Below are 51,693 nucleotides of genomic sequence, written 5' to 3' on the forward strand. Positions count from 1 at the left end.
TGATTTTCTGTCCAATATTTTAGAGTCTTGTTTCGGACGAATTGAGCTGTTCTGATCATCTCGTCGATGATCCGATATTGCTCCGCTTTGCCCTTCAATTTAAACTCTAAAACTATCATTGAAATAGTCTATCACTTTTACTAAAACTTTTACTAACAAATCTGTGTTTTTAGCAATTCTTTATAATTTACTAAATTAAAGCCGTCCTAGAAGGACGGGGCTTTCGACCCAGTTTCTTGGTAAACAAGATGAGTGAGATAGTAGTACGATCGCTCTTTACTCCCAAACATCTCCCTCAATATCCTCAAGCGACAACTTTTTAGCTATTTGAAATTATTCTCGAGTTTGAGCGATAATTTCTAGTAACTCTGGATTAGCGATGGATGACACTAACTGAGAATCCGCAGCAGCTAAAGCAGCGCGCAACTTTTCCGAAGTCAGTGCAGGATATTTCTCTAACACCTGCTGTTCGGTCCATCCCGCAGCAAAGAGCCCCAGCAAAAATTCTACAGACAATCGAGTTTCTGGCGCTGCTGGTTGACTTGTGGAAGCTTTCGGGTTTGGATGAATGAGCTTTCGCCAGTCCATTGTTTTACTTAAACGATTTGGGAAGATTCCGCCGATTATACTGCATTTGGACACAGTATAAACACTGGACTCGTTGACTGACTCTGTAACATCAGACCGCAGGTCATACCATTTTAGATTTTAGATTTTAGATTTTAGATCTGGAATCACTGATGACTTAAGGGTTTGAAGCTTGGCTAGAGTCAGATTTTTATTGAACTGGTGTTATTTCCCGATTTTGCGATTAAATTGTTATTACGATCGCACTACAGCACTTTCTTATAGGGTAGAGTGATGGGGTAGCGACGGGGCGATCGCCCTTTTTGCTTTTGTCCGTTTCAATACCAAACCGCGTTAGCGAAGCCCTCGAAGAGGATCGTACTAAATCTCAACCCACTGTGCAACCCACTGTGCAACCCACTGTGGAATTACTTAAACTTCTTAAAACTATGGGAAAAAAGTCGAAAGCCAAAAAATCCCAGGTCAAAAAATCCAGTTTGCTCTGCCAGCGACTGCAAGAAGCTCTCGATCGAGGCAGTAAAGTTTGGATTAAAACAAATAATAGCAGTTTCGGCGGCATCCCGATTAATTTATTCGGGGAGTTTGTGGAACTTTTGGTGATAGTTTCCCCTCACGAACAGGCGGAAAATATCGATGCTTACGGACAAGTTACGTGGCTGATTAGACTCTCTGATATTATTGCACTCGCTTATCCTACTGAATACTGGTCTAAAGATAGATTAGAAAGTTTGCTGCCACCTGATGCAGTTACTTCCGAAGTAGGAGATTCACTCTAAGGTGTGCAAGGTACACCCAACTTTTAGCTCATATCAATTCCGGTTACACCGTTCGGGATGGGGAGTCGTCCGTTGGGAGTCGGGAGTCGGGGAATGTGGAATTATTGACCTTGACTCGATCGTGCCCATGCAACCGGAAACGAGATAACTTGTAGTTTGTAAGGTGCGCCAGGCGCACCCTACATTTACTATTTTCTCAGCTATTTTACGAGCGAAAATATACACCGCTCCGAGCGATTTTTATCAGTTTAATTACTTGTTGCAAGCTGAAAGCTGAACTTTACAGTTGCCTCCTTCAAGTTCACTGCAACCCGCGAGAGCTTGAGCTTCTGCTGCTGCTTTATCCTCACCCCAGCCCGCACCGGCTCCTCCTTTACCTACTGCGATCGCTCCACAATTATTGCTATTAGAGGTCAGCGCTTTGCAATCGTTAGCACCTTCGCTTTTTCCATTGCAGACGGCTACTGCTGCGTTTAGTGCTTCTTTCTCTGTAGCATGATCCCAACTAATACCAGTCGCGTCAGAACTCGGAGAATAAGCAGTAGCTCCATAGGTGTTCTGACCTTTAGCTACCTGGCCAGAGCCAAAAATAGGAAGTGTCAGAGCTGTCACTACAACCAACTTATAAAATAGCTTTGGCAGCATATTTACTTGAGATATCTAGAATGTTAAATTTGGATAATCGCTAAATATTATATTAGGATATTGCTTCGTGTCAATATTGTTTACAAATCTTTATAATTACTGAAATTAAAAGTGCGTTCTGTAAAAAAGAGTAAGATTACGGAGGTCAATTCAGTGGCAGATATACGCAAAATTCTCAGCAAACTTGCGGCAGAAGAAGGGCAGCTACTCGATACCCAATTCCTGGCTCCCTGCGTGCGCGGGGGAAGCGTGCGGATAAGGGTTAGCTCAATGGTTTATACTTTTCAACCGCAGCCCCGCAACTTTGAAGGATGGGCGATTTTTAAGCCTATTAACGAGGAAATTGCTGCGGTAATTGAGGAGCCGAGTTTGCCGCAAGTGGCAGAGTATTTGCAACTGCTCGTACCCGTTCGCTTGCACTTAGCCTGCGTGCTGCAAGGGCAAACTTGGCTGGCTTATCCTGTTAACGAATCTGACGCTAAACAGCGCACTGGTGTTGCGAAACCCGTACCAGTGCATTTAGTTACTGAAGGCTCGCAGTTTGAGCAGATTGTTGCGCGGTGGGACGGTCATTGTTTGTGGTTTGAAGAAATTGACAGGCGCGCCGACCCGCTGCCGTCTGAGGAATTGAAAGCAGCTTTGAAAAAGTTGATTTTGCCTCAAAAAGTTCGCTTTAAAGGGATGACGCCGTCCATGCGAACTGTTTACGAATTAGTGTCCCGAAATATTAAAGGTTTCGATCCGAAAGTGCGGGATCGACAGCGCTTGCAGCGGGCGCTAAAAATGGGCGGCGGTGAATTGCGGGATTTTTGCGATCGCGAAAATTATTGGTTGGTTGAATGGACTAGCGGGAGTGGAGAACATCACACTTCTGCGATCGCCAAAACTGACTTGACAGTTATGAGTGCTGGCATTTGTCTCAGCGGATTGGACAAAGATTTCGACTTGCATTCATTGGTTGGAGTAGTCGAAAATCGATAATTCTTGATTACCATGAGCATATTTTTTCACGAACAACTTTACAGAAGTGCCGCAGTGATGTCGCTGATAAAAAATTTCCCGGTAACGGTGTGCGGCGCGGGCGCTTTGGGTGCGAATATTACAGAAAGTCTGGCGCGATCGGGCTTTGGCCATTTAAAAGTCATCGATCGCGATCGCATCGAGGAACGCAACCTTTCCACTCAACCCTATTATCGATCGGACATCGGCGCATTCAAAGCCAAAATTCTCGCCAACAACCTCTACCGCGCTTTGGGAGTCAGCATTGACGCGCACTCAAAAGAATTGACGCCCGCAAATGCCTCACGGCTGCTTGCTGTCAGCGCCGCAGTCATCGATACTTTTGATAACAGTGTCGGGCGGCAAGCAGTCAAGGATTACTGTGCGAGTGCCTCCCTTCCATGCGTGCACGTCGGATTAGCTGCCGATTACTCGGAAATAATTTGGAACCAACACTATCGGGTTCCTTCAGCCGCGAATGATGACGTTTGCGATTACCCCCTGGCGCGAAACTTGGTAATCCTGACGGTTGCAGTTGCCTGCGAAGTTATTGTTACCTTTGCTGCTACCAAAGAGCAACAAAATTTAACTTGCACGATCGGAGATTTTGCAGTAAAGCCACTTATATTGTAAAATGTCGGTTGACTGTTGCCAGAAACCCGGTCAATCCAGATTGGATGCCCCCATCCCAGAAACCCGGTTTCTCACCCTCAAACAATCGTCAAACTTGCAAAAAACGCTTGAGAAAATTCACAGGGAAAGTATGGCAGGACAACAGACTTTTTATTATTTACTAGCAATTCTCGGTCTATTAGTTTTAACTGGCACAACTGGAGCCAACTATGCAGCGGGCGGCTCAGCTTGCCCCACTAATGATTGCCATCGACCACAAGTGAGACACCATAAAAGGATTTTAAAACACGGATCGAGAGGAGAAGATGTTAAGAAACTGCAAAAGGTGTTGAACGCGCGGGGTTTGTGCCCAGAACCGATCGTAATTGATGGCGTGTTCGGCCCGACAACCCTAGATGCAGTGAAAAGATTTCAGCGGCAAGCTCACCTTCATGTAGACGGAGTTGTGGGAGGCAAAACTTGGGACAGACTGTTTGCTAGTTCGTAAATTTAAGCACCGGACAACAAAAGTTCCTCAGTCATCATTGCTAATCATTAATCGCTGCGGTTTGTAGTTGCGCAGATAGCGCATTTTGTGCAACTACAGACACAAAAGCTTTAATCAACAATCAATCGCATACTAGATTGCTAATGAATGAAGTTTTAGATTTTTGGTTGGGTCGATCGCACTCTCCTGAGTTTGGCAAAGTCCAAAAAAAGTGGTTTGAAAAAGATACGGATTTTGATGCAGAAGTGCGTTAGCGAAGCCCTCGAAGAAGATCGCGCTTTATGCAGCAATACGAACTAGCCGCCTCCGGTCAACTCGACTCATGGCAAGATTCCCCCGACAACTGCCTAGCATTAATTCTACTGCTCGATCAATTTCCGCGCAATATGTTTCGCGGGACACCTCAAGCATTCGCCACAGACAGCAAAGCTTTAGCCACCGCCGAATACGCTGTTAACAATAACTTCGAGATCGAATTGCTGACTGTACAAAAATGGTTTATTTATCTGCCTTTTGAACACAGCGAAAACTTAGAAAAACAGCAAAAATCTGTCGAACTATTTCGCCAACTCAGCGGCGATACAGACAGGAATTCATATCAATTGCGGTTAGATCGGAATGATTAAACCACAGAGGGCACAGAGGACACAGAGAAAGAGAAGAGAGAGATAATAATTCCGATGTCAACGGATTTGATATCAGTCATTGAATACGCGATACAGTATTTGGAAATAATCCAGCGTTTTGGGAGATTTCCGCACCGCAATCAAATTCTCGGACGCGAAACAACCCCCGAAGAAGCCGAGTTTCTCAAACAACCTGGTTCGCGATTTTAAAGCGCGATCGCAAAACTTTTAGGTTATTTGCTATACAAACTAGAAAATGCTATATTTAAGAGGGATACCCCACTGACTTTAAAGCAAAAAGCACAGACTGCAATTTATAGGAACAATAGCGATTTTCGGCTAACATTTAAGATATAAAATCAAATTCGCTACTAAAATTATCAATATGTGTTTAAAACACCAAGAATATATAGATAAGCTTTCAACTCAATGCCCGCCACAGGACTATGAACCTAAAGAAATGCTAGCTTTTAGATTTGTATTTGAACCCAATGATGAACGATCTATTAATAACTTTAAACCAGTGCTGATAATAACTCCGCAGCGCAACCTAAAACCAGAAACTGAAGCAGCCAGATGTCAAGGTTATGCGCTATCATTATTTGATACCAGGGAAAATGCCGAAAAACGTTATTTAAAACTAACAAAAAAAAGAAAAAAACTGCGCGATTCTCTGGGGACTCACATAGCAGCAGGATCGATCGACAAGACAGATGGAGTTGTCTCCAAAATAGATGATAACGGTCAATCAATTTTAGATTTTAGATTTTAGATTTTAGATTGAAGAAAGCGACCCCACTGATAAATCCGGGAGCCCCGGATCAAATTGCTTTTGGTCACTTGAGTCTACATGAATTTGCTACTGCTGATTTAGCGCAAAATTTGTAATAACATCTTGTTTATTGTAAGGTACAAAAAAATGGAACAATTAATAGGATTTAAACTAAGTAAATTTCCTTTATCTCTCAGAAGCATAGTCACTTTAGAGTATTTCGACGGCCCCCTGCTATCGCTTTTTGAGAATGAATACGGCGATAGCTATCTTTATTCTTGGTGCGATGTAGATAATTTGTACAATCGCTGGTTGGTTTTCAGAGTTGCACAACTAACTCTCAAGCTTTACATAGAGGGACAAGTTTCATTGCACGAGTTAATTGTAAATCCTGTTGACGGATTTCTATATTCATTAGATATAGACAATGATTTACAGGTGAAAAACACTTATTTAATACTGCCTGAAAATTTACCGGCAATCTACTTGCCCGAAACAGATTCCTATTACGAACTGTCTGATTTAAATCGCGAAACTGCGGAAGAAGATAGGTTATTAATTTTTCAAAAAATTTCCGGTGAATCTCAACTTAGCAAGGTTTGAAGCTGACTAAACAACCAGATCCCAGACTTCTGGAAAAAGTCGGGATCTAATCGATCGCCCAACCGTCAGCCGCGATACTGCACTCGATAAATCCGGTTATTCGCTTCCTCAGTAAACAGCAAACTCCCGTCAGGTAAAACCAGCAAACCAACCGGTCGCCCCCAAGTTTTCGGGCCCGACGGATCTGTGAGAAAACCAGTCAGAAAATCTTCATAATAACCTTGAGGGCGTCCGTTCGCCGCATTAAAAGGTACAAACACGATTTTATAACCAGTTCCAGCGTTGCGATTCCAACTGCCGCGAAACGCCACAAACGCCCCGTTGAGGAATCTTTTGGGAAACGTTTTGCCGTCGTAAAACTGAAGCCCCAAAGCCGCCGAATGCGCCTGAAACAGCACATCTGGCATTAATGTTTTAGCCACTAAATCAGGTCGATCGCTATTGCCATTCCTGGAGTGGCGCGGGTCGAGCAAATTCGGCTTAAAATAAGCGTAAGGCCAGCCGTAAAACTCGCCTTGACGAATTCTTGTCAAGTAATCTGGCACCAAATCATCTCCCAAACCGTCGCGTTCGTTGACTGTCGTGTAGAGTTGATTGGTTTTTGGGTGAAAATCCAATCCCACCGGATTTCGCAAACCGGAAGCAAAAATTTGCTTGTTCTGGCCGTCCAAATTCATCACTTGAACAGACGCCCTCGGCAGCGGTTCGACATCGGCATTAGACTGGGAGCCAACTGATACGAAAAGCTTGCTATTGTCGGGGGAAGCGACAACATTTCGCGTCCAGTGTTGGTTGTAACCGCCGCCCGGTAAATCAGCAATTTTTTGACCAGTACCTGTCAATTGTTCCTGCCCTTTTGTGTAGGGAAATCGGCGGACTTCAGCGGTATTTCCGAGGAAAAAATAGCGCTCGGCAAAAGCCATGCCAAAGGGAATATTTAACCCGTTTTGGGCACTTGCAAAAGTCTTGCGAACCTCAGCAACCCCGTCGCCGTTGGCATCCCGCAACAGTGTAATCCGATTCTGCCGGGTTTCTGTTACCAAAACATCGCCTGTCGGCGTCAAAGCCAGCCATCGGGGAGCGTCTAAATTGTCAGCAAAAACGTTAACGACAAAGCCAGGAGGCACTCGCAGCACTGGCGATGCGGGAATCGGTATTACTTGAGGAGGTTTTGAGGCGCTTTCGCTGGCTCCTGGCTGCGGCAAAGAAGTTGCAACAATGCGGATTGGCTGCGGCGAAAGCGGTTTGGTCGGTACAATTTGATTTGTCCCAACATTTACCAGCGGTGCACGGGAGGGAATTTGGGACAGGGGGCCGTTGTCGCCAACAGCAGGGGCGATCGCATCTGTAGCTCGATCGCACGCCATCACCGGCAACAGCAGAATTAGCAGCAAGAAACGCAAGTAATACATAGCAGCGATTTCTCAACAATTGCTGGACAATTCTATTATTCTAACTGCTATTAAACAGCGAAGCCACCGCGGACGCGGTGACTTAATTCCGCTTACTCATACCAGTTGCAAAAAAAGAAGGCAACTGTAAGCCCGTGCTCCAAACCTTGAGCTTCATCAGTCAATCGATTTTAGATTAAAGATTAAAGATTAAAGAATTTAAGAAAGCGACCCCAGGAATGAATCCGGGAACCCGGGGCCAAATTGCTTGATTGTCATTGCCAATCTTCAATCTAAAATCTAAAATCTAAAATCGTATAACCTAGCTCTACCAAAGTCCTCTCACAGGAGCCGGAGCCGGAGCCGGAGCCGGAATCGGACGGGGAGCCGGAATCGGAGCGGGAGCCGGACGCGGAGCGGGAGCCGGCATCGGACGGGGAGGGGGTTCTGGGGCCGGACGCGGTGCCGGTGCTGGGGCTGGGGGACGAACAACCGTTGTGGCTACCACCTTATAATCGGGGATCACGGCGATATTTTCTACCTGAGACCCGGCTATGGTGGCTCTGACTTTCATTCCCGGTACGAGACCAATAATTTTCAGGACGCATTTTTGAATCCTGAGAGTCCTGTACGGCGCGTTTTCTTCGCGAATTGTTACTACGTCGCCGACAATACTTTTGACAAAACCGGTAATGGTTCGAGAGTTTGCTGTTGTGGTGGTCTGCGTTTGGGCTATTTGAGTTGCAGGGTTAGCCATCGCAGGATGTACTGAGACCGCCGAAATTAACACGGACAGGGTTGCACCTGTCAATAATTTGATGTTCTGAAAACGCATTGAAACCTCACATTAACTGCTATTTAGGGTCGGGTTTGCTTCCGCTGCGCGAAAGTCCCAACATCTTGACCTAATCTAGTTTAATCCCCAGAGTAGGAAATTTAGGACAATCTCAAAAAAAGATTATCGAACAAGTATTGAAAGACTAAATTTTACATCATAAGTTCCCGATTTACAACAAGTTCAGCGCTTGGCATCTATAGAGTGTTGGCGTGATATATTGAGTTTGTTCGATCGACCTTTGCAGTTTGTTTAAGCCAACCTAACTGTTGCTGGGCGGCAAACTCTACCCAAAGACAGATTGTGCTTTCCGGATACAGCAACGCCATACTTTCAATTTTCGATCGCCAGCCGGCCGGCAGCTAAAAAATCAAATTAGTCGGAGGTAAAATTTAATCATTTTCTGGCAGGATTTACGCATAAACCGGGTTTTTTCACGAAAACCTCTCGCGTATCTCCACTGCTCCCCGTATAAAAACCTGGTTTTTTTGGTATTATTGCCTAAGCTTTGTGTTGAGTTACAAGTTATCAGTTGTGGAATTTAAACTAAAAACTGCGCTGCGCAGTTGCCGTCAAAAAGCCATGTCAAAAGTTTTCAAATCGGGTGCGGTTTGCGGATAATGAGATAGGAACTTTGTAGGAACTGCTGGTGAGGAATTTAGTCAACAAAACAATGGTGAACAGCAAATTTTTATTTAACAAGTTAATTGTCGCGAGCTTGAGTGCAGTCGCGCTGTCGGTCGCCCTACAGCAGCAAGCGGCTGCCGTTAATTCAAGTAATAGCGCGATCGCGCCACAGGGGCTAACATCCAAGGCAGAATTGCCGAATCTCCCAGCCCCAGAACTGCCGCCCTTGGGAGAACCATTTCGGTATATTCCCCAGGAACCAAAGCCTCCGGTAAATCCAATTGAGGAAGTGCGTTTAGTGCTGAAATTGCGAGAACGTCGCGTTTATGTTTACCGACAAAATAAGGTGCAAGCCAGTTTCCCGGTTGCTGTGGGAAAAGGCGGCTGGGAAACTCCTACAGGCAATTTTAAAGTTATGCAAATGATCAAAGATCCAGTTTGGCAAAATCCTTGGACAGGAGAACTTATTCCTGCTGGGCCGGACAATCCATTAGGGAGTAGGTGGATGGGGTTTTGGACGGATGGCAAGAATGTGATTGGTTTTCATGGTACTCCGAATCCAGAGTCGATCGGGGGGGCGGCTTCTCATGGTTGTGTCAGAATGTTTGACAAAGACGCGCAGGCTTTATTTGAGAAAGTTGCAGTTGGAACGCCGGTGATTGTTGAGCATTAGTTGGCAGCCATTATAAAAACACAAATTCTCGGCAATTGAAATCGCTTTTGACCTCAAATTCGGATGTGCCGAAGCGCCCGTCATCCGAATTCGAGGTCAAACTACACATACAAAGTCCGCCGACCCGGACTAAGGAATTTCTTAGTCTCTTAGAAAGGGACTTCGTTTCTGTAGTAGCGGTTTCAACCGCCGAGGGATCGAGGGGTGTGGTTTCAACCGCCGAGGGATCGAGTAACGAATCCGGATTTGACCAAATATTCGATCGCACCTTGGCGGCTGGTTGGATAGTTGAAAAGCGATCGGGCATTTTCCCCGCTGGGCGATCGTATTTGGGATACCGCGCCGATGTCAGCACAGAATTGGCTAAAGATTTCTTTACCCTCCGGATCGGTTGTGTGGCTCAGTGGATAATACTAAAAGATTAAGGTAACAAACAAAACAAGGTATCAGCAGCTATTGCTTCTAGTAATGGTGAAGCTGACTACGATATATCATTAATTTCACAGGAGTTAGGCTTGCATGGACTCAAGTCGCAGATTGGCTTATTTAGAAGAAACCTTAGAGTTGTGGTACGAACAACTGGGCGAAGCAGAAAAAGCCCTTCCTATGGCTTTCGGCTTCAAGGAAAAAACTGCAATCAAACAAAATATCCGAGTAGAAATTTTACCGGCAATTTGCATGTGCGAGAAAGAGTATTGGTCCATTCTGGCGAAAGATGCGCCCGATTACCAAGTGGACGAAGTGGCTGCGAGGCACGCCATTGTTAAGGTTGTGCAGGAAGTGGAACTGATTCAAAGCCAACCTAATCAATATCCCGATAAGTTGATGCAGAAGTTGCAGGAGATTCTCGACAAGCTGAATGAACCGCAGACACCTGCAGCAGCTAGGCTGATAGCCGCTCTGCCTCTTATACCTGGGATTCTGTCTTGTGAGATAGAACTAGATACAGAAAAATCGTTGACAAGGGTATTGGGGGGAATTAAAAAACTCTTAAAAAAAAAACAGTACAACGAGACTCCCCAGTTCAACGCACACAACCAGAAATTGATGGGTAGTCCTCAATTAATTCCCCCAAAAGCATCAGTTGTACCCTCACAACTTTATCAGGCGATTGAGAAACCAGGGGCATTAATACGCGTAAAAACTTCCCGACCAAGCGACACAATCCATTTAATAGCCAATGAAATTATCAAGGAGCACACTCCGAAAGACTATAAAGCAGTTCGCGTGAACTTTCAGTGGGCAAACAATGATTTAACCAACTCAGATAAGTTATGGCAGTGGTTCTGTGACCAAATTACGTCGCAACTTCCGCTACAAAATACACTAGCTAAGTCTTGGCAGGGAAAAACATCGAGCAACATGGAGTGTACTGCCTATTTTGAATACCTGTTACCGGAAATCCCAACCGCCCTTGTCTTGGTCTTGTATAACGTGGAGTTTATTCTTGAATATCAAGCGAGTGCTGACGACTTTTTTGGAGGGCTGCGAGCTTGGCATCAGAATGTCGAGAACAAAGATAGTTGGAAACGACTGCGGTCGGTGATTGTGCATTCTAAAGATATCAAAACTAATCCGCCGTTGAATTTAGGAGTCAGGATTGAGTTTCCATAGCCAGAAGCAAGACAATAATGTTTTGCTTTTGGGTGACTTGTGTCCATAGTATTTTATTAGTGGAAGGTTAATTGATGGTATCTCAATACTTCGTCGGAGGAGCTTTGCGCGCTGATTCCCCCACCTACATCGAGCGGGAGGCAGATCGCAACTTTTACCAATTCTTGAAAAATGGGGAATATTGTTATGTCTTAAACTCGCGGCAAACGGGCAAAACCAGTTTGATGGTGAGAACAATGCAACGGTTGAAGACAGAAGGGTTTGCTTGTGTTGCGATTGACCTTAATCAGATAGGCGCAAATACCAGTAAACAGCAATGGTATGCAGGGGTGATCGATCGTCTGAGCAAGGGTATCAATCTTAATAATTTTGATTTAAATACCTGGTGGAATAGTCATCGCTTACTGTCGCCGATGCAGCGATTGAGCAAGTTTATTGAAGAGAAATTAGTTTCTCATCCCCAAAAGATTGTAATTTTTGTAGATGAAATAGACTCTGTTCTCAGTTCCCGTCTGAAGGGCAAGCTAGATGATTTTTTTGCTTTGATCCGAAGTTGTTATAACCGACGCGCTAGCGAAGAAAGATTCAAGAATATAACTTTTGCGCTGTTAGGGGTAGCAACTCCCTCAGATTTGATCCGCGATCTAAAGCGCACGCCGTTTAATATTGGTAAGGCGATTGAGCTTAACGGCTTTCATCTGCAGGAAGCTGAACCTTTGCTTCGGGGATTAGAGGAGAAAGTTAGTAATCCCCAAGCGGTGCTGAAAGAGGTCTTAGCTTGGACGGGTGGGCAACCTTTTCTTACCCAAAAACTTTGCGAACTTATAACAGATGGTATGGAGGCATCGGGAGTAGAACAATTGGTGCAACAGCGGATTATCGAAAACTGGGAACGCCATGATGACCCAGAGCATTTGAAGACGATACGCCATCGCATTATTAACTCCCTCTCCAGTCCGCAAAGTGGTCGATTGCTAGGGCTATATCAGCAAATTTTACAAAACAAAGAAATTATTGCCGATGACAGTGATGAACACCAAGAATTGCTGTTATCAGGGTTGATTGTTAAACAGGATAAAAAATTAAAAGTTTACAATCGTATTTACCCGCTTATTTTTAATCTTAAATGGGTTGATAATCAGCTACTGGATCGGCGACCTTACCAACAAGAAATAGCGGAATGGCTCGCTAATGACCAACCCCCATCTAAACTGTTGCAAGGAAAAAAATTAAATGAGGTACTCACATGGCTTCAGGGTAAAACATTAACCTTAGAAGACGAGGAATTTATAAATGCAAGCAAAAAATGGAAAAAGCAAAAAAATCAGAAGTTGCAGTTAAGGATTCTTAGTGTAATTTTCTTGCTTGTGTTTGGGCGTATGGGTGAGTTTAGCTCCTGGCTTTGGTGGCATATTGATGTGAATGAGCCATTGAGCGAAGGTGAGCGGACTCTCTTTAAGAACATTGAAAATTCCAATCGAGATAAAGGTATTGAAGCTTTCAAAAAAAATAAGTATGAAGAAGCTTATAGGTTTTTTGAAAAAGCGAGAATAGCCGATCGTAAAGATCCAGAAGTAGAAATTTATTTCAATAATGCCAAAGCCTTGAAAGAGCAGAAATCAGGAAACAAGGAAAAGAAAGAATTAGTCACTCTTGCAGTAGTTGTACCTCTGGATACTAAAGACGAAATCGCTCAGGAAATCTTGCGAGGAGTTGCACAAGCACAATATAAGTTCAACGACAAAAAACAGAAGCGGTTCTTGAAGATTTTAATAGCTAAGGATGGGAATGACCCCAAGAAAGCAGAAGAAGTTGCTAAAAAGCTAATAGAAAACCGAGATATTATGGGAGTGATTGGACACAATACCAGTACAGTTACGGAAGCTGCACTACCTAAGTATCAAAAAGGTAACCTAGCCATAATCTCCCCCACTAGCACTAGCACTACACTCACCGCTAAACCGGAGAGTGAGGTTTTTTTCAGAACCGTGCCCAACGACACAGAAACTGCTATAAAATTAGCTAGTTATGCCAAAAAATACACAAAAGTTGGTATTTGCAATAACCCTAATAATACATATAGTGATAGCCTAACAAAGGCGTTTACAGACTCTTTTGAAAAAGACGGTAGACAAGTTGTAGGAGAGCCGATTGATTTGACCTATCCTGCACTGGATGCTTCTGGCGTAGTTGCAACAATGCTTAATAATCAAGCTAATGCATCTGTATTGTTGCCAGACACAGAGAGAATTTCTGTGGCAATTGAAATTGCCAGCGCCCAGGAAAAACTAAGCCAGTCTGGAACCAAAAAGCTACAGCTACTCGGAGCGGATGCTTTGTACAATCCACAGATTTTAGAAGGCGGAAAGGCTGTTGAAGGTTTGGTTTTAGCTGTACCTTGGTTTCGAGATCAAAAAAATTCAAAAACATTTGCTGCTGAAGCTAAGAAAAGATGGGAAGGGAATGTTAGCTGGCGCACAGCAACCAGCTATGATGCGACTCAAGCTTTAATTAAAGCTCTGCCTGTGGCTCAAAAACCCTCCCGCGATGCTGTATTGACAAACCTCAAATCTATTAATCTTGCAGCAAATGAAACTTCAGGAAATCCACTCCGTTTTGTTAACGGTGAGCGCAAAGGTCAAGAACCAGTTCTCGTCAAGGTATTTAAAGGTAGTAATGGCCTCGATTTTAAACTGGAGAATGAGTGATAATTCCTGGCGATTGAAATTGCGGTTATACATACAAAGTCCGCGCAACGCGAGACTGAAGAATTTCTTAGTCTCGCGTTGCGCGGACTTCGCTTGACAAGGAGCGGTTTCAACCGCCGAGTCCTCAAGTAACAAACCCGGATTTGATATTAAATAGATTGCTGATATTTTTCCAACAATTCCGGGATGTAATCGTAGCCGTCAACACCGATCGCCGGAATGATATTCGCTCGACTTTTCGCCAAAGATTCTTTAAAAGCTTCCGCCCCCATTTGACCCCGCAAAATTGTCAGCAAACCAGCCGATTGGCGCCACTCCGCCGCCCCAATTTGCTCCAAAGTATACATCCCCAAACTGCCAGCGAATATCGCTTGTTCTAGTGCGTTGATTGTGTAATAAGCTTGAGCCAAATAAGCCAAATTCAGACCTTGCAAATATAAGTCACCCGAAAATTGGGCAGCTTGCCAACCTTTTAGCAAATATTCGATCGCAGCTTCAGCATTTTCCAGGGCAATTTTAGCGATACCGAGACTGCTGGAACAAAAAGCTTGACTTTGGCGATCGCCCAATCTTTCCGATAGCAACAAACCTTGTTCCAAATAACCGATCGCACTCTCATAAACCTCCGGTTCCACCTCCTCCAACTGCCGCGCTTGAAACACTTCGCTGTAACCCAAATTAGCCAGAGCATTTGCCTCGCCTTGCCGCTCTCCCGTTTGTCGTGCCATAATTAAAGCCCGCTGGCTGTAATTAATCGCTTCCTGATAATTTTTTTGAGCAACATAGTTGCGGCTGATGTGATTGAGATTGGCCACTTCGCAAGCTTTGTCTCCTTCCAGGCGGGCAATTTCCAGCGCTTGCTTGTGCAGCAAGATCGATCGCTCGTAGGCCCCGGCCGCCTGCATCGAATAACCCAAAAGCGTCAGAATCCGAGCTTTCGCTTGAGTGCCTTCAACTCGCCGCAGCGGTTCGTCTAAATAATCCAAAGTATGCCGCAGAGCTTTACCATCAAACGAAGCAAAAATCCCGCCGTAAAGCGGAAAATATTCCCGCCCAGAAAAAGCGCGCAAAATTTGCAAAGTTACTTGAAAACAAGCATTAGCCAACTGTTCCCCGCTCTTCGTAGAATTATTAAACCCACTAGCTAGCTGACTCCAAATTACAGCAAAAGTAATGTAAGTAGAAATTGAAGCTTTTGTTGACACTTTGGAATCGTAAACTTGCTTGTCAAACCATGTCGCCAACGCCCGCTGCAAGCACTGCAAGATAATCGCTAATTCCACCAATCCGCCTAACTCTAAATTCGATTGCTTGGCGGCGAATTGAACTACCGATTCACCGAGGGCAATAGTATTCAAGAGAGCGTGGGGAAAGGGACTGTTAACTTTTTTTGCCCAAAAAGCCCAAGGCCCATTTTGTTCGGGACTACCGGCAAATCCTAGCTGCTGCGGCTGATAAATCCAGCCGACGAGTTCCGGTTCCAACCGCTGCCAAGATTCTAAACCTTTGGCAATACCAGCCGTGATTTGCTGCAAATCTCGCTCGGTTTCGGGATTGGCAGTTTGCAGCATTTGTTGGTGTAGGGATTTTGCCAATTGCTGCAATTGGTCCAGAGTCAGCGGATGTTCTTTATTCGGATCGATTACTTGCAATAATGCTAGGAGACGGCTGTTAGATTCGGCGGTAAGGATTTGTTGAATTGAGGAGGCAATTTCGCGATCGACGCGGTTATCTTTCTGCCAGCGTTCCCATTCTCCTTGGATGGTTTTGAGAGCTCTGAGGGTACGATTTGCCTTTGCTTGTTTGATTTCGTCTTTTTCATTTCTGAGTTGATTTTCGGCGGCATCAAGGCGTTCACCGAAACAGCGTTCAAAGATTTCGCCGGTACCGGTGCTAATGTCTTGCACCAGCATTTGATAGACTTGTTCTTTAGAGCGAATTTGACCTTTGAGGGTGATTTCGACAATTTTGTCGATTAGGGCTAAGTAGCGATCGCGCAGTGAGGTAGATTCTGGCATAAGTTATATTTAGTTAATAAATATTTATGGACAGCGCTTGCAGCTTGCACCATTTCATGCTGCTACTTAATTTTACAGCTCATCTGGGTTAATGCCCATTTCTCTGAGGCGATCGGCTAAACGATTTGCTCGCTGACTTTCTAATTGAGCTCGCTGACTTTCTAATTGAGCTCGCTGACTTTCTAATTCGGCTCGCTGACTTTCTAATTCGGCTCGCTGCCTTTCAAACTCCTCTGGAGTCAGAACCCAATCGCCACTGACATCGTACCAACGCAGCCACAACCTCGAACAACCTTGATAACAACCTTCCCACAAACCTATACCTAATTCTAATTCCGGTATCCAGAAACGCGACTCGGTTAAAACTTGTTCGCGGTAAAGATTGCCAATCAAGCGAAATACTCTCAGTTGATTGTTGTACCGACTGAAAACAAAGTAGTAAGGAATCCGCAAAATCTGTTCGTAAACTCGCCACTTAGTAGGGGGTTTATTTCGTGCTTCTTCTGTAATTCCTAAATCCTCATCTTCAGTGCCAGGTGACACCAGTTCCACCACTACCAGAGGACTGGCATTTTCTTGCCACATTACGTAGCTGAGGCGCAATTCGTCACCTTGATAAAATCTCGGAACCCCCAAGACGACAAACCAATCAGGTCTTTTGTACCAATTGAAATGGTGAGAATCGTAGTAGAGATTGAGGTCTGTCCCTATAAATATTTGTTCTGGTGGATGATTTGCGGGGCGGCAGGTTAGACGCAGCAGTTCGGGTTGAAACTCGTGGAATTCGTCAGGCAAACCGGGTTCCTCCGGGTCTTCACTGGGTAAATCATACATCGTAGGGAGGACTTTTGTTTGCGAAGGCTGCGAATCCGGTACGTACATCGTCATAAGATTACCCAGGCGAGAGGGCTTGAGGAGATTGAGGCGGCACGGCAATTGTAACATTATAGCGCGATGTGATTTCTTTCGGCAGAAAGTCAGTATCTTTTGCACTGGAAATTTTATCGAGATAGCAATCTTTTACTGCTAACAGAAAGCTTTTGATCGCTTGTGGTGAATTTTGGGAGTCTGCTACCTGCAAAAAATCTTGCCATTTACTCTCATCTTTGCCGTTAATATCTAGCAAATGCAACGCAGCTAAATACTCAGCTACCGGCTCTAAAGGAAAGTGGATTTGGTCGTGGGCTACACCTTTTGTTTGGATGATTTTGAGTTTGTCTTCTAAATACTTGAGCCGCGATTCTGCATTCTCTTCACCCAGAGCATCTATCGCATTTTGACGGTTGGCGGCTGCGGGCCGATAGGTTGGCTTCAGGCATTCCCAAGCTATGATTTTAGCATCTTTGTGGACGGTGAAATCGCTGAATTTATTCTCTGTTACGCTGCGATTGAGTTGGTTTAAGTAGTACAGCATTAATTCGGCAATATTATTCGGTAAATTGCCGTCTGTTGTGCCTTCTTTCTTGGCAATGATTTGGTCGGCATAGAGTTTGGCTAGCAAAACGGTGATGTTTCTGTCGCCGGCTATTGTTGATAGTTGGCTACAGGCATTGAAAAATTCTGTGTCGCTGAATAAGTCGCGCTTTTTTCGTTGGCTGAGATAGCTTTCCATGAACGATGACAGTCGGTTTCCGGCAATGCGGAGGGGTTGGATTTCTGTCTTGGTGACTTGACCTAAAGGTTCTTCCAGCCGCGAAGTTACGAGCAAAGCATTAACGGGAAAATTTGGCATTTCCGGTCGAATTGCTGTTTGTGTCTGTTCGCTCATTTCTGAGAAGTTATCGACGATTACTAAGATGCGCCGCTGTTGGAGCAACTGTTCTAATAATTCTTCACAAATCGGCTCGGCAGTATCGGTTAAATCTTGCAATTGACCGCGAATTGCTTCGAGGAATGGCTGTTGGCATTCTGCTACTTTCATGTTTAGTTCTGATTCGATGAGAACTGGCAGCATTCGATGATTGCAAATCCGTTCTTCAGGAGTATCGGACATCGCCCATTTGCCAATCAGACAAGCTAAACTGGTTTTTCCGGCTCCCCCTTCTTGCCAAATCAACAAACAGCCGCGCTTTTGAGCAAATGTGGGCTGCAAATCTTTGCCTTTGAGGGTGGCAATTGTGTTGTTGTCGAGGATGACGGGGATGGGGACGATAATTTTGCGATCGCGCACAGTTTCCCGCTTTTGAAATTCGTCTCGCGTGGCTTGGATGTGTGCTGCCACCCAAGCATCGAGAACTCTGGGATGGTATTTGAAAAATATCAAGAAACCGAGGGATACATCTGTGCCGAGACCTGGTATTTTGAAGCCGATCGGTTTTAATGTTTCGTAAATTTTTAGCAGCCACAATGGGCGGATGGCAAAGGTTCCGAAGAGTAAAAATAAGTATATTCCCGTTCCCCAGAAGTAGGGCTTTTGGATAATGGATTTTACGAATAGGCGCTCTCTTTGTTCGGCTTTGAGAAAATTGAGGGATACACGGAGATTTCCGATCTTTGCTCTTCTGAAATTAGCTTTAGGTTCTTCCATAATTTTCAAGGCTGATTCTAAGTTTGATACAGCCCGATCTAACTCCGGTGGAGTTAGCGTATTTGCTTTTTCAGAAAGGCTAAGAGCAATACTCACCAAGGCATTGGCGGCATTCGTCTTCACACCTGGATTGGAATCTTTAAGCAGGGAAACTAGCTGCGGCAGTACAGTTTTAGCTTCTGCACCGAGACTCTCGAAAACCTCGGCGGCACTGCTACGCACCTCTGCATTGGAGTCTTGAAGCAGGGAAACTAGCTGTGGCAGTGCAGTTTTAGCTTCTGCACCGAGACTCCCCAAAGCATAGGCGGCACTGCTACGCACATTTGCATTGGAGTCTTGAAGCAGCAAAATTAGCTGCGGCAGTGCAGTTTTAGCTTCTGCACCGATACCCCCCAAAGCATAGGCGGCACTACTACGCACCTCTGCATTGGAGTCTTGAAGCAGGAAAACTAGCTGTGGCAGTGCAGTTTTAGCTTCTGCACCGATACCCCCCAAAGCATAGGCGGCACGGCTACGCACATCTGCATCGGGGTTGTTCAAAGCTTTAGCAAGGTCAGGAATAGCAGGAGGGCCAATTTTTGCCAGAACCTGGGCAGCACTCCGGCGGACTAGCAAATTCTTATCCTGCAAAGCTTTCATCAAAGCAGGGATGGCTGGTTCACCTATTTTTCCTAACTTCTTAATAGCTGCATCAAGTTCCCTTTCATCGTTAGTCTTTAACTTCTTGATGAGGGAGGCAATCTCTTCGGGATTAGCCTTGGATGCGCTGAGGTTTTCAGCAGCAGCATTGCGAGTCAATAGCAAAGGCGATATGAAAGATAGAAACGAGAGGGCAATTACGGCAATTAATCTTGGTCGGTAGTGCTTCGTCATGGGCTAGAATCCTGATATTTGATGAGCCGTCTCAGCCATTTGAATAATTGTATCTACATTCTAATCAAATTGGTTCCAGAGTCAGGGCGATCTAAATTGGTGCTTGTCTGTGGTGAAAACGATCGCCCTTAATACTGCTTAAAAAGCGGCACTTTAAGAACATTCCGCAGTCTAAGGCATAATTAGATATCTTATATTCTATGATTTGTTTATGATTTCCGAACCCCTTACCCTCTCAACCAGCAATCCTGTTTTAGCAGCCAAAGGATTAACTCGCCGCTTTGGCGGTTTAATTGCTGTAAACGATGTATCTTTTACAGTTCAAAAACACGAGATTTTTGGATTGATCGGCCCTAACGGTGCTGGCAAGACCACTCTATTTAATGTAATGACTGGACTGATACCTGCCTCTAGTGGCAATCTGATTTATCAAAATGAAAATATTTCTAAACTGCGACCTTATCAAATTGCTAATAAAGGTATAGCCCGAACCTTTCAAAATATTCGGTTGTTTGGGGAACTTTCTGCTTTGGAAAATGTGGCGATCGCCCGACACATCCACAGTCGATCGGGCAATCCAGTTTTATCGCTGCTGGCGGGGATTTTCGGCTTGCCAGCGTCTAACGCAATGGAACGCAAAACCCAGCGGAAAGCCTTAGACTTGTTGGATTTAGTCGGATTGGGCGATCGCGCGGGCGAACAAGCGAAAAACTTGCCCTACGGCGACCAGAGGCGCTTAGAAATTGCCCGCGCTTTAGCCCTAGAACCGCAAATATTGCTGTTAGATGAACCAGCAGCGGGGATGAATCTCAATGAAAAGCACAAATTAAGCGAATTTATCCGCGAAGTGCGCCAACAGTTCAATTTAACTGTAATATTGATCGAGCATCACGTACCGCTAGTTATGGGATTGTGCGATCGAATTGCCGTCTTGCATTTCGGTCAGCTTATTGCCTTGGGCGAGCCTGCTATTGTGAGGAACGATCCTGCTGTGATTGAGGCTTATTTGGGAGATGAAATGTAGATATAGCGAAATTAGTTAAAACTCACATATTGCATCATTTTCACCCATTCTGTAGGGGCGGGTTTCACCAACAATAATTGCCTAAGACCAATAATTTCATAAACCCGCCCCCACCCAACGGTAAATCGGAATCTACCTCAAAATCAGAGAAAATGCACGACAGCGAACCCAAAACTACCCAAAACATCCTCTTAGAACTAAAGAATATTTCTGTAAATTATGGTGGCATTCAAGCCCTACAAAATATTAATCTCACGATAAATGCGGGCGAGGTTGTCAGTCTCATCGGCGCCAACGGTGCGGGCAAAAGTACCACCCTGAGAGCTATTTCTAAAATAGTTAATTTGCGACAGGGACAAATTATTTATAACGGGCGCGACATTACCCGCCGCCAAGCTCACGAAGTAGTAAAACTCGGAATCGCCCACAGTCCCGAAGGGCGGAGGGTTTTGGCGCAGCAAACGGTGTTGGCTAACTTAGAATTAGGGGCGTATATTCGATCGGACTCCGTGGCCGTAAAAGCCGATTTAGAGCGCCAATTTGAGATATTTCCGCGCTTAGCAGAAAGGCGCCACCAGCTAGCAGGAACCCTCAGCGGTGGAGAACAGCAAATGCTGGCGATCGCCCGTGCTCTGATGTCGCGCCCGAAACTGCTATTATTAGATGAACCCAGTTTAGGCTTAGCACCCGCGATCGTCAAAGAAATTTTTGCAATCATTCAAAACTTGCGCTCCACGGGCGTTACAATCCTTTTAGTGGAACAAAATGCCAGTTTAGCACTGCAAATTGCCGATCGGGGTTACGTGCTAGAAGCTGGTAACATTACTCTCACAGGCCTGGCATCAGATTTGCTAAACGACGATCGAGTTAGGAGGGCATACTTAGGTTGACTTGGTTAATTTTAGGAATCTTGACCGCTTTCTTTGAAGCCGTCAAAGACGTTTTCAGCAAACAAAACCTCCAAAAAAGTGACGAATATGTCGTCGCTTGGTCTCTCTCTTTTTTTTCAGTCATCTTTTTGCTTCCCTGGGTACTTTATACAGGAATTCCGGCATTAAACTCTCAATTTTGGCTTGCCCTACTAATCGGAGGTAGCATCAACGCTGTCACATACCTCCTCTACATCAAAGCCATCAAACTATCAGATTTATCCCTGACACTACCGCTGGTAGCTTTAACACCATTATTCATGTTGGTAACTTCACCATTAATTATCGGCGAATATCCCAAATTTTTTGATTATATTGGCATTTTACTAATCGTAGCAGGCTCTTATTTATTAAATATCAAAGAGAAATCTAAAGGATATTTAGCTCCATTCAAAGCACTGCTGGATGAACCCGGGCCAAAATTGATGTTAATCGTCGCATTTCTCTGGAGTATTGCCTCAAATTGTGACAAAATAGGAGTTACAAATTCCTACCCTATTTTTTGGGTATTCTCATTGTTTGGTACAATGAGTGTTTTGCTACTGCCAGTTTTATTGCACAAAACCCCAAATCCAGGGCGACAAATTCTCAAACAATTACCAATGCTAGCTGCTATGGGGTTTATCAATGCTACTGGAGTAATTTTTCAAATGCAAGCTTTGACATTAACTTTCGTAGTGCGAGTGATCGCGCTTAAGCGTACTAGCGTGTTAATGGGTGTATTGTTCGGTCATTTCATTTTTAAGGAAAAAGATATTCAAGAAAGATTATTAGGGGCCGGAATCATGATTTTGGGAGTTTTATTTATCAGTTTATAGGTTGAGATTTCCGGGACTTTGACGCTCATTCTCCCCCCGAATGTAGGGGCGGTGCTCCCGTGCCCGCCCTCTCTCGGTTGGGCGGGAATGTCCGGGTTGGGAAACACGCCCTAGCCTCTATTTATGTATAAGTCATGTTATAGTAAAGGCGATCGCACTTCCTCTCACTATTGATTAACATAAAAAAAATTAATGCACAAAATAGCCGCCACACCGGGAGGTTGGAACCCTCAAGCAGAAGGAGTAATTTTTATTCAGCAAACCCCCGCACCAATAGTATTTATTAGTGCTGCTGACACCGACATTCAAACACTCGCAGCCGCCGCATCCAAAATGCCGGCAGAATTCCCCAAACTGCGCGCAGTAAACCTGCTTCAGTTGCAGCAACAACTAACAATTGATACTTATGCCGAAGAAGTTTTAGAACGCGCAGAGGTGATAATCTTAAGACTGTTAGGAGGGCGTTCTTATTGGTCTTACGGGTTAGAAATTCTGCGGGAAACTGTGCAGAAAACTAACGCATCACTCATTGTAATGCCGGGAGAAGACAGTCCCGATCCAGATTTAATCAGCCATTCAAATGTATCGCTATCAGCAGTCAATAAACTGTGGCGCTACTTTACAGAAGGCGGAGTCCAAAACTTTGTTAACGCACTCAAATTTGCCGCCGATACTTGCCTGAAAACTGCTTACAATCCACCGCTACCTCAAACAGTTTCCCGCGTCGGAATTTACGAATGGGGCGGACACGCGCCGCCGTGTTTTGCAACTTTACAACCAGATTCCGATCCCCCTAAATCCCCCTTAATAAGGGGGACTTTGACCACTTCTTGCTCCCCCCTTAAGAAGGGGGGTTGGGGGGGATCTCCGGGTTTACCAACCGACGCTGAACCCCCTAAATCCCCCGCCGATAGAAGCGGGACTTTGACCACTTCTTGCTCCCCCCTTAAGAAGGGGGGTTGGGGGGGATCTCCGGGTTTACCAACCCTGGCTAAAGTCGGAATTTTATTTTATCGCGCTCATTACTTATCAGGAAACTTAGCACCAATTGATGCACTTTGTCAAGCTCTAGCAGAGCGAAACTTAGTCCCCGTTCCCGTCTTTGTGTCTTCTCTGCGGGAACCAGATTTGCAAATAGAATTGCTGGAATATTTCCAGCCTAAAGAATCAGAACCAATTCAATTATTGCTCAACACCACAAGTTTTGCAGTCTCGGGTTTCAGCAGTCAAGAACCGGAACAAAACAGCTTAAAATCCTTAGACGTTCCCGTATTGCAAGCAATCTTCAGCGGTGGCGGTTTGGAACAGTGGGAAACGGAACTTCAGGGACTTTCGCCCCGGGATGTGGCGATGAATGTAGCATTGCCGGAAGTAGACGGAAAAATCATTACTAGGGCTGTTTCTTTTAAAGCGGTACAGACTTGGAACAGCGAATTGGAAACAGATGTAGTAGGCTATGTAGCAGCGGGCGATCGCATTCAATTTGTAGCAGATTTAACCGCGAACTGGGTGAAAATGAAACAAACCCCAGCCGCCAACAGACGCGTCGCCATAATTCTAGCAAATTACCCCACTCGCAACGCCCGCTTAGCCAACGGCGTCGGCTTAGATACGCCCGCTAGCTGTGTCGAAATCCTCAAAGCTATGCAGCAAGCTGGCTATCAAATTGAAAACATCCCCGCTAGCGGCAACGAGTTAATTGAACTCCTGACTTCTGGCGTGACAAATGACCCAGAAGGACGCGAATTGCGGCCTGTTCATCAATCTTTGGATTTGGCAGAATATGAAGAATATTTTGCTAGTTTGCCGCAGCAAGTACAGGATGGGATTTGTAAAAGATGGGGGTTGGCCGAAGGTTATACACAATCTAGGGACACGGCAATGCCATCTCCCTACCTCCAGGGGAAGGAAACGGCAATCCCGTGTCCCTACTTTCCGATTCCGGGGATTCAGTTTGGGAATGTGTTTGTGGGCATTCAACCATCGCGGGGATATGAAATTGACCCGAGTTTGAACTATCATGCCCCAGACTTAGAACCAACTCACAATTATCTAGCTTACTATTATTGGCTGCGAGAAAAGTTGGGAATTGACGCTATAATTCATGCCGGAAAACACGGTAATTTAGAATGGCTTCCCGGTAAAAGTATAGCCTTGTCTAACAAATGTTATCCAGAAGTGGCATTAGGCGCGATGCCGAATTTTTATCCCTTCATTGTCAACGATCCGGGGGAAGGTTCCCAAGCAAAAAGACGATCGCAAGCTGTGATTATCGACCACCTGACACCGCCGATGACTCGCGCCGAACTCTACGGACCTTTGCAGCAGTTGGAAACCTTAATCGACGAGTATTGCGAAGCCCAAAGTTTAGATCCGTCCAGATTGCCCATGATTCGCGATCGCATTCTCGCCCTCACCAACAAAGAAAACTTAGATAAAGACTTAGGAATACAACTAAATAAATCGGAATTTACAGAATTTATCACCCGCACCGATGGCTATCTTTGCGAACTCAAAGAATCCCAAATTCGCGACGGCTTGCACATTTTCGGTCAGTGTCCCGAAGGTAGACAGTTGAGAGATTTGATAATTGCGATCGCCCGCCATCCTACCAACGGGCGATCGGGCATAACCCGCGCCCTAGCTAAGGATTTAGACCTAGACTTCGACCCGTTAACGGCCGATCCAACGTCGATAATTCAGCACCGCACAGCAGGCGATTTAACAGCAAAACTCGAAGAAAAAGCCGCTGAAGTAGTAGATAACTTAATCGAAAACATCCGCGTTCATCCGCGTTCATCTGCGGTTAAAAATATCCAAATAGGAGAAGCAACCCAACAAGAATTAGACTGGATAAATAACTATCTTTTACCTTCACTCCTCCAAACAAACCAAGAAATTACCAACCTTTTGCGCGGACTAGATGGGCGGCACATACCAAGCGGCGCATCCGGCGCGCCCACTCGCGGCAGACCAGATGTATTGCCCACCGGTCGGAATTTTTACTCAGTAGATATCCGCGCCATTCCCACAGAAACCGCCTGGAGAGTTGGCAGAGTTGCTGCTGAAACTTTAATCGAAAGATACACCCAAGAAAACGGCGAATATCCGAAAACTTTGGGTTTGTCAGTGTGGGGAACATCCACCATGCGGACGGGGGGAGACGACATCGCCGAAGCCTTGGCGCTGATAGGAGTTCAACCAGTTTGGGATGGCCCTTCGCGCCGGGTTGTAGATTTTGAAATCTTGCCAGTTTCTGTTTTGGGGCGGCCGCGCGTTGATGTTACTTTGCGAATTTCTGGCTTTTTCCGCGATGCTTTTTTTAATTTAATTGATTTGTTTGACAGTGCGGTAAAAGCTGTGGCAGATTTAGACGAATCGGCAGAAAACAACCCTTTAGCGGCACAAGTTCAAGCAGAGATTCTGTATTGGGAATCTACAGGTTTGAGTCAGGAAGAGGCGCAAAGGCGATCGCAATTTCGAGTGTTTGGCTCAAAACCTGGTGCTTACGGCGCAGGACTTCAAGGCATAATTGAAGCTCAAAACTGGACAGACGACAGCGATTTAGCAAAAGCTTACATTAATTGGAGCAGTTACGCCTATACCTCCTCTAGTTCCTCAAATTTGCCGGGAGATGTAGCAGGAGTTAAACAGAGTGAATGGGGATGTTCTGCACCCGAAGCATTTGAACAACGTCTCGGCCAAATGCAAATAGTTCTCCAAAACCAAGACAACCGCGAACACGACATCCTCGACTCGGATGATTATTATCAATTCCAAGGTGGGATGACGGCCGCAATTCGCAATTTGCAAGGCAAAAATCCTGAAACCTATTTCGGAGACAATTCGATTCCCGAGAAGCCGAAAGTGCGACAACTGCGATCGGAAATTGCGCGGGTTTACCGCAGTAGGGCTGTAAATCCCAAATGGATAGAAGGTGCGATGCGACACGGTTATAAAGGCGCGTTTGAAATTGCAGCAACTGTTGATTTTTTGTTTGCTTATGATGCTACGGCAAATTGTGTAGAGGATTTTATGTATGAAGGAATCGCAGAGGCTTACATTTTTGATGAGAAAGTGCAGGCATTTATTCAAGAAAACAATCCTTGGGCACTGCGAGATATGGCGGAAAGATTGCTAGAAGCTCGTCAGCGGGGGTTGTGGGAGAGTGCGAACCAGGATACATTGGATAAATTGAGGTCGATCGCCCTGCAAGCCGAAGCCGTCATCGAATCCCATACTGGTTTCTAGTCTGAACGGAGAAATCATAGAATATAGTTAATATGGGAGGAATCCATGTTGCGCGATCTCACCATCCAAAATTATCGCTGTTTTAAAGATTTTCATATCGACGGCCTAGCTAGGGTCAATCTGATAGTCGGTCAGAACAATAGCGGTAAAACTACTTTTTTGGAAGCTATTTATTTATTAGTTAATGAAGGAAACATTCAGTTTATACTTGAGGTGCTAAACAGCAGAGGTGAACTAACAGTCGAGCCTTCTAGACAAAGAAATGGCGAAGTCGTTTCTCAGCATTATTATCAGATTTTACATATTTTTTACGGTCATCAACTTAATAACTTCGATGGGGCTATTCATATCCGCTCTACAAAAGAGCATCCGCTCTCATTAAAAATTCAGCCTAATCCTATTGCCCAGCAACTTGCACTTCCTGGATTAGAAGATTTAGTTTTAGGTGAAGATTTATTCGGTGAGCTAGTTGTTTCATACGGACAGTATACCCAAATAAAACTTCCTATCCGTACTGATGGAACTATAGGCGATTCGCGTTACTTGCGGTTGGGGAACACATCTAAGTTAGTTTTTCCTATAGGGAGCAGCAATCAAAATTATTTTCTAACAACCACTAATATAAGCTTTGCGCGACTGTCTGTACTGTGGGATAGAATAACACTCACACCGAAAGAACAAAGTGTAGTAGAAGCATTGCAAATTCTGGAGCCGGATGTGGAACGGATTAGTTTCACCAGTCGCCCGACTTCTAATAGTGGTATTTTGCTTAAACTTCGGGACCAGCCTCACCCAGTTCCTCTTGGCAGTATGGGAGATGGTATGGGACGAATTCTTAGTATAGCAATGGCAGCCGTATCATCAGAGAATGGGTTTTTGTGGGTTGATGAAATTGATACAGGTCTTTACTATCAAACGCAAACTGATATGTGGCGATTGATATTTGAAACAGCACAGCGATTGAACGTTCAAGTCTTTGCAACTACCCACAGTTGGGACTGCATAGCCGCATTTCAAGAAGCTTTAGAACAGTCACAAGATAGTTCTGTTGGCAAATTATTTCGCTTGAGTCGGCGCGGCGAGGATATTGGTGCAGTTGAATACACTCCCGATGAATTGTCCGTTGCAGTGCGCCAAAGTATTGAGGTGCGCTGATGGCAAAAGCACGAAAACCTCCTCAACCAAACCTCAACAGTTATTGGTAGAAGGTAAGAATGACCGACACGCAATCTGGGCTTTGTGCCAGCAATATCAACTGCCAGAAACATTTTCCGTCGAAGTACCGCAAGAAGAAGGTACAGAAGGAGTTGATGCGCTGCTAAATGGCTTGCCAGAAAGATTGAAAGCAGAGAATTTACGCAGGTTGGGAATTGTGGTTGATGCCGATCGCAATTTAAGTGCGCGGTGGCAATCTCTTAAAGATAAACTGAGTTCGATCGGCGATCGAGACATCCCGCAATCTCCCCCTCCCGAAGGCTGGGTTTGCACACCTTCAGATCCATACTTGCCTCGCGTCGGAGTTTGGTTGATGCCAAACAATCAACTTCCTGGAATGTTAGAAGATTTTGTCGCCTATCTCATCCCCCCTGGCGACACCCTGCATCCGAAAGCCGAAGCAATTTTACAAGAGCTCGAACAAGCCGGACTTAACCGCTAAACTTTAACTCAATCGGCGTAAGTCCCACGCTATAACGGTACTCCGTTTAGTGCGGGGATATAAGCCGATCAAGGTCTGTGAAAAAGATCGACAATTCCCGGATTTTCTAACAGAAACGTGTAAGATATAAGTGGTTGCGACCCACCCACTCGACTGCAAACAATAGGTCACAGTAGCACTAATATGCTTGACCTCGGATAACTGCGAGAGAAAGGGGGAAAGAACAGACCGCTGGTTGGTAAGGTAACGCCCTGCTGTAAAAAATAAGCCATGTTTGTTGCACGAAGAAAAATTTTGCCTTGGGAAACAGGGCTTCTGCGTGGGTTCCCTACGAAGGGATAAAGGCTGCAAAGCCAGAGATGCTGTGTAAGACTCGGATCGTCTTCAGTGACGAATACTCGGTAACGGGTATTCCCAACAGAGCAATGGCAGATGAGACACGAAGCCCGAACTATAACGGTACTCCGTTTAGTTTGGGTATTTCACTTCATCATCCCAAAGCACTAATCCACACTTGGCTGGCATGGCAGAAAACGCCTGCAATGCCGATGGGACAAGCAATAACAGCACAGGTGATCGGCTGCGATGGCCCGATCGCCTTAATTTTTATTGAGTGGTTAAAACATCTGTTTTAACTAATTGCTCGATCCGCCGGATAATTAGTAAGATCTAGTAATATTTCGCGATCGCTGAAAGCTTTATGATTCGCCGCTACATTGCTAGCATCAGCACCAGCATCTTAAAACGTACCTGCGCCGCAGCCGCTGTATTAGCCGTAACTTTGGGATGTTCGTCTACCAAGCCGCCCAACACCGCAGCGGCCGAAGGTTCGATCGAATCTGCTGCCGCTGCGCAGTCCCCTCAGCCCATCCTCGCTCGAAACCCCAACAAATCCAGAAAATCCGTCAGCGTTCCCTCATGCCCCCAAAACGATGCCTTCACGGAGTCAGTTAACTTTGCCACCCAAGCTTCTAATTTGGCTCAATCAGCTAATTCAAAACAAGACTGGGACGAAGTAGCCACCCTCTGGGTGCAGGCCGTCGCCTGGATGCAAGCGGTTCCCCCAGGCAGTCCCAGACGGGCTTTTGCTGAGAAAAAAGTGGTGGAGTACATGAGAAACCTGGTTTATTCCCAACAGCAAGCGGGCGCAACCCGATCGCAAGCCAGTACAGTCAGCTTTAGCAGCGATTTGCTCAACGAACAACTAGAACTTTACCTATCCTACGTTGCTGCGGTCGGGCCGCCAGATGTTTTGATTGTCGGTAGTTCCCGCGCATTGCAGGGCGTCGATCCCAAACAGCTAAAACAATCTTTGGTCCAAAGGGGCAGTCCCAGCTTAAAAGTATTTAACTTTTCAGTCAACGGCGCAACTGCACAAGTAGTTGACTTTCAACTGCGGCGGCTTTTGAAGCCGGATCATTTGCCTCAAATGATTGTCTGGGCGGATGGTGTGCGGGGATTTAACAGCGGCCGGGACGATCGCACTTTTAATTCGATCGTCGATTCTGAAGGCAGCAAACTTTTAGCCGCAGGCGTTCGCCCCAAACTGCCGTCCGATGAACCCAACGTGATTCCCCAGTGTTACAGCTTCCCGCAGCCCTGCCCTAACAACACTTTCCGCAGAGGATGGACCTCTGTCAAGAGACCTTTGTGGGGCGGGCAAGATGCCCACCCCACAATCAAATTCCTGTCGAGTGGAACGGGCATCTTGCCCGTTGCTGAAACCCACCCCACAATCAAATTCCTGTCTGGTGGAACGGGCATCTTGCCCGTAGCTGACACCCACCCCACAATCAAATTCCAGTCTAGTGGAACGGGCATCTTGCCCGTAGCTGAAACCCACCCCACAATCAAATTCCTGTCGAGTGGAACGGGCATCTTGCCCGTAGCTGAAACCCACCCCCCAATCAAATTCCTGTCGAGTGGAACGGGCATCTTGCCCGTAGCTGAAACCCACCCCACAATCAAATTCCTATCTAGTGGAACGGGCATCTTGCCCGTTGCTGAGAATGCTGCAAGATATGAGTTAAAACCAATCGCAGCGGATGCAGCAACCCCTCAAGCACAATTGATTCCAGTCTCGCGGCCGACAACAGTAGCCATCAGACAAGTCAACCAATTGGCAGATTCGATCGACTCCAACGGATTCATGCCTATTTCGGACAGGTACAATCCCAACACTTATTATCGAGAACGCCCTTACGTTTCAGGCCTGTACGATCGCGACTACGAAAACTTCAACCTCGGAGGCAAACAAGCAACAGCCTTTAATTCAGTTGTAGCATTTACCAAAGCTCGCAAAATTCCCCTGATTTTCGTCAATTTGCCCCTCACCGACGACTACTTAGACGGAACTCGCCTGTGGGCAGAACAGCAGTTCCGGCAGCGAATGGATCAACTCTCGCGGCAAAAAGGCTTCGCTTTCCGCGACTTGTCGCAGCGGTGGCCTGGTCGCAACGACTATTTTTTTGACCCCAGCCACCTCAACCGCTTTGGGGCGATCGCAGTTTCTCGCCTACTCGCAACAGATTCCAGCATTGTCTGGCCGCGCCCCAAATCCCGGCGCACCGACGGGTAAGCTGTGTTGCATCTAGATTGCCTATGGTATTAGAGAGGGAGAGGGGGTGAAGGGGAGAGGGGGAGAGGATTTGACGATTTTTGATCGGGACTCGAAATATACAATTTAAATGCACAACAGCTTAATACGATTTTAGATTTTAGATTTTAGATTTTAGATTCAAGAATTGGGAATTAAAGATGAGATAATGGAGGCGAGCTTTCCAAAAATTGGATTACTTTTTGCAACTGCTATAAACCAGAGGCAGAGTCGGCGATTCAGTCTAAAATCTAATCATCTAACAATCAAAAATCCCAAATCTAAAATCTAAAATCGATGGAGGGGAGATTTCCTCTGGCATCGGAATAATAATTTTCCGAGTGCAGTGCGATCGTCACGGTCGCGGCACTTCAGTCTAAAATCTAATCATCTAAAATCGAAAACCTAAAATCTAAAATCGATAGATCGTCCCGCTCGTGGCAATTCAGTCTAAAATCTAATCATCTAACAATCTAAAATCTAAAATCTAAAATCTAAAATCGATAGATCGTCCCCCTCGTGGCGATTCAGTCTAAAATCTAATAATCTAACAATCAAAAATCCAAAATCTAAAATCTAAAATCGATAGGTTGTGCAACTAAAACAAGTAATTATAGCCCACAAAGCCAGAGATACCCTCAGCCAGCGGTGGGCAGAACAGTGTGCCCGCCAATTAGAAAGTCGCGGGTGTGAGGTTTTAATGGGCCCGAGCGGCCCGAAAGATAACCCGTATCCGGTGTTTTTAGCTTCTAGTAACAGCCCAATTGATTTAGCGGTGGTGCTGGGCGGCGACGGTACGGCCCTAGCTGCGGCGCGGAATTTGGCTGCTGACGACATCCCGATTTTGGCAGCGAATGTGGGGGGACATCTGGGTTTTTTAACCGAGTCTTTTGAGGATTTCCAAAATACTGAGGAGATTTGGGACAGACTTTCGGAAGACAGGTATGCCGTGCAGAAGCGGATGATGTTGCAGGCGGCGATTTTTGAGGGCAACAGAACCAATCTCGAACCCCAAAGCGATCGATTTTTGGCACTCAATGAAATGTGTGTCAAACCTGCTTCAGCCGATCGAATGCCGAGCTGTATTCTAGAAATGGAAGTTGACGGCGAAGTAGTCGATCAATATCAAGGCGACGGTTTAATTGTGGCAACTCCCACCGGTTCGACTTGCTACACCGCATCTGCCAACGGGCCGATTATGCACTCGGGAATGGACGCGATCGCAGTTACTCCGATTTGCCCTTTGAGTTTATCCAGTCGGGCGATCGTACTCCCGCCCGGTTCAGTCGTCAGCATTTGGCCTTTAGCAGATTACGAACTCACTACCAAACTCTGGACAGACGGCATTTTGGGTACTGCAATTTGGCCAGGACAGCGCGTAGACGTGCGGAGGGCAGACTGCGAAGCCAAGTTTATTATTTTGCGGCAAAACTATTCTTATTACGGTACTTTGAGGGAAAAACTTCTCTGGGCAGGAGCCAGAATTCGGTACAGCAACAATCACCGCAATTAATCCGAATTATCGACCGTGAAACTGCATTAACCCCTGGGACAGGTAAGCGTGAAAAAATCTGTAAAATCACCAACAATCTACAGGCAAAACCCGCTGCAGCCCAACGCACAATTTTTGTACTCTGTTAAGATCGCTCAATATCTTGACAAACAGCCTGATCAATGCATACTTTCAAAAAATCAACCCGACCTTTCAACCCTCAAGATACATATCCCTGTCCCGTGTGCCGCACCGGTCAAATTTCCACCCTACCGCTGATGGACGCCCTAGCTTGCAACTTCTGCCAGCACATTTTTACCGCAAGCGTTGAAAGACAATCGCTCGAAATGGCCGATCGCCAACCGCCCGTAACTTGGCACTGGAACGGCAAAAAGTGGATAGGAGCCCACCTCGAAGGCGTAGAATTCGGATGGCCGTACTTGGCAGTGGCTCTTGGTCTAATTTTGCTTCCCACTACCTTGCTGGGACTTTCAGCTTACTATTTTCCCCCGGTTCCCGGCAGCCGGTTGTGGTGGGTGCCCTTCGCTTGGACAGGCTTAGCTTTTTTGTCGCATTTAGGCATTGTGCTGTGGTTGGTAGGTGAATTTTATCAATTCCCGCTGGTAACTTACTTGAGAGCTTGGGGGCGCAGGATTCGCCGGCGCTAGCTTAAATGCTCTCAAACAGCCGACGATCGATCGCCCGATCGGGCGGCGCACCCGCATCGATCCAGGTAAAATTAGAGGCGATCGCAAAACTCAATTCCCAATCAGCACTTAAGCAGCTATAATCGTTAGCTATTCTAAATAGTCAAAAGCAAACGCATTGCGATTTGTGAGGAGAGCGATGAACATACTTGGAATCTCGGCGTACTATCACGACAGCGCCGCAGCCTTAATTCGCGACGGAGAAATTATAGCAGCAGCGCAGGAAGAAAGATTTTCCCGCAAAAAGCACGACGCCAGATTCCCTAAGAATGCGATCGCTTATTGCCTGAAAGAAGCAAAAATAGATTTGCGGGAACTCGATCGAATAGTCTTTTACGACAAACCTTTAGTCAAATTCGAGCGCCTTCTCGAAACCTATTTAGCCTACGCACCCCAAGGTTTTCGCTCTTTCCTAGCAGCCATGCCGATATGGCTCAAAGAAAAGCTTTACCTCAAAACCATGCTCAAAAGAGATCTCGCAGCAATAGCAAACTGCAAAACGAATCAACTGCCATCTCTGCTATTTACCGAACACCACCAATCCCACGCAGCATCGGCATTTTTCCCCAGCCCGTTTCAAAAAGCAGCCGTTTTGTGCCTCGACGGCGTCGGCGAGTGGGCAACAACCTCGGTTTGGTTGGGAGACGGCAACGAACTTACACCTCAGTGGGAAATCGATTTTCCCCACTCCTTGGGTTTGCTTTATTCAGCTTTCACCTACTACACCGGCTTCAAAGTCAACTCGGGTGAATACAAACTCATGGGTTTAGCTCCCTACGGCGAACCCAAGTATGTAGACAAGATTCTCAACTATTTAATCGACCTCAAAGATGACGGAACTTTCCGTTTGAACATGGATTATTTCAACTATACTGTTGGCTTAACCATGACAAACAAGAAGTTTGACCAACTGTTTGAAGGGCCGCCGCGCCAAGCTGAAGGAAAATTGACTCAGCGGGAAATGGACATTGCCGCTTCGATTCAAGTTGTTACCGAAGAAGTGGTTTTGAGGCTTTGCAGAACAGTTAAAAAAGAATTGGATGTCGATTATCTTTGTCTTGCCGGCGGCGTTGCTCTCAACTGCGTTGCTAACGGTCGAATTTTGCGGGAAGGTATTTTCAAAGATATTTGGATTCAGCCGGCGGCGGGAGATGCTGGCGGTGCTTTGGGCGCGGCTTTGGCGATTTGGTATCAGTATTGCGAACAAACTCGCATTGTTCCTGACGATCGACCCCTAGCAAACGATATTAAAGAGCAGAGGACTTCCGCAATCACTACAAACGAGGAGGAGAGGACTTCCGTCGTTACTAAAAACCAAGCGGTGGCAACTGTGGCGAAGTCGGTTGCTCATTTAACTTGTCACGACCAAATGCGGGGATCTTATTTGGGGCCGAGGTTTACTGACGCAGAAATTCTCGAATATTTGGATGCTGTCCAAGCCAGCTATCACCGATTGGACGATGCCGAATTAATGCCGCAGTTGGCGGAAATTTTGGAACAGGGAAATGTGGTGGGATGGTTCCAAGGGCGGATGGAATTTGGGCCGCGGGCTCTGGGCGGTCGATCGATCGTGGGCGATCCCCGCAGTGCTAAAATGCAGTCGGTGATGAACCTGAAAATTAAATATCGGGAATCATTTCGACCTTTTGCTCCCTCAATCTTAGCCGAACGAGTTGCGGATTATTTCGAGATTGACCATTCCAGCCCTTATATGCTATTGGTAGCACCAGTCAAAGCGAGTCTCCGCATTCCCATGACGGAGGAACAAGAGCAGTTGTTTGGCATTGAAAAGCTCAACATTCCGCGATCGGAGATTCCGGCTGTCACCCACGTCGATTACTCGGCTCGCATCCAAACTGTTCACAAAGAAACCAATCCTCGGTACTATGACTTAATCAGCCATTTTGAAGAGCGATCGGGCTGTTCGGTTCTGGTAAATACTTCTTTCAACGTGCGAGGCGAACCCATTGTTTGCACTCCCGAGGATGCTTACCGCTGTTTCATGCGAACCGAAATGGACTATCTGGTATTGGAAAATTACTTGCTTCCCAAGTCCGAACAAATTCCTTGGAAACAAGATGATGCTTGGAAAAATGAATTTGAATTGGATTAATTATTAGTCAGTTGGAAGTTGGCAGTTGTGAGTTGTTAGTTGGCAATTGTCATTCTTCCTTCTTGCCTCTTCCCTCTTCCTGACATCCGTTACATCCGTTACATCCGTTACATCCGTTACATCCCGTACATTGCTCGTTGCCGAACTTCCTTCTTCCTTCTTCCTTCTTCCTTCTTCCCCATGAGCGACGAAATTAAAAAACTCGATAAAAAAGGCTTGCGCGATTTCGGGCTGCTAATTGGCGGCTTGATTGCAGCGATCTTCGGTTTAGCAGTACCTTTACTGCGGCGGCATTCTCTACCTTGGCAGCCCTGGGCAGTCGGCTCCGTGCTAATCGTGCTAGGATTGATTGCACCGAAATCGCTGAATCCCGTTTATCACGCGTGGATGCGCTTTGGACTCATCCTCCACAAAATCCAAACGCCGATCGTCCTAGGGATAGTTTTTTACCTGATAATTTGGCCGATGGGAGTGATCAAAAACATTTTCGGCGAAGATGCAATGCGGCGAAAACTCAATCCGAAAATGGATACTTACCGCATCCCAAGTAAAGCAAGAACAAAAGTTAGTATGGAGCGTCCTTTTTAAGTGTTTGAAGCAACTTTAGATTTTATCAAAGATTTGTGGGCGTTTATGAAAGAACGCCAAAAGTATTGGCTGCTGCCGTTAATTGTGACTTTAGTCTTTTTAGGAGCTTTGATTGTATTGAGTCAGGGTTCTGTGATTGCTCCGTTTATTTACACCCTGTTTTGAAAGAATGAGCAAGTTGAAAAATTTGGGTGTCAATTTAGGTTTGACACTCGGCGGTTTATTTATGGGGGTGGTAATTGGTGAAATTGGATTGCGGGCGGCCAAGATTGAAGGCTATCCAAAAATAGGAGATTTGGTAGACTCAGCGCCAACTAATTTCCACACTGCCGATCCGAATTTGGGCTGGAAGCTGAAACCGGGTGCGTCGGGGGAGTGGAATGGGGAAGGTGCGAGTCTTGTGCAGGTGAATAGCGAGGGTTTGCGCGATCGCGAACATACAAAAGCAAAACCTCCAAATACTTTGCGCGTCGCGGTTCTGGGGGATTCTTTCACCGAAGCAATTCACGTACCTGTCGAACAAACTTTCTGGTCAAAATTGGAACGAAAGTTAGGCAACTGCGAGGCCGTTAAGGGACGCAAAAATGTGGAGGTCATCAATTTCGGCGTGCAGGGTTACGGTACTGCTCAAGAATTGATAATGCTGCGAAAAAAAGTGTGGGATTACAGTCCTGATATTGTAATTCTTGCTTTTTTTATTGGCAATGATGTGATAAATAATTCTCCGAAACTGGAATACGATCGCTACCGACCATTTTTTGCTTATGATGCTAGCGGCAAGTTAGTACCGGATATGTCTTTTCGCAATCTGGCGCCGATCGACCGCAACAAAAGAGCAGTTTCCTTCGTAGACCGGATGCCCAGTTTGATCGTCAACAATTCGCGCATTTTGCAGGTGATTAAAAAGGTAGACTTAGATAGGAAAAAGCGGGAGTTATCCGAGGATTTTACCGATTTAAGTGCCCAAAACTTCAAGGAACCTCAGGATGCAGCTTGGCAAGAGGCTTGGAGGGTGACAGAGGGTTTGATTGTGACAATGCGGAATGAAGTCGTGCAGAAAAATGCTGATTTCTTGGTTGTGACGATCGGCGATCCGATGCAAGTTAGACCGGAAGCCCAGACGCGAAAAGATTTTATGACAAAAAACAACATTCAGGATTTGTTTTATCCCGAGAGGCGGCTGGAAAAATTGGGCGCGCGCGAGGGTTTTCGGGTACTGAATTTATCCGAACAGTTCCAAGGTTACACTGACAAATATCAACTATGCGCCCACGGTTTTGAGAATTATGTACCCTGTGCGGGGCACTGGAATGAACTCGGACACCGGCTGGCCAGTATCCTGATTAACCGAAATTTGTGCCAAAATTTGAAGCAGTCTCAAGTCCCCAAGAAACAACCGTAATCAGTCAAATTTCATGAAAGATTCAACGGCGCTCGAAAAAGGCAAAAATGTATTAATTCTAATCGCGGTTAATTTGGCGATCGCCTTTATTTGTCTGGAAGCTTTATCGCTAGCTTTTTATTTTATCAACCAAAAACAGTTTTTTTATACCCGAACTAAAGCCAAAGAAAAAGTAGTAGAAGATATTGAAAGGATTGGCATTAGACTTAATGAATCTATCGTAGAAAGACTGCACCCACTTTTTGGCTATGTACTCAAACAAGGTGCTTTCACCAATGAAAAATTAAAGTTAAAAGTCAACAAGCACGGCTTTTTTTCTCTCTACCAATATCCGTTTATTAAAAGCAATAAAAATCAATTTATTATCGGAGTTTTTGGCGGTTCAGTTGCGAATAACGTGGCAGTAGATGAATACGTAACTCGAAGATTGTCTAACAAATTGAAGGCTTATCCAGAATTTGCAAACAAGGAAATTATTGTTTTAAATTTTGGCAACGGCGGCTACAAACAGCCCCAACAATTATTAATTCTAAATTACTTTTTGGCTTTAGGTCAAGAGTTAGATTTAGTCATCAATATTGACGGTTTTAACGAAGTAGCACTGTCAAATTTAAACAACAAAGCCCAAGTAGAAATAGGAATGCCCAGCGTTCAGCACATACAGCCTCTGGCGGGTTTAGCCAACAACAACTTGTCACCGTTGGCGATGAGTTCGATCGTGCAAATTAACGACAACAAAAAACAATTGAAAGCAGGTATTGACAGATTGCAAAATTGTCAACTTGCTTTGTGTCACGCTGTTACTTCGCTACAGATGAAACAATTAGTCAACAATTACCAGCAAGCAGTTGTCAAGTACGATTCACAAGTCAAACAATCCAAACCAGACACGGCAAATAGCGGTATATTATACATTCCCAAAGCTGACTTTGTTTTGCAGGATGCCGCTGCTTATGAGCAAATGGCATCGATGTGGTACGAATCGTCGATCGGGATGAATCAAATTTTATCAAGTAGAAAGATTAAGTATGTTCACTTTATCCAGCCCAACCAGTATTATCCTACTAAGCGAGCGTTTACCGCGAAGGAAAAGGAAATCGCGATTGACAATAAGAGTCCTTACATTGAAGGGGTGAAAAAAGGTTATCCGGTGCTTTTGTCCAAAGTCGATGATTTGCAAAAAGCTCGGGTTAATGTTTTTAACGCAGTGAATATTTTAGATAATACCAAAGAGACGGTTTACAAAGATGCCTGCTGCCACTATAATTCAGTGGGAGAAGGAGTCTTGGCAAATTATGTTTCCAGTTCTATTATTAAAGTAGTCAGGGAGTCGAAATAGAGGTTTATGAAAGATTTAAAATTCCTCAATAAAGGACAAGAATTTATAAAAATTGCTTTGATTAACTTAGCGCTTTTACTGGTTTTCCTGGAACTCGGTTCCTTGGGATGGTATTTTGTCAAGCACAAGCAATTTTTCTATACTAGAGAAAAGACGCAAGATAAGTCTGCTTTAGGAATTAATTTAGAAGGAGTGCGGCTGAATCAGTCTATTGTCGAAAGATTTCATCCTTTTTTTGGCTTTATTCAAAAACCCACTGCTGATTTTCGGCCTGGTTTTAAAGTCAATAATTATGGGTTTATTTCTCCTTACGATTACCCTCTCAAAAAAACTAAAAATAATCAGTTTTTTATAGGAGTTTTTGGCGGTTCTGTGGCTTCCGATTATGCAATATTTCAAGTTCAGAATCAAATTTTACCTAAATACCTCAAACAGTTGCCCGGTTTAAAAGATAAAGAATTTGTAATTTTGTCTTTTGCGACGGGAGGCTACAAACAGCCGCAGCAATTATTAATTTTAAACTACTTTTTGGCTTTAGGTCAAGAATTAGATATGGTCGTCAATATAGATGGTTTTAATGAAGTAGCACTTTCTAATTTAAACAATAAAAATAAAATCGATTTAGCGATGCCAAGCATTCAGCATATTTTGCCGTTGGCTAACTTCGCGAATAATAGCCTTTCTCCAAAAGCGATGAAAGCAACTCTCAGAATTCAAGAAAATAAAACTAGGATTAATCAGGGTTTGTCAAGTTTGCAACACTGCTCTTTCGCTGCGTGCGATGCTTTGACTTCTGTTTACGTTCAAAATCTAGTTAATAACTATAAAACCGATGTCATTAAGTTTGAAGAAGAACGGGCTAAACAACAAAAAAATGACAGCGTTATTTATATCAATACTAAGAAGTCGATTTTACAGGATTCATTAGCTTTTGAACAAATGGCATGGAATTGGGCAAAAAGTTCAATTTTTATGCACAAAGTGCTGTCAGCTAGTAATGTGCCTTATTTTCATGTTTTTCAGCCTAATCAATATTATCAGACGAAAAGGGTGTTTGGTAAAGCCGAAAAGCAGATTGCTTTTAACAAGGAGACTCCTTATGCTAAATCTGTACAAATTGGATATCCGGCTCTTTTCAAAAAGTTTCCGAATTTGGAAAAAAATAATATTAATATATTGAATGCTGTAAAGGTATTCGATCGCACTAAAGATGCTGTTTATGTAGATAGCTGCTGCCACTACAATAAAGCTGGGGAAGTAATTTTTAGTGATTATGTGGGCCGTTCTATTCTGGAAGCTTTGCGGAAGGATGAAAGAAAAAAGAAGAAGTAGGGGCGGGTTCCACCAACCATCAACGACTCAAACAAAAAATCTTAAAAACTCGCCCCCACCCACGGTAAATCGAAATGTACATTCAAATTTACCGTGGGGCGGGGGCGGGTTTATCGATCTTTTGAATTCTTGACGAGATTGTTGGTGAAACCCGCCCCTACTGGGCTGATGAGAACAATTGACTGTGGCGAAGGGTTTTTAGGTTTTTGGTTCGGTTTGAGGCCTATCGCCCCCTGAGTCGATCGGCATTACCAATATCTTATCAACTCGGTTGCCGTCCATATCGACTACTTCCACGCGCAAACCGTTCCACTCAAAATGCTCGGCTGCTGCGGGAATTTTGCCCAAATGTGTAATCACAAAACCGCCCATTGTGTGGTAACTTCCTTTGTTTTCTGCTGAGACTTCTTCCAGGCCAAACAGCTCAAAAAAATCTTCGACTGGTAGCATTCCGTCTAACAGCCAAGAACCGTCTTCGCGCTGCACGGCTTCCGGTTCGTCAGCATCTTCAATCGAGGGAAAGTCGCCAACAAGTTCGACTAAAATGTCGTTGACTGTAACCAATCCTTGAATCACGCCGTATTCGTCTACCACCAAGGCAATTTGATTGCTAGATTGCTTGAAAAGCTCTAATACTTTTAACCCCCGCGTGCTTTCCGGTACAAATAAAGGCCGCCGTAAAGAAGCGCTTAAATCGAGGGGTTGACCGGTTAAAGTCCTCGACAGCATATCTGTAACGTGTACTAAACCGAGCACGTTGTCGAGGCCTCCTTGACACACTGGAAACCGAGAATGACCGCTGCCGAGCATTTTTTGGCGGTTTTCTTCTACTGAGTCGTCGAGGTCGAGCCAGGTAAGATCCGGACGCGGGGTCATTAATGCGCTGACTCGCCGATCGCCCAAACGAAAGACTCTTTCTACCATGTCTTGTTCGGCTTCTTCAAAGGTTCCGGCTTCGGTTCCTTGCTCGATCAAAACTTTAATTTCCTCTTCTGTAACTTGCGGTTCAGTCGAGGGGGCTATCCTCATCAGCCGCATCACTAAGTCAGTGGAATAACTTAACAGATAAACCGCAGGAGCGCCAATTTTTGAGAGCATTCGCATGGGAATTGCTACGCTTGAGGCGATCGGCTCCGGGTTGTTGAGCGCTAGCCGCTTCGGCACGAGTTCGCCGATAATTAAGGTCAGATAAGTGATGGTTAAAACTGCTACTACTGAGGCGATCGTCTTAGAGTAGGGCGCGAGGCCAGGAATCAGGTTCAACAAAGGCTCTACTCTTCTAGAAATCGTCGTTTCTCCGAAAGCGCCCGACAGAATGGCCAGCATCGTAATCCCGATTTGAACTGTCGGTAAGAACTGATTGGGGGCATTAGCCAGATCCAAGGCTACGCGGGCATTGGCTGAACCTTGGTTGGCCATCTGTTGCAGTCTCACCTTCCGTACAGAGATGATGGCCATCTCTGACATCACAAACAAGCCATTGAGGAAAATTAGCAGGAGAACAATCAGAATATCGGTACTTGGGGACATTTCTAAAATTTTCGGTAGTAACGGCGAAGCGCTCTGCCCGGTTAGTCGATTTTAGATTTTAGATTTTAGATTTTAGATTGACGACGCCGCCAGTATCTGGGGGATTTCCCTAATGTCTAAAATTCTTCGATCTTCACAACTTGAGTCGGGGGCTTGTATCCGTCTTTGGGTGCAGTCACAGGAGAGGTCTGGAATCTGCGAATCTCGATCGCAAAATCGAAATTTTTTCTAAACCTGTCACTAGATTAACGGAACTGGCTCGATCCCGATCGCAGGATCGACATATTAAAGCAGAAATCTATCTCCAGTTAAGTTCCAAGGCGTCAACAGCAGAGCGGCACGATCGTGGATGTTTGTCGTACAATCTCCTTAACAGGCAAAGGGAAAGAGCCGGAGCCGATCGGGGATTAAAATTAAAAGCGCATGACCTTCTCTTCAATAATTCGTACCCTCGGGCGATCGCCCCTAGCAACAGAACTCCTCAACAAGCTCAAGCGCCATCGCTACGTGCAACTCAATGGCTTAGCCCGCTTGCCCAAAGGTTTGGTAGCTTCCGCCCTCGCACAGCAAGAAGGGCGGAGTTTACTGGTAGTGACGGCAACTCTAGAAGAAGCGGGCCGCTGGGTGGCCGGGCTGGAGGCTATGGGCTGGCAGACTGTGCATTTTTACCCGACTTCGGAGGCTTCACCCTACGAGCTATCTTACTCTGATGAAAGCGAAATGACTTGGGGTCAAATGCAGGTGCTGGCGGATTTGGTCGAGAAACGAGAAACAAACGCTAATTCTAAGCCGATTGCGATTGTATCTACCGAAAGAGCTCTCCAGTCTCACTTGCCGCCTCCTGCTGCTTTTGAACCCTACTGTCTGACGCTGAAGCGAGGTATGGTTCAAGACTCGAAGATTTTAGACCGCCAACTTGCTTCAATGGGCTACGATCGGGTGGCTCTGGTGGAAATGGAGGGCCAGTGGAGCCGTCGGGGAGATATTGTCGATGTATTTCCGGTGGCGGCTGAGTTGCCGGTGCGGCTGGAGTGGTTTGGGGATGATTTAGAGCAAATTCGGGAGTTTGACCCGTCTTCGCAGCGATCGCTTGATAAGGTCGAGCGGTTGGTGTTAACTCCTACTAATTTTAACGCAATTATTAAAGCAGTTTTAGCTGAAAAAAAGGTTGACGAAATCAACCACCTAGGCTCTGTTGACACCGAAAATGAAACCGAAAAATTTGTCCGCAGGCTGTTGGGTTTAGCGTTTGAAAAACCCGCATCTTTGTTGGATTATTTGCCAGAAAATACTTTAGTTGTTGTTGACGAACCGCAAGGGTGCGAAGCTCACAGCGACCGCTGGTTTGAGAATGCAGAGCAACAGTGGAAAAATTGCGATCGGGAATCTGTTGTTGCGGATGCGGTCACAGAAAAGTTGCCAATTTCTCATTTGAAAGTTCCGAAAATTCACCGCACTTTTGCTGAATCTATGGCAGATGTCGCAGCTTTCGACAGGCTAGAACTTTCAGAATTGGCAGAAGATTCTACTACTAAAAAATTTCAAAGCTCTGCAGAGGGCGACCAGCTACCGTCTGCGATTAATTTGGCTTCTCGGCCTGTGCCGGTGATGCCCCACCAATTTGCTAAGCTGTCTCAAATGCTCAGGGAAGAGCGCGATCGGGGTTTTACTATTTTCCTGGTTTCGGCTCAACCCAGCCGTTCTGTTTCTTTGCTCTCCGAGCACGACTGTCCGGCTCAGTTTGTGGTGAATCCGCGCGATTATTTGGCGATCGATAAGTTGCAATTGCAGCACGTTCCGGTTGCTTTGAAGTACAGCGGGCTGGCAGAATTGGAAGGGTTTATTCTGCCGACTTTTCGGATTGTTTTAATTACAGATCGGGAATTTTACGGTCAGCATTCTTTGGCTACTTTTAGCTACGTCCGCAAGCGCCGCCGCGCTGCTTCTAAGCAAGTAGACCCGAATAAATTAAGCCCGGGTGATTATGTGGTTCACCGCCAGCACGGAGTGGGCAAATTTATCAAGTTAGAACGTTTGACAATCGACCGGGAAACTCGCGAGTATTTATTGATTCAATACGCTGACGGTACCCTGAGAGTTGCGGCCGATCAATTGGGGGCTTTGTCGAGGTTTCGGACGGTAGCCGATAAAGTGCCGGAACTCAATAAGCTGACAGGTCAAACTTGGGAAAAAACTAAAACCAAGGTTCGCAAAGCTGTTAAGAAATTAGCGGTAGATTTGTTGAATCTTTATGCTAAAAGAGCTCAACAAACAGGTTACGCTTTTCCTCCTGATATGCCTTGGCAACAAGAATTAGAGGATTCTTTTCCTTACCAGCCAACCCCGGACCAGTTGAAGGCAACTCAGGATGTGAAACGCGATATGGAGGGCGATCGACCGATGGACCGCTTGGTCTGCGGCGATGTGGGTTTTGGCAAGACAGAAGTTGCTCTGAGAGCAATTTTTAAGGCGGTTACAGCGGGCAAGCAGGTGGCTTTGCTCGCGCCGACGACGATTTTGACCCAACAGCACTATCACACGCTCTCGGAGCGTTTTTCCCCTTATCCGATCGAAGTTGGTTTGCTCAATCGCTTTCGCACAGAAACGGAGCGCCGGGAGATTCACAAGCGTTTGGCGACTGGGGAATTAGATGTGATTGTCGGTACTCAAGCTGTTTTGAGCAAAGCGATTAAATTTCGGGATTTGGGCTTGTTGGTGGTGGATGAAGAACAGCGGTTTGGAGTTAAGCAAAAGGAAGCGATTAAAGCTCTCAAAACTGAGGTAGATGTTCTGACTCTGACAGCAACGCCGATTCCCCGGACTTTGTATATGTCGCTGTCGGGGATTCGCGAGATGAGTTTGATTGCGACTCCGCCTCCTTCCAGGCGCCCGATTCAGACGCATTTGGCTCCCTATAACCCGGAAGTGGTGCGATCGGCAATTCGTCAAGAATTGGACAGGGGCGGTCAGGTTTTTTACGTGGTGCCGCGGATTGAGGGGATTGATGAGTTGGCCGCTCAGTTGCAGGAGATGGTACCGTCTGCCAGAATTGCGATCGCCCACGGTCAAATGGAGGCTTCGGAATTAGAATCGATCATGCTGACCTTTAGTGCGGCCGATTTCGATATTTTGGTGTGCACGACGATTATTGAGTCGGGTTTGGATATTCCGCGTGTCAATACGATTTTAATTGAAGACGCGCAGCGCTTTGGTTTGGGCCAGCTTTACCAGTTGCGGGGACGTGTGGGACGCGCGGGGATTCAAGCTCACGCTTGGCTGTTTTATCCGAAGCAGAACAAGCTGTCTGATGCTGCAAGGCAGAGGTTGCGGGCAATTCAAGAGTTCGCGCAGTTGGGTTCAGGCTATCAGTTGGCTGTCCGAGATATGGAAATTCGCGGTTCGGGTGATGTTTTGGGTACTGAACAGTCCGGTCAAATGGAGGCGATCGGTTTTGATTTGTATGCTGAAATGCTAGAAGAGGCTATTCGGGAAATTAAGGGTCAGGAAATTCCGAAAGTGGAGGACGCGCAAATCGACCTCACTTTGACGGCGTTTATTCCTGCTGATTACATCGCAGATTTAGATCAAAAGATGAGCGCTTACCGGTCTGTGGCGAATGCTAATACCTCAGAAGAGTTACAGCAGATTCAGGCTGATTGGTGCGATCGTTATGGGCCAATTCCTCTTCCAGCCCAGCAACTTATCCGTGTTGTCGAACTCAAACAAATCGCTAAAAAAATCGGTTTTTCTCGGATCAAACCGGAGAATAAGCAGCACATAGTTTTGGAAACAGCTATGGAAGAACCTGCTTGGAACTTGCTCAAGGCTAATTTGCCCGACCATTTGCGCTCTCGTTTTGTCTACAGCAAGGGGAAGGTTACTATTCGAGGTATGGCGGTTTTGACGGCCCAAAAGCAATTGGATAATTTGATTGATTGGCTGGGTAAAATGCAGGGCGCTTTGCCGTCGGCTAATGTTGGCTTTTAATATAGCAATCCTAAATCATTTGTGAATTTCTTACTCCCGAGCGAGCGGGTTCGGAAGGGTTGGGGTGGGGTAAAAAATTTACGACTCATGCAAGGATTGCTATATAGCGGTTCGATCGCGTGGTGAGGTATGTCCACGGAGACCTATGCCCACGGAGGCCTATGCACGTCGGAACATGTTACTGAGAAAGGCTATATATAATCCTCAAATCTCGCGCACCGCCGAAACCAGAGAATAATATCGATGGAACCGGAAAAAATATTACTGCTGTTGTCATGATTGTTTTAGCGACAGAAAGGATTAAAATCGTCAAAAAGTTAGTCAGTATTTTTTTGGCGGCCCTAGTGCAAGGAGTGACAATGGGGGTTCAATCTCAACCAATAATTGACCCGATCGAGCGGGTTGTGAGTGCAGGATTGATGCAAAAAGATGCCGCGGGCAATTTTAATGCTGAGGGCCTTGTCAGTCGCGCCGAGTTGGCGGTGATTTTAGTAAAAACTTTTGGTTTGGAACGGCGGAAAACAGCTCAGAAACCGGATATGGAATTGCCGGACGTACCCAATAGTTACTGGGCTTACAGTGCGATTCAAACTGCTTTGAAAACGGGAACGATGAGTGGATATCGCGACGGAATGTTTTTCCCAAATCAAAGGGTGACTCGCGCTGAAGCTTTGGCGATTTTTGCTCAAGCTTATGGGGTTTTTCAGTTTCCAGATGCCAGCATTTACGAGATTTTAGCTAAGTATCCAGATGCAGGGGAAATCCCTAATTGGGCTAGAAAGTCTATGGCTACTGCACTTTATGAAGGGTTTGTTAACGTTGAACTCGGAACTAATAAGATTAATCCTTTGAAGCCGATTACTCGCTGGGATATCGCTTACGCTTTGAGCAAGTATTTGGAGCGGCAAGTAAGGCCAACTTCTTTGCCTGTCCCGGACGAGCCGCCTCCTAATCGCGGCGTGGGAAGGTAAATAGAGTAAGTTTCATTTGCATGAAAATGGGTAATTGGTAATTGGTAATTGGTAATAGAGAAGACTCTACCTCATCGAATTAAAAACTGCTATATAGCAATCCTTGCAGGAGTCGTAAATTTTTTACCCCACCCCAACCCTCCCCTTACTAAGGGGAGGGAGTAAGAAATTCACAAATGATTTAGGATTGCTATAGTTGTGATACCAATTTAAAAAAGTCTTGCTATCATCCTCCATCTTATACCAATTATTAAAAGTCAAAGCGAATCCTAGGGACACGGGGCCCGGCCGTGTCGTACTCCCCGCGCCGGAAACGGCACAGCCCCCTGTCCATACTTTTCAGGGCGTTGTTGATTGAGGGTATGAATCAACTTTTCGCTTGCAGTTACAAAACTCACCCTCAAGCGGGCTGATAGCAATTGGGAAATCTTGAATTCATACCTTAATTCAGCAACGCCAAGACACGAAACGGATACCCACTCAATCCTACAGTAAATTAATGTCTGTAACTCTGACATAGCCTCATTCACACCCCCGGGGTAGCACAGGCTAGAGGGCTGTGTCGAACTATTTACACTCATCGTTAACAGCAAAAGTAGTTCCCATCCTGTAACTCCTAAAATGGGCGATCGTGCTCACAAAGCCTGGGCCCGATTGTAGTAAGCAGAAACAGAGGTATCTTTGTCCCAAAATATAGACCAACAAGCATAACCCCATCACCAAAGCTCAAGCTCCAATTCTTCCAGACTAGCTGTCCCATACTTCTGGAATAGACTACTAGGGGACAACAAATGTCTCAGTGCCGGTCAAACTGGTAAAGTTATACGTTGTGCTACCAGCTATGAGTGTTTCAAACTCGTAAGTTTCCATAATAACGCCACTATTAATAAAGCTCACCTTTGTCCCCTCTATTTTACAGGTATAAGTTCCTGAGGTTAATTCGAGTGTGTCTTCATTGTTTCCACCCTTAAAAGTCCCCGTACCAAAACCCTTGAGATGGTCTTTACCATTTCCTAACAACACGCTGCCCATGCCTTTAAAGCCTCCATCGGCTAGGATGAAGTCTGCGCCATTACCAGTATTAATGGTACCGTGGTTTTCGATGCCCTTACTGCTAGTGATTGTGTCCATACCATTACCAGTATTAATGGTGCCGTCGGTACCGATAAACAAGCCATCGGCAATGATTTCGTCGTTACCATTACCAGTATCAATGATACCTTTGTTGGAAATGCCACTTATGTCGTCACCCAAAAAGGAAAAGCCACCACTGCCAGTGATTGTGTCGTCACCATTACCGGTATCAATGGTACCTCCGTTCTCAATGCCACCACTGGCAGTTATTATGTCCTCACCATTACCAGTATCGATGGTGGAAAAGTTGGAGAGACCACCGGCCAAAATTTTACCATCAAAAGTTCCACCCTTAGCAATGATTGTGTCTTTTCCATTGCCGGTATTTATAACTCCTGTGTTCTTGATGCCGTTAAAACCTCCGCTGCCCTCGATCGTGTCATTACCATCACCAGTATTGAAAGTGATGGAGCCATTGTAGATGCCGGTACTGAGGCCGCCATTACCACTGATTCTGTCGTTGCCGTTTCCAGTATCGAGGATGCTACCATCAGCGATTTTGATTCCGTCTGAGTTGCTGCCAATGCCAGTGATTTCGTCGTTACCATCAGCGGTATTGAACGTGCCAGAATTGTAAATGCCCTGGCCATAGTCCCCCTTGGCAGTAATTATGTCGTTACCTTCGCCCGTATTGAACGTGCCGGTGTTGTCAATGCCGCGTCCTATCCCCCCCGCGGCAGTAATTATGTCATTACCCTCGGCCGTATCGAACGTGCCGGTGTTGACAATGCCCCGCGAAGCGTCCCCCTTGGCAGTAATTATGTCGTTACCCTTGGCCGTATTAAACGTGCCGGTGTTGTAAATGCCCTCGCCATAGGTTCCAGTGCCAGTAATTTGGTCGTTACCCTCGGCCGTATTAAACGTGCCGGAGTTGACAATGCCGTTGTAAAAGCCTCCAGTGCCAGTAATTATGTCGTCACCCTCGCCCGTATTGAACGTGCCGGTGTCGTAGTTGTGAATGCCCTCGCCATTGGTTCCAGAGCCAGTAATTGTGTCGTTACCCTCGGCCGCATTGAACGTGCCGGAGTTTTCAAAGCCGGCGTTTCCTTTGTTCGCCTCAGCAGTAATTATGTCGTTACCCCCGCCCGTATTAAACGTGCCGGTCTCGTAGTTGTAAATGCCAGCGCCGTCCCACCCCCCACGGCCAGTAATTATGTCGTCACCCTCGGCCGTATTCAACGTGCCGGAGTTTTCAATGCCCCTGCCGGACAGATCGCTGGCGTTGAATAGGTACGTGCCAGTGATTGTGTCCTTGCCAGCAAGAGTATTAGCGATACCAGTATTGACTATGTCCTCCTCGCCAGACTGAGGGACAATATCAGCTCCGTTGGTAAACGTTATAGTTGAAAGTTCGATTGTCATAGGAAGACCTCGCAATTACAATTAAAATGAACAAATATTATCTATTATAACTTCTACTTAAATCAGATTATACGAGGTTTTATTTCTATTGTTTGATTTCTTAACATACCCCCAACTATTTTGATTGAAAAACTTGCTTTGAGAGGTTTTTTCGCCTAAATAAATAATTGACGACTATTATTATGAGAGTGGAGAGTTTCAACAGTCGAATAAAAAATGACATTTTCAGCTAAAATAAGAGTCAGGAATCTGAAGTAATGGCTGATGAGGCTGCAATTTAACGGGATTTGAACAAATTTCGGACCGTTCGAGAGCATCCCTGCTGCTATGTGTGTGGCAACGGGGTAAACCTCCCTCGTTCCCTGTCGGGACCGTCATCCCAAATCAAGTCAGCTTTGCCGAAATACCCAGCACTCATCTTTCCTAGCAAACAACCATTCCATCAGATATTGGTGCTGTTCTTGGGTAAGGGTGGATTGACCGTAGCTATCTATTATCGGTAGCGAGGATTTGGATTTGAGGGAGGCGCCGAGGGCGGTGACGAGATTTGAGATTTTTCTGACAAGAACCTTTGAGCTACTACAGCTTCGTTAAGTGGTGTTGCTCTATTAGGGTATGGTAAAGTTATAGTGCGATCGGCAAAAAATAACTCTTCAAAACGTTGTTGATTCACGGTATCAATCAACTTTTCGCTTGCAGTTACAAAACTCACCCTCCCTGGGCTTATAGCAATTGGGAAATCTTGAATTCATACCCGTATTCAGCAACGCCAGGACAGGAAACGGCTACCCACTCAATCCTACAGTAAATTAATGTCTGTAACTCTTACATGGCCTCATTCACACCCCCGGGGTACCGCAGGCTAGAGGGCTGTGTCGAACTATTTACGCCGATCGTTAACAGCAAAAGTAGTTCCCATCCTGTAACTCGTAAAATGGGCGATCGCGCTCACAAAGCGCAGGCCCGATTGTAGTAAGCAGAAACAGAGGTATCAAGGTGCCAAAATATAGACCAACAAGCATAACCCCATCACCAAAGCTAAAGCTCCAATTCTTCCAGACTAGCTGTCCCATACTTCTGGAATAGACTACTAGGGGACAACAATTATCTGACCAGGGATCAACTTGGTAAAGTTATACTTTGTGTTACCAGCTATGAGTGTTTCAAAATCGGAAGTTTCCATAATAACGCCACTATTACTATTAGTAAAGCTCACCGTTGTCCCCGATTTTCCAACGGTAACGGTATAAGTTCCTGAGGTTAATTCGAGTGTGTCTTGATTTTCTCCACCATTAAATTTACCCGTACCAAAACCCTTGAGATAGTCTTTACCATTTTCTAAAAACACGCTGCCCAGGCCTTTAAAGCCTCCATTGGCTAGGATGAAGTCTGCGCCATTACCAGTATTAATCGTACCGTCGTTTTCGAGACCCTTACTGCTAGTGATTGTGTCGTTACCATCACCAGTATTAATGGTGCCGCCGGTACCGATAATCAAGCTTCTATCGGCCATGATAGAGTCGTTACCATTACCAGTATTAATGGTACCTTTGTTGGAAAAGTTACAACCGGTAGTTATTGTCCCGTAACCATCGGATAAGCTACTAATGGCAGCTATTGTGTCGTCACCATCACCGATATCAATGGTACCGTCGTTGTCAATGCCACCACTGCCAGTTATTATGTCGTCACCATTACCAGTATTGATGGTGGAAAAGTTGGAGAGACCAGCGCCAGACTTTCCACCACTAATAGTTCCACCCTTAGCAATGATTGTGTCTTTTCCATTGCCGGTATTTATAAGTCCTTTGTTGTGGATGCCGTAATCACCTCCGATGCCCTCGATCGTGTCATTACCATCACCAGTATTGAAAGTGATGGAGCCATTGTAGATGCCGCTACCGATGCCGCTCTTACCACTGATTTTGTCGTTGCCGTTTCCAGTATCGAGGGTGCTACCATCAGCGATCGAGATTCCGTCGTAGCTGCTGGTAACGCCAGTGATTTCGTCGTTACCATCAGCGGTATTGAACTTGCCAGAATTGTAAATGCCGTAGTACTTCCCCTTGGCAGTAATTATGTCGTTACCCTGGCCCGTATTGAACGTGCCGCTGTTGTCAATGCCGCGTCCTATCTCCGCCCCCGTGGCAGTGATTGTGTCGTTACCCTCGGCCGTATTCAACGTGCCGGAGTTGTAAATGCAGCAGTTCTGCCCCGTGGTCGTGATGGTGTCGTTACCCTCGGCCGTATTCAACGTGCCGGTGTTGTAAATGCCGCCCTTCTTCCCAGTGCCAGTAATTATGTCCTTACCCTCGGCCGTATTGAACGTGCCGGTGTTGTAAATGCCGTATCCACTCGCAGGGCTGGGGTTGAAATAGTCGTAGATCCCAATGCCAGTGATTGTGTCGTTACCCTCGGCCGTATTCAACGTGCCGGTGTTGAAAATGCCGTATCCACTGCTGGGGGTGGAAGGGTTGTATGGGATCCCAGTGCCAGTGATTTTGTCGTTGCCATCAAGAATATTAGCGATACCAGTATTGACTATGTACTCATCGCCAGACTGAGGGACAATATCAGCTTGGTTGGTAAACGTTATAGTGGAAAGGTCGATTGTCATAGGAAGACCTCGGGATTTCAATTAAAATGAAAAAATATTATCTGTTATAAGTTATATTTGTAACAAATTTTACAAAATTTTATTCAGTATTGTTTTATTTCTTAACATACCCCAAACTATTTTGATTAGAAAACTTGCTTTGAGAGGTTTTTTCGCCTAAAAAACTAAATAATTGACGACTATTATTATGAAAGTGGAGGGTTTTAACAGTGGAAGAAAAGACATATTCAGCTAAAAATAAGAGTATTGAATCTGAAGTAATGGCTGATTCGGCTGCGATTTAACGGGATTTGAACAAATGGAGGGCCGGGAGAGAGGATCAAACCTGCTATGTGTGTGGCAAAGGGGTAAATATCCCTCGTTCCCTGTCGCGACCGTCATCCCAAATCAAGTCAGCTTTGCCGAAATACCCAGCACTCATCTTTCCTAGCAAACAACCATTCCATCAG

General features: G+C 45.6%; 39 protein-coding genes and 1 pseudogene. 29 read left to right on the forward strand and 11 right to left on the reverse strand.

Translation table 11 applies throughout. The annotated features are described in order from the left end of the window. Positions 1-333: 333 nt before the first annotated feature. Positions 334-588 carry a DUF433 domain-containing protein gene (locus QUB61_RS16100; RefSeq protein WP_333031675.1) on the reverse strand — a complete coding sequence of 85 codons (255 nt, stop codon included), beginning with the start codon at positions 586-588 and terminating at the stop codon, positions 334-336. A 308-nt stretch (positions 589-896) separates the two neighbouring features. Here QUB61_RS16100 and QUB61_RS16105 point away from each other — a divergent pair, with 308 nt between their 5' ends. Then, positions 897-1,364 (forward strand): hypothetical protein, encoded by a 468-nt coding sequence (locus QUB61_RS16105; protein ID WP_333127851.1) that lies wholly within the window; start codon positions 897-899, stop codon positions 1,362-1,364. 252 nt (positions 1,365-1,616) lie between these two features. Here QUB61_RS16105 and QUB61_RS16110 read toward each other — a convergent pair whose 3' ends face one another. After that, the gene (locus QUB61_RS16110) at positions 1,617-2,009 is read right to left on the reverse strand and encodes a DUF4189 domain-containing protein (protein WP_333127853.1); all 393 of its coding nucleotides are present in this window, start codon (positions 2,007-2,009) and stop codon (positions 1,617-1,619) included. 153 nt (positions 2,010-2,162) lie between these two features. Here QUB61_RS16110 and QUB61_RS16115 point away from each other — a divergent pair, with 153 nt between their 5' ends. The 6 genes and pseudogenes from QUB61_RS16115 to QUB61_RS16140 all read left to right on the forward strand — a co-directional run bounded on the left by QUB61_RS16115 (position 2,163) and on the right by QUB61_RS16140 (position 6,129). Continuing rightward, the gene (locus QUB61_RS16115) at positions 2,163-2,990 is read left to right on the forward strand and encodes a hypothetical protein (RefSeq protein WP_333127855.1); all 828 of its coding nucleotides are present in this window, start codon (positions 2,163-2,165) and stop codon (positions 2,988-2,990) included. A gap of 12 nt (positions 2,991-3,002) precedes the next feature. After that, the gene (locus QUB61_RS16120) at positions 3,003-3,641 is read left to right on the forward strand and encodes a ThiF family adenylyltransferase (RefSeq protein WP_333127857.1); all 639 of its coding nucleotides are present in this window, start codon (positions 3,003-3,005) and stop codon (positions 3,639-3,641) included. 1 nt (position 3,642) lies between these two features. Further along, entirely contained in the window at positions 3,643-4,128 is a 486-nt protein-coding gene (locus QUB61_RS16125) for a peptidoglycan-binding domain-containing protein (protein WP_333190027.1), read from the forward strand. A 143-nt stretch (positions 4,129-4,271) separates the two neighbouring features. After that, positions 4,272-4,964 (forward strand): annotated as a pseudogene (locus tag QUB61_RS16130) (DUF924 family protein). A gap of 175 nt (positions 4,965-5,139) precedes the next feature. Continuing rightward, positions 5,140-5,526: a hypothetical protein gene (locus QUB61_RS16135; protein ID WP_333127861.1), complete on the forward strand. Its 387-nt coding sequence runs from the start codon at positions 5,140-5,142 to the stop codon at positions 5,524-5,526. Positions 5,527-5,673: 147 nt separating this feature from the next. Then, the gene (locus tag QUB61_RS16140; protein ID WP_333127863.1) at positions 5,674-6,129 is read left to right on the forward strand and encodes a DUF6575 domain-containing protein; all 456 of its coding nucleotides are present in this window, start codon (positions 5,674-5,676) and stop codon (positions 6,127-6,129) included. Positions 6,130-6,194: 65 nt separating this feature from the next. Here QUB61_RS16140 and QUB61_RS16145 read toward each other — a convergent pair whose 3' ends face one another. Both QUB61_RS16145 and QUB61_RS16150 read right to left on the reverse strand, forming a co-directional pair. Further along, complete coding sequence (locus QUB61_RS16145; RefSeq protein ID WP_333127865.1) at positions 6,195-7,541, reverse strand: PQQ-dependent sugar dehydrogenase; 1,347 nt, start codon at positions 7,539-7,541, stop codon at positions 6,195-6,197. A gap of 307 nt (positions 7,542-7,848) precedes the next feature. Further along, positions 7,849-8,355: an autotransporter gene (locus QUB61_RS16150; protein ID WP_333127867.1), complete on the reverse strand. Its 507-nt coding sequence runs from the start codon at positions 8,353-8,355 to the stop codon at positions 7,849-7,851. Between the two features lie 673 nt (positions 8,356-9,028). Here QUB61_RS16150 and QUB61_RS16155 point away from each other — a divergent pair. The 4 genes from QUB61_RS16155 (at position 9,029) to QUB61_RS16170 (ending at position 13,977) form a co-directional block, all read left to right on the forward strand. Further along, entirely contained in the window at positions 9,029-9,655 is a 627-nt protein-coding gene (locus QUB61_RS16155; RefSeq protein WP_333127870.1) for a L,D-transpeptidase, read from the forward strand. 206 nt (positions 9,656-9,861) lie between these two features. Continuing rightward, positions 9,862-10,080 carry a hypothetical protein gene (locus QUB61_RS16160; protein ID WP_333127872.1) on the forward strand — a complete coding sequence of 73 codons (219 nt, stop codon included), beginning with the start codon at positions 9,862-9,864 and terminating at the stop codon, positions 10,078-10,080. A 94-nt stretch (positions 10,081-10,174) separates the two neighbouring features. Continuing rightward, on the forward strand, positions 10,175-11,269 hold the full coding sequence (locus QUB61_RS16165) for an AAA-like domain-containing protein (protein ID WP_333127875.1): 1,095 nt from the start codon (positions 10,175-10,177) through the stop codon (positions 11,267-11,269). Positions 11,270-11,343: 74 nt separating this feature from the next. Beyond that, complete coding sequence (locus QUB61_RS16170; RefSeq protein ID WP_333127877.1) at positions 11,344-13,977, forward strand: AAA-like domain-containing protein; 2,634 nt, start codon at positions 11,344-11,346, stop codon at positions 13,975-13,977. A gap of 149 nt (positions 13,978-14,126) precedes the next feature. Here the strand turns inward: QUB61_RS16170 and QUB61_RS16175 are convergent, their stop codons facing one another. The 3 genes from QUB61_RS16175 to QUB61_RS16185 form a co-directional block, all read right to left on the reverse strand. After that, positions 14,127-15,995: a tetratricopeptide repeat protein gene (locus tag QUB61_RS16175; RefSeq protein WP_333127879.1), complete on the reverse strand. Its 1,869-nt coding sequence runs from the start codon at positions 15,993-15,995 to the stop codon at positions 14,127-14,129. A 72-nt stretch (positions 15,996-16,067) separates the two neighbouring features. Beyond that, positions 16,068-16,883 (reverse strand): Uma2 family endonuclease, encoded by an 816-nt coding sequence (locus QUB61_RS16180; RefSeq protein ID WP_333127881.1) that lies wholly within the window; start codon positions 16,881-16,883, stop codon positions 16,068-16,070. Positions 16,884-16,887: 4 nt separating this feature from the next. Next, positions 16,888-19,395: a HEAT repeat domain-containing protein gene (locus QUB61_RS16185; protein ID WP_333190029.1), complete on the reverse strand. Its 2,508-nt coding sequence runs from the start codon at positions 19,393-19,395 to the stop codon at positions 16,888-16,890. Positions 19,396-19,606: 211 nt separating this feature from the next. On the opposite strand from QUB61_RS16185, the gene QUB61_RS16190 reads away from it, so the two are divergent. The 16 genes from QUB61_RS16190 (at position 19,607) to QUB61_RS16265 (ending at position 39,643) form a co-directional block, all read left to right on the forward strand. After that, positions 19,607-20,419: an ABC transporter ATP-binding protein gene (locus tag QUB61_RS16190; RefSeq protein WP_333127885.1), complete on the forward strand. Its 813-nt coding sequence runs from the start codon at positions 19,607-19,609 to the stop codon at positions 20,417-20,419. A 152-nt stretch (positions 20,420-20,571) separates the two neighbouring features. Then, positions 20,572-21,309, forward strand: coding sequence for an ABC transporter ATP-binding protein (locus QUB61_RS16195; RefSeq protein ID WP_333127888.1), 738 nt, complete (start codon positions 20,572-20,574; stop codon positions 21,307-21,309). Continuing rightward, a complete protein-coding gene (locus QUB61_RS16200; protein WP_333127890.1) occupies positions 21,306-22,166 on the forward strand; it encodes an EamA family transporter in 861 nt (286 codons plus the stop codon). The genes QUB61_RS16195 and QUB61_RS16200 overlap by 4 nt, the downstream gene beginning before the upstream one ends. Before the next feature lie 192 nt (positions 22,167-22,358). After that, the gene (cobN, locus tag QUB61_RS16205) at positions 22,359-26,417 is read left to right on the forward strand and encodes a cobaltochelatase subunit CobN (RefSeq protein WP_333127892.1); all 4,059 of its coding nucleotides are present in this window, start codon (positions 22,359-22,361) and stop codon (positions 26,415-26,417) included. Positions 26,418-26,462: 45 nt separating this feature from the next. Continuing rightward, on the forward strand, positions 26,463-27,572 hold the full coding sequence (locus tag QUB61_RS16210) for an AAA family ATPase (protein ID WP_333127894.1): 1,110 nt from the start codon (positions 26,463-26,465) through the stop codon (positions 27,570-27,572). Further along, positions 27,529-28,074, forward strand: coding sequence for a DUF3226 domain-containing protein (locus QUB61_RS16215; protein ID WP_333127896.1), 546 nt, complete (start codon positions 27,529-27,531; stop codon positions 28,072-28,074). The genes QUB61_RS16210 and QUB61_RS16215 overlap by 44 nt, the downstream gene beginning before the upstream one ends. Before the next feature lie 299 nt (positions 28,075-28,373). Continuing rightward, on the forward strand, positions 28,374-28,709 hold the full coding sequence (locus QUB61_RS16220; protein ID WP_333127898.1) for a DUF3226 domain-containing protein: 336 nt from the start codon (positions 28,374-28,376) through the stop codon (positions 28,707-28,709). Positions 28,710-28,774: 65 nt separating this feature from the next. Beyond that, positions 28,775-30,652, forward strand: a complete 1,878-nt coding sequence (locus tag QUB61_RS16225) for a hypothetical protein (RefSeq protein WP_333190031.1) — start codon at positions 28,775-28,777, stop codon at positions 30,650-30,652. Positions 30,653-31,262: 610 nt separating this feature from the next. Further along, the gene (locus QUB61_RS16230; RefSeq protein WP_333127902.1) at positions 31,263-32,183 is read left to right on the forward strand and encodes an NAD(+) kinase; all 921 of its coding nucleotides are present in this window, start codon (positions 31,263-31,265) and stop codon (positions 32,181-32,183) included. A gap of 161 nt (positions 32,184-32,344) precedes the next feature. Then, a complete protein-coding gene (locus QUB61_RS16235) occupies positions 32,345-32,830 on the forward strand; it encodes a hypothetical protein (RefSeq protein ID WP_333127904.1) in 486 nt (161 codons plus the stop codon). 178 nt (positions 32,831-33,008) lie between these two features. After that, the gene (locus QUB61_RS16240) at positions 33,009-34,982 is read left to right on the forward strand and encodes a carbamoyltransferase (RefSeq protein WP_333127906.1); all 1,974 of its coding nucleotides are present in this window, start codon (positions 33,009-33,011) and stop codon (positions 34,980-34,982) included. A 39-nt stretch (positions 34,983-35,021) separates the two neighbouring features. Continuing rightward, complete coding sequence (locus tag QUB61_RS16245) at positions 35,022-35,570, forward strand: SxtJ family membrane protein (RefSeq protein ID WP_333127908.1); 549 nt, start codon at positions 35,022-35,024, stop codon at positions 35,568-35,570. Next, on the forward strand, positions 35,571-35,735 hold the full coding sequence (locus QUB61_RS16250) for a DUF5989 family protein (RefSeq protein WP_333127910.1): 165 nt from the start codon (positions 35,571-35,573) through the stop codon (positions 35,733-35,735). It begins immediately after the preceding gene. 4 nt (positions 35,736-35,739) lie between these two features. After that, complete coding sequence (locus tag QUB61_RS16255; RefSeq protein WP_333127912.1) at positions 35,740-36,972, forward strand: SGNH/GDSL hydrolase family protein; 1,233 nt, start codon at positions 35,740-35,742, stop codon at positions 36,970-36,972. 13 nt (positions 36,973-36,985) lie between these two features. Continuing rightward, positions 36,986-38,311, forward strand: a complete 1,326-nt coding sequence (locus QUB61_RS16260) for a hypothetical protein (RefSeq protein WP_333127914.1) — start codon at positions 36,986-36,988, stop codon at positions 38,309-38,311. A 6-nt stretch (positions 38,312-38,317) separates the two neighbouring features. After that, complete coding sequence (locus QUB61_RS16265; RefSeq protein ID WP_333127916.1) at positions 38,318-39,643, forward strand: hypothetical protein; 1,326 nt, start codon at positions 38,318-38,320, stop codon at positions 39,641-39,643. Positions 39,644-39,841: 198 nt separating this feature from the next. Here QUB61_RS16265 and QUB61_RS16270 read toward each other — a convergent pair whose 3' ends face one another. Then, positions 39,842-41,173, reverse strand: a complete 1,332-nt coding sequence (locus tag QUB61_RS16270; RefSeq protein WP_333127918.1) for a hemolysin family protein — start codon at positions 41,171-41,173, stop codon at positions 39,842-39,844. A gap of 423 nt (positions 41,174-41,596) precedes the next feature. On the opposite strand from QUB61_RS16270, the gene mfd reads away from it, so the two are divergent. Then, a complete protein-coding gene (gene mfd / locus QUB61_RS16275) occupies positions 41,597-45,160 on the forward strand; it encodes a transcription-repair coupling factor (protein ID WP_333127920.1) in 3,564 nt (1,187 codons plus the stop codon). A 275-nt stretch (positions 45,161-45,435) separates the two neighbouring features. Further along, positions 45,436-46,131 carry an S-layer homology domain-containing protein gene (locus tag QUB61_RS16280; protein WP_333127922.1) on the forward strand — a complete coding sequence of 232 codons (696 nt, stop codon included), beginning with the start codon at positions 45,436-45,438 and terminating at the stop codon, positions 46,129-46,131. Between the two features lie 777 nt (positions 46,132-46,908). Here the strand turns inward: QUB61_RS16280 and QUB61_RS16285 are convergent. The 3 genes from QUB61_RS16285 to QUB61_RS16295 all read right to left on the reverse strand — a co-directional run bounded on the left by QUB61_RS16285 (position 46,909) and on the right by QUB61_RS16295 (position 51,244). After that, entirely contained in the window at positions 46,909-48,642 is a 1,734-nt protein-coding gene (locus QUB61_RS16285; protein WP_333190033.1) for a hypothetical protein, read from the reverse strand. A gap of 478 nt (positions 48,643-49,120) precedes the next feature. Next, positions 49,121-49,339, reverse strand: coding sequence for a hypothetical protein (locus QUB61_RS16290; protein WP_333127926.1), 219 nt, complete (start codon positions 49,337-49,339; stop codon positions 49,121-49,123). 378 nt (positions 49,340-49,717) lie between these two features. Then, positions 49,718-51,244: a hypothetical protein gene (locus tag QUB61_RS16295; protein ID WP_333127928.1), complete on the reverse strand. Its 1,527-nt coding sequence runs from the start codon at positions 51,242-51,244 to the stop codon at positions 49,718-49,720. Positions 51,245-51,693 lie beyond the last annotated feature (449 nt).

Origin of the sequence: Microcoleus sp. C2D2, from assembly GCF_036702495.1 — a bacterium.
GTDB lineage: Bacteria > Cyanobacteriota > Cyanobacteriia > Cyanobacteriales > Microcoleaceae > Microcoleus.

Coding starts and splice junctions, on each gene's coding strand:
- QUB61_RS16145 (WP_333127865.1), bottom strand. CDS start 7,541: ATGTATTACTTGCGTTTCTTGCTGCTAATTCTGCTGTTGCCGGTGATG.
- QUB61_RS16235 (WP_333127904.1), top strand. CDS start 32,345: ATGCATACTTTCAAAAAATCAACCCGACCTTTCAACCCTCAAGATACA.
- QUB61_RS16240 (WP_333127906.1), top strand. CDS start 33,009: ATGAACATACTTGGAATCTCGGCGTACTATCACGACAGCGCCGCAGCC.
- QUB61_RS16210 (WP_333127894.1), top strand. CDS start 26,463: ATGTTGCGCGATCTCACCATCCAAAATTATCGCTGTTTTAAAGATTTT.
- QUB61_RS16265 (WP_333127916.1), top strand. CDS start 38,318: ATGAAAGATTTAAAATTCCTCAATAAAGGACAAGAATTTATAAAAATT.
- QUB61_RS16180 (WP_333127881.1), bottom strand. CDS start 16,883: ATGACGATGTACGTACCGGATTCGCAGCCTTCGCAAACAAAAGTCCTC.
- QUB61_RS16175 (WP_333127879.1), bottom strand. CDS start 15,995: ATGCCAGAATCTACCTCACTGCGCGATCGCTACTTAGCCCTAATCGAC.
- QUB61_RS16255 (WP_333127912.1), top strand. CDS start 35,740: ATGAGCAAGTTGAAAAATTTGGGTGTCAATTTAGGTTTGACACTCGGC.
- QUB61_RS16195 (WP_333127888.1), top strand. CDS start 20,572: ATGCACGACAGCGAACCCAAAACTACCCAAAACATCCTCTTAGAACTA.
- QUB61_RS16225 (WP_333190031.1), top strand. CDS start 28,775: ATGATTCGCCGCTACATTGCTAGCATCAGCACCAGCATCTTAAAACGT.
- QUB61_RS16140 (WP_333127863.1), top strand. CDS start 5,674: ATGGAACAATTAATAGGATTTAAACTAAGTAAATTTCCTTTATCTCTC.
- cobN (WP_333127892.1), top strand. CDS start 22,359: ATGCACAAAATAGCCGCCACACCGGGAGGTTGGAACCCTCAAGCAGAA.
- QUB61_RS16165 (WP_333127875.1), top strand. CDS start 10,175: ATGGACTCAAGTCGCAGATTGGCTTATTTAGAAGAAACCTTAGAGTTG.
- QUB61_RS16155 (WP_333127870.1), top strand. CDS start 9,029: ATGGTGAACAGCAAATTTTTATTTAACAAGTTAATTGTCGCGAGCTTG.
- QUB61_RS16110 (WP_333127853.1), bottom strand. CDS start 2,009: ATGCTGCCAAAGCTATTTTATAAGTTGGTTGTAGTGACAGCTCTGACA.
- QUB61_RS16280 (WP_333127922.1), top strand. CDS start 45,436: ATGATTGTTTTAGCGACAGAAAGGATTAAAATCGTCAAAAAGTTAGTC.
- QUB61_RS16295 (WP_333127928.1), bottom strand. CDS start 51,244: ATGACAATCGACCTTTCCACTATAACGTTTACCAACCAAGCTGATATT.
- QUB61_RS16125 (WP_333190027.1), top strand. CDS start 3,643: ATGTCGGTTGACTGTTGCCAGAAACCCGGTCAATCCAGATTGGATGCC.
- QUB61_RS16190 (WP_333127885.1), top strand. CDS start 19,607: ATGATTTCCGAACCCCTTACCCTCTCAACCAGCAATCCTGTTTTAGCA.
- QUB61_RS16270 (WP_333127918.1), bottom strand. CDS start 41,173: ATGTCCCCAAGTACCGATATTCTGATTGTTCTCCTGCTAATTTTCCTC.
- QUB61_RS16260 (WP_333127914.1), top strand. CDS start 36,986: ATGAAAGATTCAACGGCGCTCGAAAAAGGCAAAAATGTATTAATTCTA.
- QUB61_RS16215 (WP_333127896.1), top strand. CDS start 27,529: ATGAATTGTCCGTTGCAGTGCGCCAAAGTATTGAGGTGCGCTGATGGC.
- QUB61_RS16120 (WP_333127857.1), top strand. CDS start 3,003: ATGAGCATATTTTTTCACGAACAACTTTACAGAAGTGCCGCAGTGATG.
- mfd (WP_333127920.1), top strand. CDS start 41,597: ATGACCTTCTCTTCAATAATTCGTACCCTCGGGCGATCGCCCCTAGCA.
- QUB61_RS16185 (WP_333190029.1), bottom strand. CDS start 19,395: ATGACGAAGCACTACCGACCAAGATTAATTGCCGTAATTGCCCTCTCG.
- QUB61_RS16100 (WP_333031675.1), bottom strand. CDS start 588: ATGGACTGGCGAAAGCTCATTCATCCAAACCCGAAAGCTTCCACAAGT.
- QUB61_RS16170 (WP_333127877.1), top strand. CDS start 11,344: ATGGTATCTCAATACTTCGTCGGAGGAGCTTTGCGCGCTGATTCCCCC.
- QUB61_RS16135 (WP_333127861.1), top strand. CDS start 5,140: ATGTGTTTAAAACACCAAGAATATATAGATAAGCTTTCAACTCAATGC.
- QUB61_RS16150 (WP_333127867.1), bottom strand. CDS start 8,355: ATGCGTTTTCAGAACATCAAATTATTGACAGGTGCAACCCTGTCCGTG.